The organism is Brevibacterium rongguiense, assembly GCF_009857845.1.
Taxonomy (GTDB): domain Bacteria; phylum Actinomycetota; class Actinomycetes; order Actinomycetales; family Brevibacteriaceae; genus Brevibacterium; species Brevibacterium rongguiense.
This window is the reverse complement of record NZ_WWEQ01000004.1, coordinates 1-55695: the sequence shown is the minus strand read 5'-3', so window position 1 is coordinate 55695 and position 55695 is coordinate 1. Positions and strand designations below refer to the sequence as shown.

The following is a 55695-nucleotide window of genomic DNA, read 5'->3' as shown; positions in this document are numbered from 1 at the left end:
CGCAGCGACATGGCGCGCTGCGCCTCGCGGGCATCCTGCTTCTCGCGCAGGGCCTGGCGCTTGTCCCAGTCCTTCTTGCCGCGGGCCACGGCCATCTCGACCTTCGCACGCGAACCGTCGAAGTAGAGCTCCAGCGGGATGAGCGTGCGGCCGGATTCCTTGAGCTTCTGGGAGATGCGCAGGATCTCATCGCGGTGCAGCAGCATCTTCCGCCTGCGTCGGGCGGCGTGGTTCGTCCAAGTGCCCTGCAGGTACTCGGGGATGTAAACACCCTCGAGCCAGGCCTCGTTCTGGAAGATGAGCCCGAAACCGTCGGTGAGCGAGGCACGCCCCTCGCGCAGCGACTTGACCTCCGTGCCCGTGAGCGCGAGCCCGGCCTCGTAGGTGTCCTCGATGTGGTAGTCGTACCGCGCCCGGCGGTTGCGCGCGATGACCTTCTTCGAGGTGCGCTGCTCCTCGATCTTCTTCTTGCTCTTCGCCATGGCGCCTCCCCTCGGACTCGTCTGCCTGCCACGACATGCCGCTGTGCGCGCCGACCGCCTCCGCGAGGAGCACGGTGCCGGCACTGGACCAACGGCTCGCCAAGTCTAGCGAGTACGGCATCAAGACCGCACACCGGGCGGCCACACACGCCCGCCGAGCAGCCGGACCAGGCTGCCGGACCGAGCACCCAGATCGGGCGGCTGACCCGCCCACTTACCCGCTGGCCGTTCCTCGCCCAGGGACTGTGACTCCCCCGGCAGAGCGCCAAGACCCCTTGCTGATTGCGCGCGCGCCGTTCGTTCAGCTGTCTTTTAGGGAAATATCACGAAACGACCTGGTCGGAGCCGTTGAGCACAAGGTAGGTTCGGTTGTGCCGAGGCCCCATTCGGGGGCCCCATGAAAGGAATGATCATGACTGACCAGCACGATCTCGACACCCTCATCGGCACCACTGTCTTCGACCAGGACGGCGACAAGGTCGGCTCGATCGGCCAGGTGTACCTGGACGACCGCACGGAAGAGCCCAAGTTCGTCACCGTCAACACCGGCCTCTTCGGCTCGCACGAGACCTTCGTGCCCTACAGCGCGGCGGAGCGCTCGGATAAGGGCCTGCGCGTGCCCTTCGAGAAGTCCTACATCAAGGACGCCCCGAGCATCGGCTCCGAGGGCCACCTGTCCCCCGAGGACGAGCGCCGCCTCTTCGAGTACTACCAGGTCGACTACAACGACGCCGGCGGCGATGCCGGGCGCCGCGACCACGATGACCGCCGCGGCGATCACGACCACGCCGGCCGCGATGCGGCTGCCGGTACGGCCGGTGCCGCAGGCGTGGGCGCCGCGGGAGCCGCCGGGGCTGCCGACGGCCGCCGCGACGGCGCAGACCACCGCGATGCCGCCCACGACGCCAAGCGCGCCGTGGATCCCCGCGATGACCGCCGCGGTGCCGAGGGCGCGGACTCCGTTGTGGCCCACGAGGAGCGCCTCAACGTCGGCACGGAGACCCACGAGGCCGGCCGTGCTCGCCTGCGCAAGCGCGTGGTGACCGAGCACCAGTCGGTTGACGTGCCCGTCCAGCGCGAGGAGCTCGTCGTCGAGCGCGAGAAGATCGACCCGAACTCCCCCGAGGCGCGCAGTGGGCACATCGACCGCGATGGCGAGGTCGACGAGACGATCACGCTGCGCGAGGAGCGCCCCGTGGTCGACAAGGAGACCGTCGCCACCGAGCGCGTCAACGTGGGCACCCGCACGGTGCAGGACACGAAGACCGTCTCCGGCGAGGTTCGCAAGGAGCAGATCGAGGTCGACGGTGCCGAGCGCGGCGCCGACGGCCGCGGTGTCGATGGCCGTGGTGCGGATGGCGGCGATGTCGACCCGCGCGATGTGGACGGCGCGCCCCGCCACTGAGGCTGCCCCGCAGCGGACGCTGACCCGTGCTCCGGCGCGGGCGGCGCCCGCTGAGCCGGGAGTGCCGCAAGGGCCCCTGGGATCATCCGATCCCAGGGGCCCTTGCGTGTGCGCAGTGCGGTGTGCCCCTCCCAGCGCCGCCGCACGTGCAAGCGCTCCCCGCGCCCGAGGTGAGCGCCGGCGCCCGCCGGGACGCGCGGAAGGCGCGGCTCAGGGGTTGCTGGCCTCGGCCTCGGCGGCCTTCTCCTGCTCCTTGCGCCAGCGGATGCCGGCCTCGAGGAAGCCGTCGATGTCGCCGTCGAAGACGGCCTGGGGGTTGTTGACCTCGTAGTTGGTGCGCAGGTCCTTGACCATCTGGTACGGGTGGGTGACGTAGGAGCGCATCTGGTCGCCCCAGCTGGCCTTGATGTCCCCGGCGAGGCTCTTCTTCTGCGCCTCCTCCTCTTCCTGCTTGCGGGCCAGCAGGCGGGACTGGAGGACGCGCATGGCAGCAGCGCGGTTCTGGATCTGGGACTTCTCGTTCTGCATGGACACGACGATGCCGGTGGGCTCGTGGGTGATGCGCACAGCGGAGTCGGTCGTGTTGACCGACTGGCCGCCGGGGCCCGAGGAGCGGAAGACGTCGATGCGCAGGTCGTTCTCGTCGATGTCGATATGGTCCGTGGTCTCGATGAGCGGGACCACCTCCACGGCGGCGAACGACGTCTGGCGGCGGCCCTGATTGTCGAAGGGGCTGATGCGCACCAGCCGGTGCGTGCCGGCCTCCACGGACAGGGTGCCGAACGCGTAGGGGGCGTTGACCTGAATTGTCGCGGACTTGATGCCGGCGCCCTCCGCGTAGGAAGTGTCGAGCTCCTGGACGCCGTAGTCCTTGTTCTCCGCCCAGCGGATGTACATGCGGGCCAGCGTCTGGGCGAAGTCCGTGGCGTCGTCGCCACCGGCGCCGGAGCGCACCGTGATGACGGCGGCTCGCTCGTCGTACTCGCCGGAGAGCAGCGTGGAGATCTCCAGGGCGGAGAGCTCCTTGTTCAGCTTCTCGATCTCCGCGGTGGCCTCGTCGAGGGACTCCTGGTCGTCCTCGTCCTGGGCCATGGAGACGAGCAGCTCCACGTCCTCGATGCGCGAGTCGAAGCGCTCGAGCTTCTCCAGCGTCGACTGCTTGTGCGAGAGCTTGGAGGTCACCGCCTGCGCCTCGTCCGGGTTGTCCCAGAGGTTCGGGGCGGCGGCGGCCTCCGTGAGCTCCGCGACCTCGGAGCGCAGCTGCTCGACGTCGGAGACGTCGCGGATGGAGCCGAAGGTCTGCTGGAGGGCGGCGATCTGCGCCGCGAAGTCAATGGCCATAGTCCCTCCAGGTTAGTTCATGGCGGTGACGCGGCGGGGTGGGCGGGCTGGCACCGAGCGGAGGGCGGCTGGCTCGGTGGCCCCGGGGACCACCGCAGTCGAACCGCTTGTCCACAGTTGCCCTGCAGGGTCTGGCGCACCGGGGCACCCGGGGCTAGATTGAAGCTCCGAAAACTGAGAGACAGCAGACCGCACTTCCCCCGCTCGGTGCAAAGGCGCACCGGTGCGCACGACCAGGAGCCAGGATGGATGCGATCGAGATCATCTCCGGTGAAGTGCGCGAGGCAATCCGCTCGCGCGGCATCGACCCGCGCACCGAGCCGGAATCGGCTCGCCGCCTCGTCAGCGAAGCCATCGCAGACTACGACGAGCGCACGCTGGCGGGGCGGTTGCCGGTGCTCGCCGACCCTGCCGAGGCACTGCGCAGCATCGTCGACGAGGTTGCCGGGTTCGGTCCGCTCCAGCGCTACCTCGACGACCCGGAGGTCGAAGAGGTCTGGCTGAACTCGCCGCAGGCGGTCTTCATCAGCCGACGCGGGATCTCCGAGCTCACCACCACGATGCTCACCAACGGTGAGGTCGACGACCTCATCGAGCGCATGCTGCGCACCTCCGGCCGGCGCGTCGATCTCTCCAGCCCCTTCGTCGACGCCATGCTGCCCGATGGCTCGCGCCTGCACGTTGTGCTGCCCGACATCACCCGGGCCCACCCCGCGATCAACATCCGCAAATTCATCGCCCGGACCCGCAACCTGGGCGACCTCGTCGCGGCGAACTCGCTGACCGGGCGGGCGGCCGAATTCCTCGACGCCGCCGTGGCAGCGGGGGCCAACATCGTGGTCTCCGGGGCCACCCAGGCGGGCAAGACGACCATGCTCAACGCGCTGACCGGTTCGATCCCCGCCCGGGAGCGCGTCGTGACGTGCGAGGAGGTCTTCGAGCTCGCCGTGCCCGCGCGCGACTGGGTGGCGATGCAGGTCCGCCAGCCCTCTCTCGAGGGCACGGGCGAGGTGACCCTGCGCCAGTTGGTCAAGGAGGCCCTGCGAATGCGCCCGTCGCGGATCATCGTCGGCGAGGTGCGGGAGGCGGAGAGCTTCGACCTGCTGGTCGCAATGAACTCCGGCCTACCCGGGATGGGCTCAATACACGCGAACTCCGCCCGCTCCGCGGTGACGAAGCTGTGCACGCTGCCGCTGCTCGCGGGGCCGAACATCGGGTCCTCCTTCGTCACGCCGACGGTGGCCAGCAGCGTCGACCTCGTCGTCCACCTCGTGCTCGAACGCGATGGGAGCCGCCGGGTCGAGGAGATCGTCGCGGTGCCCGGCGGCATCGAGGGCGATGTCGTCGAACTCGAGACCGTCTTCACCCGGGACGCCCAGCGCAGGCTGGTCCGCGGCACCGGGTTCACCCATCTGGGCGATCGCCTCGCGGCCGCTGGCCACGACGTCCGCCGGTTGCTGAGCGCGTCATGAGTCCTCGATTCGGGGCAACGGTTCCCCTGCTGAACTGGCCACGACCATGACGGTCTCGACGCAGAGCCTCCTATGCGGTCTCGCCCTGGGCAGCGGGCTCTTCTGCCTGTGGTCGGCGTGCTGGGAGCAGCCGCCCAGTACGCGCGAGCGCCCGCGCATGCTGCGCGATCTCGATGACATGCTCACCGCCGCCGGACTGCCGCGCCTGCGACCGGCCCACCTCGCGCCCCTGTGCGCCGGCTGCGGGTTCGCCGTCGCACTCATCGCGGTGGTGCTCACCGGAGCGCTGTCCATCAGCGCATGTTTCGGGCTCTTCGCAGCCACCGCACCGTACCTGCTCGTGCGCATGCGCGCCCAGCGCACTGCCGTGCAGCGCCGCACGCTGTGGCCAGAGGCCATCGACCACCTCAACTCCGGCGTCCGGGCGGGACTGTCCCTGCCCGAGGCGGTCAGCGGGCTCGCCGAGCGCGGCCCGGATGCGCTGCGCCCGCTCTTCGGGGTCTTCGCCCGCGAGTACCGCGCCACCGGGTCGTTCTCCCTGGCCCTCGACCGGTTCAAGGACGCCAGCGCCGACCCCGTCGCCGACCGGATCGTCGCGGCCCTGCAGGTCACCCGTGAGGTCGGCGGCACCGATCTGGGGACGATGCTGCGCACACTCGCGCAGTTTCTGCGCGAAGACGCTCGAACGCGCTCGGAGATGCTCGCCCGGCAGTCGTGGACCGTGACGGGTGCCCGCCTCGCGGTGGCCGCTCCCTGGATCGTGCTCGCCCTGCTGGCCACCCGGCGCGAGACGGCCCTGGCCTACAACACGCCGGAGGGTGCGCTTCTCCTCGGCGCCGGCCTCGTGGTCTCGCTGGCCGCCTACGCGGGAATGAAGCGCATCGGCCGCCTGCCCGGGGAACCACGGGTGCTGCGATGACACCGGTGCTGCCCCTTGTCCTCGGCTGCGGCCTCGCAATAGGACTGTCGCTGACGTTCTTCGTCTGCTCGTTGCCCGTTCTGCGCCAACCCACCCTCGCGGACCGCATCGCTCCCTACCTGCGGGAATCCCCGCGGGTCGCGAACATCTACGGGTTCGCCCAGCCCACCGGCACGGGCCTGCGCGGCATCCTGCGCGCATGGCTGACCAGTGCCTCGGCGTGGCTGGCAGCCCGCCTGACGACGGATGCGGGGGTTGCACTCCGCCTCGCGAAACTGGGCCGCGGCGCCACCGTCGAGGGCTTCCGCGCCCGCCAGCTCCTGTGCGTGCTCGCGGGCCTCGCGCTCGCGGCGGTGCTCACCGGCCTGGTGAGCCTGAACCGCGGCTTCCACCCGCTCGTCGCACTCGCGCTGATCGTGGCCGGCGGCATCACCGGGCACTTCGCCAACGACTGGTGGCTCGGCCACCGCGTCCGGACCCGCGAGGCGCTCATCCTCGCCGAGTTCCCCACCATCGCCGAGCTGCTGGCACTGTCCATCACCGCCGGTGAGGGCACGGTCGATGCCCTCGAGCGCGTGTGCGCCACCTCGCGGGGCGAGCTCAGCTCGGAGCTTGCCCTCACCCTCGCCGAGGCGCGCACCGGCACCCCGCTCGTCGAGGCACTCGACCGCATGGCCAGGCGGACCGGCATCCAGTCCCTCGTCCAATTCGTCGACGGCATCGCGATTGCGATCTCGCGCGGCACGCCCCTCGCCGAGGTGCTGCGCGCACAAGCCGCCGATGTGCGCGAATCCGGGCGCCGAGCGCTCATGGAGCTCAGCGGCAAGAAGGAGGTCGGGATGCTCGTTCCCGTCGTCGTCTTCGTCCTTCCCGTCACCGTCCTCTTCGCCGTCTTCCCCTCGCTCGCGGTCCTCAATCTCACTCCCTAACCGTCCAGTCCTCTTCACCCACGCAGTGCCCCTTCGCCCGCTTCATCGACGCAGCACCGGAAAGGACGCACCATGTTCACCCGTTTCACACACTCCAGTCTCGCGACCTCCCTTCTGCTCGGCGCCACGGCCTTCGCCGCGCTCGTGGCGGGTGTACCGCGCCCCACGGACGAGACCGCCGCGCCGGGCGGCCAGCGGGCCAGGCGCTCCGACCGCGGCGATGTGCCCGGTTGGGTGCTCATCACGGTCATGACCGCCGCACTGGTGGTGGCCCTGTGGGCGCTGGCCGGGGAGGCCTTCACCTCGTTCTTCCGCGACTCCATGGACAAGGTCCGCAAGGCGGGCTGAGCCGTGTCCACCCACCGGCGGCCCCGTCGCGGTGCGGCGCGGTTCGATCTGCGCAGCGATGAGGGCTCGGCCGTCGCCGAGTTCGCACTCACCGGGGCCCTGCTCGCGCTCGTGTTCGCCGGCGTCCTCCAGTTCGGCCTGGCGCTCCACGTCCGCAATACCGTCACGGACGCCGCGGTCGCCGGCGCCCGGCAGGCCGCGCTCGCCGATCAGAGCCCGGAGGACGCGATGCGCCTCACCGGCGATCTCATCACCGCCGGAGTGGGGGCCGGCTACGCCCGCAACATCACCGTGCGCCGCGAATCAGCCGCTCCCGAGCCGCCTGGGACAGCCACACTCATGATCATCCACGTGCGGGCACCGGTTCCGGTGCTGGGGCTGCTCGGCCCCGCCACGTGGGACATCTCCGCACGCGCCCCCGCCGAATCGAAGGACTGACGTGAGCGGCCCGTCGGCAGCCGGGAGCGCGGTGCCGCGGCGCGCCGCGCTGGGTGCGCGCCTGCGCTCGGACAAGGGCTCCGCCCCGATCGAGTTCGTCTTCGCCTCGGTCGTTCTCCTCATCCCGCTCGTCTACTTGGTCGTCGCGCTCGCGCAGCTGCAGGCCGGCGCCTACGCGGCACACGCCAGCGCCGTGGATGCGGCGCGCGCGGCGGCAACCCACCCCGATTCCGCCGAGGCGCGGGCCGCTGGCCTCGCCCAGCTCCACTTCGCCGATTTCGGGCTGGCAGACGTCGACTACTCGCTCACCCGCGAGTGCGCGGGCCCCTGCGATGAGGCCGGAACGCTCGTCACCGCCCACGTCGAGGCGGCCATTCCCATCCCGGGTGTCCCCGTGCTCTTCGGCGGGCGGGCCGGCCACATCACCATCCACGCTGAGCACTCCGACCTCGTGGCCGAGGAGGTGGGCACCGCCGCGGATGCCAGTATCGGCGGTGCGGCAGCCGCGGGCCACCGCGCGGACGGGGCCGCGCGATGAACCCGCGCCGGCGCACCACTCCATTCGGGGCACCGCCGTCCGGGCGGCCGCTGTCCCGCCTGTGCCGGGACGAGGGCTCCATCATGCCGTTGGGCATCGGCTTTGCCGTGATCGCCCTGGCGCTCATCGTCCTGGCCGCCCTCGTGACCGACATCTACCTCGCGCAACGCCGCCTCTACGCGCTGGCCGACTCGGCCGCGCTCGCAGCCGCGGACTCGTTCGAGCCGGCGGAGACCGCAGAACCCGACATCGAGCTCAGCGATTCCCAGGTCGACCGCGCCGCGCAGTCCTTTGCCCAGCGCACGTTCCGCGAGACGCGCTGGTCCGGTCTCCAGGTGCGCGGGAGCACCGACGACGGGCACTCCGCCAACGTCGAGATCCGCGGCACCTACCACTCGGCGCTGCTCTCCCCCTTCGCCCCGCGCGGCATCGAGCTGCGTGCCGGCGTCACCGCCCGCGGCGGCCTGCGCAGGTGAATGGCCCGCCCGGTCGGCAACCGGAAGGTCACAGCCGGCCCTGCTACGCACCGACCCCGGTGTGGAACCCTCGCACCGGTGCACACTCGGACTGCGCGGCCATCCGAATCGCATCCCCGCGCCTAGCCTGCGGCCATGATCGAGGGGATCGTCCACCGGGTGAGCGGGCACACCGTGCGCACGGTCCTCGTGCGCGCAGACGCCGAGGCGCTCGCCAACGACGTGCTGGCCGCCGTGCTCGAGCGGCTCGAGCGGCCAACGACCGCGCCGGGCGGCTCCCGGTCGCCGCACGAGTCATCGTCTGCCTCCGCGCCCCTCGTGATCATCGCCCGTCCTCCACACGGAGGAACCGGCATCGCATGGACCGCGGAGGAGCTCGCTGCCTGCCCCCTGACCTGGCTGGAATGGACGGATTCGACTGCCGCCGCGCTCGTCCGCACGCTCGACGCAGGGGCCGCCGCTGACCGGCTGGGAGCCAGAGCCGGTACGACCACGGCGCCGCCCCAGATTCTGGGAACTCTCGAGGGGCCGCGCGTTGAGGTGCTCACGGGCCCCGACAGCGGCTTCGCGGTGAGCGCACCGCGGGCCGGGATCCGGGTCGGGCGCGGTCCGAGCGCTTCGCTGCAGCTTGCCGACCCGTTCCTCAGCCGTGAACCGGTCGCCGCACCGGCCGGTGAGCAGGCCGTGCAACTGGGCTCGACCCGCCTGCGGTTGGTGACCGGCCTGCCACCGCAGCCCGCCCAGGAGGGTCCAGTCCCCCTGCCGGAGCGCCCGCGCCTGGTGGCCCCGCGACGCCCCTCGTGGCTGCTGTTTGCCGTGCCCATCCTCATCGGCATCGTCCTCGCGCTCGCCATGCACATGTGGTGGTTTCTGGCCTTCAGCGCCTCGGGGCCGCTCACGGCGGTCATCACGTGGTGGGCCGAGCGCCGGCGCTTCCGCTCGGATGCCGCAGCCGCCCTGGGCACGCTGCGGGCGGGCGTGGACGAATATGCGCAGCGGGTGGCCCAGGCACGCACCGCCTGTGTGCAGTCCGCCTGGGGAGGGCGGCAGCGGGGCACAACGATCTGCCTGGGCGCGGGAAGCGCCGTCCTGCCCGTTCCACTCGAGGACGCGTGGGAGCCGGACCCGGAACTCCCACAGCCTGTGCGCTCTGCCTTCACCCGGGTACTCGAGCGCGCCCGGTTGCCGAGCGTGCGAGTGGAGGGCCGCCGGTGGGCAACCGCACCCCACGCGCCCCTGCTCGTCGACCTGGGTGCTGGTGCCCTGCGCCTGACGGGGGTGCGCTCCACCGTGTCCGATGCGATGCGCGCGGCCGTCGTGAGCCTCCTCGCGGCGCGGGTGTGCGTTACCGTCCACGGGGCCGCCCCCGCCGAATTCGCAGCGGCGCGGTTGCAGCTGTGCGGCTGCGCCGGCGAGGCGGAAACCTGTCCGCGGGTCTCACCCAGCGGTGCTGCCGACTCAGCACCGGTTCCGCGCTCGGGGAGCTCAACGGCCGCTTCCGTCGACGTATGGCTCACCACCGGGCAGGCAGTGCTGATGGCCGGGGGTGCGGGCGGCAGCGCCGAGGAGTGGTGGGTGCACTGCCGCGGGGATGGCGGTGCGCAGCTGCGCGCACCGGTCAGTGCGGCGCCCATCCGCTCACCCGTTCCGCTCGAGGGCCCGATTGACCTGCGGCGCCTGCGCCCCGAGCGGTTCGCCGCGTGCTGCCCGCTGCGCCCCGCGGCGCAGTCACCCGGTGAGCACCCCGGCGCCCTCGACTCGCTCGTGGCGGCGGCACGCACAGAAAGGGCCGATACCGATGAGGCTGTCCGCGCGAGCCGAGATCCGCATCCGGTCGCATGGCATCCCGTACCGGTGGGCAGGGGTGAGATGGGGCCGGTGTGCCTCGATCTCGTGGGCGATGGCCCGCACGCCCTCGTGGCGGGCACCACGGGCAGCGGCAAGTCGGTCTTCCTGCAGACATGGCTGCTCTCGCTGGCCGGCCTGCACGGTCCGGAGGCGCTGCGCTTCGTGCTCATCGACTTCAAGGGCGGTGCCGCCTTCGCACCGCTGGCCGGCCTTCCCCACGTGGACTCGGTGACGTCGAACCTGGGTCCCACCGCGGCACTGCGGGCGCTGCGCAGCGTGCGGGCAGAGGTGCTGCGCCGCGAGGAACTGCTGGCAGCGGCGCGCGCTGCGGACATCGAGGCATTCAATGCCGGTTCCGACCACCGTCTTGCGCGCGTCATCCTCGTCATCGACGAATTCCAAGCCCTCGTGTTCGACAACCCGGAGGGCACGGAGATGCTGGAATCGCTGACCGCCCTGGGCCGCTCGCTCGGCATCCACATCGTCCTGTCCACCCAGCGGCCCGCGGGGATCGTCACGGCGCGCATGAAGGCCAACATTGCGCTGCGCATCGCTCTGCGGGTGCGGGATCCGCTCGATTCCCGGGAAGTCATCGAATGCGATGACGCGGCGGCCCTCGATGCGCGGCTGCCCGGCTCGGCCATCGCCTCGACGGGGTCTTCCCGCACCCGGTTCCGCACGGCGACCCCCGTCTTCCATCCGCCCCCGCCCCACCGGCTGCATGCCAGGTGGACCGTCCTGGAATGTGCGACGGCGCCCGCGCGCGACGGCGGTGACTGGGACAGCGCGGTTCTCGGCTGGGCGGTGCCCCCGGAGCAGCTGCTCGTGGATCGGCTGGCCACAACGGCCCGCCCCGGAGTTCCGCCGATCGTCGCTCCCCCGCTGCCTGCCGTCATCCCGGCCTCGGACGGCCACGCCGCGGGTCTCATCGACGTGCCCGATCGGTGCACGACTGAGCCCTGGGTGCCCGAGCCCGCGGCGGGAAACATCCTCATGACGGGTGGGCCCCGCACCGGCAAGTCGACGGTCCTGGTCCAGGTGGCCCGGGCGTGGCGGGCTCGGGGCCTGTGCACGATCGCACTCGCACCCCCGGATTCCCCGTGCCCCGCGGACCTCACGGTCGCCCACGGGGAGACATGGCTGCTGGAATACGCGATCGGGCTCCTCGAGCGCGCGCACACACCGGTCGGCCTGCTCATCGACGAGTGGGACACCCTGAGCGCGATCGCCGAGGGCTCGCAGCGCGGTACCCGCCTGGAGCGCCTGCTCGCCGAGGCCGGTGCCGGCGTCACATTCGCGCTGGTCGGCGGGCGGCGCGTGCTGCACGGGCAGGTGGGTGCGCGGGCAGCCACCCGCATCGTCTTCCCACCCGCTGCGGCACAGGATGCGATGTACTACGGGCTGAGCCCGGGGCGCTTCGAGGGCATGACCGTGCCCGGCCGTGGGGTGCTCATCGGCTCGGCGGCGGGTGGTTCGGATCCCAGCGGCGTGGATCTCCAGGTCGCCCTGCCGCCGGCTGTCGGCATCCAACGCACGCGTGTGGGCGCAGATGAGGCCGCCGAGGCGCGTGCGCGGCTCTCGCTCCTCACGGAGGACCGCGGACTCACCCCCGGTCCCCACTGGCGACTGGGCCGCGCTCCGCTCGGCGAATCGGTCGATTGGAACCCGGTGCACGACGGGCCCGTGCTCAGCGTCTACGGCCCGCCGGAGCGGGCGGAGCGCTTCCTCGCGGAACTGCTCTCCGCCTGCGGCCGCTCTGAGACCGACCGTCATCGAGACCGCACCGCAGCGGTGCCGCTGGGCTCCGGAGAGACGGCCAGCGGTTGTCCGAGAATCGTGCGCGATGCCCACCGCGCGCCTGCAGAAGAAGTCGAGTCGGCACTCGAGGCGGGGCCCTGCATTCTGACGCTGCCGTGGGGGATGGCTCCGGGTTACGGATCCCCCGCCGCGCGGGCGCTCACGCTGGGCCCCAGTGTCCTCCTGGGGGCGCGCTCACCCGTCGAGCACGCCGAGGTCGGGTATCGCGATCTGCCGCTCGTTCCGCCCGCGTGCGGCCTGGGCTGGTTCGCCTCGGCCCACCGGTCGGTGCCGCTGTGCCCGTGACGAGCCTGGGGCCGCCAGCCCCAGCGACGCCGCGGTTCAGAGTGTCAGCGAGCCGACGGGTGCGCTCGTGGGCGCCGGCGAGCCGCCAGCGGGCTCCACAGTGAGCCCGAGCACCGCGCCCTTCTCGAACTCCGGCGGCTCGAAGACCGCCGAGCGCTGCGCCAGGAGCCCCGCGCTCGCGGCCTTGCCATCGGCGATAATCCACAGCTGCAGCGACCGATCATCGCCCGGAGAGGCAAGCTGCTGGGGGGCGACCATCATGAGCCGCTCAGCGGTCGAATAGCTGACATCGACGGTTCCACCGCCCTTGACCTTCAGCTCGCCCGAGCGCAGATCGGGCGCCGTGAGTAGGCGGTTGCTCTGCTCCGCCTGGGCGCGGGTGGCACTCAGCTGCTGCTGCGCCTCCTCGCGCTCGCCGACCGCGCGCACGGTCGTGATCCCCAGGGCGGCGATCGCGATGACGGCGGCCGCCGCACCGAGCGCGGCCCAGGTCCGGGCACCGCGGCCACGTCCCGCACGCCGCCGCTCGCCGAGATCGGCCACTGGGGCTCCGGCCTCGTTCTCCGCCTGCGTCCCGGCCTCGCCCCCGGTTTTCCGGGGACCGCGGGCGCCATGGTCGCCGGCTTCGCCACCGACGAGCGAGGGCTCGTCGGGCGGGGAGGCAGGGGAGCCGCCCTGCGCCTTCTCGCGGGGATGGTCCTGCGGGATGGCGAGGATGCTCCGCTCAAGGTCGGCGCCGATGGGCTCGGGGGGCCCGCTGGCCACCAGGCCCGCCAGGGCCTCTCGGTACTCGTCTGCCTGAGCGCGGAAGCCCGGGTCCGTGCGCTCGAGTTCCTCCGCGGCGCGCTGATCGTCGGGGTCCAGGCCTCCGGCTGCCAGCCCCGCGGCTAGGTATTCGCGATCGTCGGTCATGGCCCCTCCCCCAGTGCGAATCGCAGCTTCTTCATTCCGTCGCGGATGCGCGTCTTCACCGTACCCAGCGGCCGGTCCAGCCGCCGCGCGATCTGCTCATGGCTCAGACCGCAGAAGTAGGACAGATAGATGGGCTCGGCCTGCTCACCGGGCAGTCCGGCCAGCGCCCGCGCGGCATCGTCGGAGGCCAGCCGCGCCTCCACCGTCTGCTCCACGCTCTGGCCGGGCGTCGCGGCGGCCCGGGCGGCATCGGCCGCATCGCGGTCGCGGGCGGCCTGCACCGAGCGCACGCAGTCGATGGCGCGCCTGCGGCACATGCCCACGAGCCAGCCCCGCCCGCTGCCCCGCTGGGGGTCGAAGCGGTCGCTGCGCTTCCACAGCTCCACGAAGCACTCCTGGAGCACCTCTTCGGCCAGCGCACGGTCGCGCACGATCCGGACGACGACGGCCAGGAGCATGCCGCCCATGCGGTGGAAGACCTCGTTGAAGGCGGCGGTGTCGCCGTTCTGGATGCGCAGGATGAGCGCGGCCTCCACATCGCCCGCGGGCGGGGGATGGTCGTGGTCGTCTGTGGGCACCTGCTCACCGTACGCCACCGCGCCCCCGTCCGCGGGGCCGCGCGCACCGCGCCCGCCGCCCGCGAGCGCCCCGGGCCGCCCGCTCACACGCGGGCGGCCCGGGGCGCTCAGGGGCTGGAGCACGCGTCACATCTTCCCGGGCATCATGACCGTGTCCACCATGTACACGGTCGCGTTGGCCGTCTTCACGCCGCCGCACACCAGCTTGGACTTGTTGAACATGAGCTTCTCCCCGGAGCCGGAGACCTTGACCTTGTCGCCCTCGACCGTCTTGTGCTCGCCGGCGATCTGCTCGGGGCTCAGCTTGCCGGGGATCACGTGGTACGTGAGCACCTTCGTCAGGGCGTCCTTGTCCTTGGCCAGCGCCTCGACGTCCTTCTTAGGGATCTTCTTGAACGCATCATCGGTGGGGGCGATGACGGTGAAGTCCCCGCCGTTGAGGGTGTCGACGAGGTCGACGTCCTTATTCAGCTTGCCGGAGACGGCCTTCGTCAGCGTCGTGAGCATGGGGTTGTGGGACGCGGCCACCGCGACCGGGTCCTCGGCCATGCCGTCCACCGAGCCGCTGCCGGAGGGCACCTGCTTGGCGTAGGCCGCGCAGCCGCTGCCCACCAGGTCCGCATCGGCGCCCCCGCCGGATGCGGACGGGCTCTCCATCGGAGCCGAGGAGGCCGAGGAGCTCTCCCCCATCGATTCCGAGCCGCCAGACTCGCTGCCGGAGGCGCCTCCGGAGCAGGCGCTGAGCCCGATCATGCTGAGGGCCACCGCGCCGACCGCGGTGATGATGCGAGTGCTGGGTGTCGTCTTCATGATCTTCTCCTTGTGTTGGTCCTGCGGCGAGCGGGATTGGTGTGCAACGTGCCCGCCGTCTGACTGGTGTTCGGAGCCGATGCCGTGGCGGATGGGATTCCCGCGGACTTTTTTCCGGCAGCGGTTGGGACACGCCGCGCGGCTCACTGCGCGGTGAACTGGATGCGGTGATGGCCGGTCGCGGTATTGGGGATGGAGTCCCGCCGCTCGGCGGTCTGCACCCGGCCGCGGCCGTCGATCGCGCGCACGGTCAGGGCGTGCAGGCCGGGCGGCACATCGGCAAACTCGCAGCGCCACTGCCGCCACGTGTCCTGTGAGACCGCGGTGGCCAGGTGGGCGGAGCGCCAGTCCCCGTCGTCGAGGCGCACCTGGACGGAGCGCACCCCGGCCCGCTGCGCCCACGCGGTCCCGGCGGCGACGACCGTGCCCGCCGGCACCTGGGCAAGGGGCCCGGGCACCTCGATCCGGCTGGCCGCGAGGATGGGGCCGCGCTCATCCCAGCCGCGCTTCGTCCAGTAGCCCTGGGCGCGATCGAACCGGGTCACCTCGAGGTCGGTCACCCACTTGGTGGCCGAGACGAAGCCGTAGAGCCCCGGCACGATGAGCCGGGCGGGGAAGCCGTGCTCGGGGCGCAGCTGCTCCCCGTTCATGCCGATCGCCAGGAGCGCATCCCGCCCGTCGCGCATGGCCTCCAGCGGGGTGCCCGCGGTGAAGCCGTCGATCGACCCGGAGAGCACCATGTCCGCCTCCGGTTGCGGGCGGGCGCGCGCCAGCAGGCTGCGCAGGGGGTATCCGAGCCAGGCGGCCGTGCCCACCAGCTCGCCGCCCACCGGATTGGACACGCATGTCATCGTGAGCGCGCGCTCCACCAGGGGCAGGGACAGGAGCTCGTCCATCGTGAGCGTGACCTCCTCCTCGACGAGCCCGTGGACACGCAGGGACCACCGCTCGGGGGCGATATCTGGGGGTGTGAGTGCGGTGTCGATGCGATAGAAGTCCGCGGCCGGGGTGATGAAGGGCGCCACGCCGTCCACCGCGATCTGGGCGCTGGCGGGCACGGCGGGCATGGGGCTTGCGGGGCGCGGCAGCACGAGGCGGGCGGCCGCGCCGATCGCGGCCCCGCCGACGACCGTGATGGAGCGCCCGAGGGCCAGGCTGAGTGCGCCGACAGCCGCGAGCGTGCCGGCGGTGGTAAGGAGCGCTCGCCGCCCCGGATCACTGGCCTGGCCTTCGTTGCGGCCCCGGTGCGCTCCGCGGTGACCGCGCCGCGCGCGGCGGTCGAGCGCCGCCACCAGGACGAATGCCGCAAACCCGAGCACGGCGCCTAGCAGCGCGGCGCCGAGGTCGGGGGCGCGACTGCCCGGCCGTGCGGCCACCGCGCAGACCAGGCCCGCCTCGAGGGCGGCGAAGACCACGGCCGCCGTGCGCGGGCGCCGGCGGGCCAGCAGCCCGATGCCCGCCGCGATGACGAGGCCGCCCAGCGCGACGCTCAGCAGGAGCACGGGTTTGTCGGCGGTGCCCAGGTGCTCGATCGCGAAGGCGACGGCCGCCGGCGGCGTGAGCGCGATGATCGTCTGGCTGAGCGCCAGCAGCGGGGCCGTGGAGGCACCCAGCAACCGGGCGAGGGCATCGGCGGTGCCCAGGAAGACCACCGTGGGGACGACACCGAGCGCGGCCGCCCCGGCGGCACGGCGCGCACGGGCGCACAGGGCGGCGGAGTGGCCGCGGGACTGGCGAGGGGGTGCAGGGCTGCTCATGCCGTCTATTCGGAGCCGGCGCCCAGGCGGATTGGCCACGGAGTCCGGTTTCAGCGGTCGGCGAGTGCCACGAACCCGCCCGAGGACCGGGCACGGTGTGCCGATTGCCCGCTGCGGCCCTATTGTGAGTGCGTTGCAGTCCTCCGGGCTGCGCCGCCACCCGATCGCGCCTCAGGAGGGCCATCCGTGCACGAGCACCACATCGAGACCACCCCGCAGGAGACGACCGTGCGGGTCGGCCACCATGAGCTCGTCATCCGGCGCCGCTACGCGCTGCTGAGCATCGGCAACGACATCCTCATCGGCCTGTGGTTCCTCATCGGCAGCTTCTTCTTCTTCTCGGAGAAGCTCATCTTCCTGGGCACGTGCCTCTTCGTCATCGGCAGCGTGGAGATGCTCGTCCGGCCCCTCATCCGCCTGGCCCGCCAGCTGCACATCCAGCGCATCCGCGGCACGGCCCCGGAACACGCCACCTGGGACTTCTGAGCCCGGACGTCGGCAGCCCGGCCGTCAGAGCGCCCCTTAGTCCCCCAGCGTGGCGTAGGCGTACTCGACGCTCGCCTGGCCGGCCTCGATGAGCCCGTCGATGAGCGCGGAGACCGCCGGCATCTCGTCGGTGACCTCCACGATGACCGCCGTGTCCGTCGACAGCCGGGCCAGCAGCGCGCCCGCGTCCTCCATCGCCCGCTGGAACTGCGGCGAGCGCGGATCCGGGTCCGCCGCGGCCTCGGTGCCGTCGTACACGGCGCCCAGCGTGAGCTCGGTGGGCGCCTCGACCTCGGGCTGGGCATAGGAGACGGCGAACGCGCTGACCTCGCCGCCATCGCGCAGCAGCGCGGCGCCGTAGGCGCCCGCGGCCTCGGACAGGAAGCGGTTGTTCACCTGGCCCAGCGACATGGGGGCCGCGGGATCGGCGCGGTTGACGCCGGCATACCAGGCGGCGAACGCCTTCGTCAGCTCCACCGAGCCCGTGGCGGTCACGGCGAAGTCCTCGAGCCGATCCGCGCCCAGCGCACCCAGGGCGAGTGCCTCGATGCGCACCACGCGGGTGGTGAAGAGGGTGGAGAAGCCGGCGTGCTCGGCGGCGGCGAACCCGGGCGAGCCTGCGGCCACGCGCGTGCGCAGCGGCAGCCCGTCGAGCTCGGTGCCGCGCACCTCCTCGCGCACCGCGTCGAAGAGCCCGCGGCCCAGGCCACGGCCTCGCTCCTCGGCGGCGACCTCCACGTACGACCACGCGCGGTACGGATGGGCGGGCGAAGCCGCGATGGCACCTGCGCCCACGAGGATGTCCGGGTCCTCCGCCGCGGCGACCACGCAGCGGCTGAGCGCCGGCTCGCCCTGCCCGCCGTCCGAGGCGGGGCGGAAGAGGCCGCGCTCCATGTGCTCGGCGGGGGTGGCGGCATCGTGGAAGACCTCGCCCAGGGCCAGGTCGTCGCCTGCGGAGAACGGGCGGATGAGCATGGTGGCCTCCTGGTCACGGACGCGGCTGGACGGATGCATCGATCCTAGCGGGAGCGCGCAGTTCGCCGCCGCGGGTCCGCCCCGGCCGGTCCGATACAGTCAAGCCATGACCGACGCGCACACCGCATCCCACCAGCCCGCCCACGCCCCGCAGCCCGCACAGCAGGCACAGCAGTCCGCGCCCGCGGCAGCCGACCGGGACCCCCAGGCGCTCGCCGCCGATGCCGCGGCCGTCCTCAACGCCGCGGCCGGCATCGAGGCCCACGACATCGCGCTCGTGCTGGGCTCCGGCTGGGGCGGCGCGGCCGACCTGCTGGGCGAGGTGATCGCGCAGACCCCGGCGGACCAGGTGCCCGGCTTCCACTCCCCCGTCGTCGCAGGCCACGGCGGCACGCTCACCACGATCCGCCTGGGCAACGGCGCCCACGCCCTGGTGCTGGGCGCGCGCACCCACTTCTACGAGGGCCGCGGCGTGGACGCGGTGGCCCACGGCGTGCGCACCGCCGCGGCGGCGGGCTGCCGGGCGGTCGTGCTGACGAACGGCTGCGGCTCCACCCGCGAGGAAACCGGCCCCGGCACCCCCGTGCTCATCAGCGACCACCTCAACCTCACGGCCGCCTCGCCCCTGCACGGCGCCACGTTCGTCGACCTCACGGACCTCTACTCCGCCCGGCTGCGCGACATCGCCCGCGAAATCGACCCCAGCCTGGCCGAGGGCGTCTACGCCCAGTTCCCCGGCCCGCACTACGAGACCCCCGCCGAGGTCCGCGCGGCCCGCACCCTGGGCGCGGACCTCGTGGGCATGTCCACGGCACTCGAGGCGATCGCCGCGCGCGCCGCAGGCCTCGAGATCCTCGGCATCTCGCTCGTGACGAACCTGGGCGCCGGCGTCTCCGCCCAGCCGCTCGATCACGCCGAAGTGCTCGAGGCCGGGCGTGCCGCGGGCCCCCGCATCTCCCGGCTGTTGGCCGACATCGTCGCCCGCATCGTGGGAGAGGGCTGAGATGGCCGTCGCGGACCGCTTCACCGCGGGCTTCGACCCCCAGGTCGTCGCCGCCTGGATCGCCGATGACCCCGATCCCGCCACTCGCGCCGAGCTGCAGGCGCTCCTCGCTACCGCCCGCGGGGATGCCGACGAGGCCGCCGCCGCGCGCGCGGACCTCGAGGACCGGTTCGCCGGCCCCCTGGCGTTCGGCACCGCGGGCCTGCGCGGGGCGCTGGGCGGCGGGCCCAACCGGATGAACCGCGCCGTCGTCATCCGCGCGGCCGCGGGCCTGGCCGCCTTCCTGCGCGACACCGTGGGCGAGGGCTTCTCCGTGGTCATCGGCTGCGATGCCCGCTACGGCTCGGCCGACTTCGCCGCGGACACGGCCGCGGTCGTCACCGCCGCCGGCGGCCGGGCGATCATGCTGCCGCCGCAGCTGCCCACCCCGCTGCTCGCGTTTGCGCTGCTGAGCCTGCGCGCCGACGCCGGCGTCATGGTCACCGCCAGCCACAATCCGCCCCGGGACAACGGCTACAAGGTCTACCTGGGCGAGTCCGCGCTGCGCGCTGGCTACGCGCTAGCCGGCGAGGACCCCGTCGCCGCGCAGCGCGCCGCCCAGGCCGGGGCGGGTGCGCAGATCGTGCCCCCGTTCGACGCCATGATCGCCGAGCGCATCGCCGCGGTCGATGCGGTTGCCTCCGTCCCCCGCGCGCAGGGCTGGGAGACCCTGGGCGACGAGGTGGTGCGCGCCTACCTCGACCGCCTGCGCGAGCTCGACGCCAGCGCCCAGGCGCCCCTGCGCATCGTGCTCACCGCCATGCACGGCGTGGGCGGGCAGATGATGACGGCCGCGCTCCACGAGGCGGGCTTCGAAGACGTCGTGCCGGTGGATGAGCAGTTCTCCCCGGACCCGGACTTCCCCACCGTCGCCTTCCCCAACCCGGAGGAGCCCGGCGCGCTCGACCTCGCGATCGCCCGGGCCCAGGGCAGCGGCGCCGAGCTCATCATCGCCAACGACCCGGACGCCGACCGCTTCTCCGCCGCGATTCCGGACCCGCAGGCCGGGTCCGGTACGTGGCGCCAGCTCACCGGCGACGAGGTGGGCCTGCTGCTGGGCGAGTTCGTCGGCCAGCGCTTCTCCGCCTCGGAGGCCACGCACCTGACGATGGCGAACTCCATCGTGTCCTCCCGCGCGCTGGCCGCCGTGGCCGCCGCCCACGGCCTCCAGCACGTGTCGACGCTCACCGGCTTCAAGTGGATCTCCCGCGTCCCGGGGCTGGTCTTCGGCTACGAGGAGGCGCTGGGCTACTGCGTGGACCCGGCCGCGGTGCGCGACAAGGACGGGATCTCCGCGGGCCTCCTGTTCGCGGCCCTGGCCTCGCGGCTCAAGGCCGAGGGCCGCACGGTCGACGACGAGCTGGCGCGCATCCGCGCCCGCGACGGCGTGCGCCTGACCGCGCCGCTGAGCTTCCGGGTCGCCGATGTCTCCCTCATCGCCGCGGCGATGCGCCGCCTGCGCGAGGCCCCGCCCGCGCAGCTCGCGGGTTCGCCGGTGGAGCGCGTCGTCGACCTGAGCGAGGGCTCGCCGGAGCTTCCGCCCACCGACGGCATGGTCCTCGAGACCGCCGCGGGCGATCGGGTCATCATCCGCCCCTCGGGCACGGAGCCCAAGCTCAAGTGCTACCTCGAGGCCGCGGAGCCGGTTGCCGGCGCCGAGGCGCTGGCCGGGGCGCGCTCGCGCGCAGCGGCGCGCCTGGCCGCGATGCGCGAGCAGCTCGCGGGATCGCTGGGGCTGTAGACCCGGGGCTCACATCCGCTTGGCCGCCACCCAGTTGGCGATCCCCCACGTGCCGTAGAGCACGAGGACGGACCACGGCGCGATTGCCTCGAGGGGCACGCGCGCATCGTCGAGCACGAAGCCCACGACGACGAGCGCGAGGCTGCCGATGAGCGCCACCGCGCCCACGGCGGCAAGGCCCGCGCGGGCGACCTGGCGCTCGCGCTCGTCCGCGTATTCGAGGGCGTTGATGCGGGCGAGGTCGTTGTCCGAGCGGTGAACCGCCCACCAGGCCGCGCCGAATTGGATCACCGCGAGCGCGCAGAGCACGAGCCCGAAGGCCAGTCCCCGCGCGCTGAGGACGGCCACGAGGACACCGGCGATGAGCAGGGCCGCGGCGAAGACCACGTTGAGCCAGGACACGCCCAGCGGGCCGCGCTTAGGGTGCGTCGACATCGAAGATCTCCTCCACGCTGAGTCGGAAATGGCGGGCCAGGGCGACCGCGAGTCGCAGGGAGGGGTCGTAGCGCCCCTTCTCCAGCGAGTTGATGGTCTGGCGCGACACCCCCACCGCGCGGCCGAGCGCCTCCTGTGAGAGCCCCGCGTCCTGGCGCAGCTCCTTGACCCGGCTCTCCATGTGTCAAACGTACTTGACAGCAGCCGGACAGTCAAGCACGCTTGACATGGAAAGCGCACTTTCCACCGTGCGACGCCCTGAACCAGGAGGAACCCATGCACGCGCTCGTCGACTTCGCCCAGTCCCTGCCGCCGGCCGTCCACTGGCTGGGCATCCTCGCCCTGTCCGCCATCCCGTTCGTCGAGTCGTACTTCGGCTCCGCGATCGGGGTCCTCACCGGCATGCACCCGGTCGTGGCGATCGGCCTGGCGGTGGTGGGCAATGCCGCCACGATGCTGCTCGTCGTCATGGGCGCGGCCGCCGCCCGCCGCGCGGTCCTGGCACGCCGTAGGGCCGGATCGCAGGCCGGGGCCGGCGCCAGCGCGGAGGCAGCCGGGGCGCCGGGCTCGAAGCGACGGGCGCGGGTCCGGCGCATGTTCGACCGCTGGGGTGTGCCCGGCGTCAGCCTGCTGGGCCAGTGCTTCCTGCCCAGCCAGATCACCTCAGGGATGATGGTCTCGTTCGGCGCCAGCCGCAACGCCGTCATCGGCTGGCAGCTCGTGTCCATCGTGGCGTGGGGTGTGGTGTTCGGCGCGCTGGCGGCCGCCGGCGTGCGGCTCATCGGCTGAACGGCCGCGCAGCCCATCGCCGGGACACCGCTGTCGGCCCGACCCGAGGCGCGCGGGCCCCTGCGAAGCGGCCGGCAGGGCTCAGCGCAGGCGGGCGAAGACGAGGTTCGAGATGCCCCAGGTGCCGAAGAGCACGACCATCTGCGTCATCGCGAGCACCCGCACATCGCTGAACGGCGGGCTGAAGAGCGCGGCCAGCAGGTAGACGAGCAGCACGAGGAACAGGCCCGCATACGCGGTGTACGTCAGGGCCACCGTGCCGCGGTCCACGTTGCGCGGTCCCCCGTCCGGGGTGCCCCGCGCGGCCAGGGCGCTGGGCGAGGAGTGGACCCACCACGAGCACGCCCACTGGGCGGCGCCCAGCACCGCGAACGCGATCGCCGCACCCCACTGCAGGCTCACCAGGCACAGCAGTGCGAATGCGCCGGCGCTTGCCGCGACGGCAAGGCTGAGTCGGGAGACGGTGCGGGTCTTGGGCATAGCACCAGTGTACGAACCGCCGAGGTCAGACCGGTGAATCGACACTGCCGAGCCGCTGAAAGTGCGCTGAGGGAACGGCGCCGGCGGGACTGCTCAGAAGCCCGCGAGCACCGTCGCGGAGCCGGAGAGGCCCAGGCGGGTGGCGCCGGCGTCGATCATGGCCTGCGCGGCCTCGGGGGTGCGGATGCCGCCGGAGGCCTTGACGCCCAGCCGGCCGCCCACCGTCGTGGCCATGAGCTCGACGGCGTGCGCGCTGGCCCCGCCGGCCGGGTGGAAGCCCGTCGAGGTCTTGACGAAATCGGCGCCGGCGGTCTCCGCGCGGCGGCAGGCCTCGACGATCTCCGCGTCGCTGAGCGCGGCGGACTCGAGGATGACCTTGACCAGCGCGGCGCGCCCGGTCTCCTGGGCGGCCTCGGCGGTGGCCTGGACGACGGCGCGGATGTCGGCCTCGACGGCGTCCCAGTCCCCGGCCTTCGCGGCGCCGATGCGGATGACCATGTCCACCTCGTCCGCGCCGTCGGCCACGGCGCGGGCGGCCTCGGCGGCCTTGACCTCGCTCTTGACGGCTCCGGAGGGGAACCCGCAGACGGTGGCGATGGTGAGCTCCCCCGTGTCGGCCAGCGGCAGCTGGTCGGGGAGACGCACACGGCCAGCACGCCCAGGCTGCGCGCCTCGGCGACCAGGGCGGCGACATCGGCGGGCGTGGACTCGGGCTTGAGCAGGGTGTGGTCGATCATCGCGGCGACGTCAGCGCGGCTGGTCATGGGGTGCTCCTTCTGGCGGGTGCGGGCTGCGGATGGGACGGGTGCTGCTGGGCGGCGGGCGCTCAGGACACGCGGTCGAGGATGACGGTGGCCCGGCGCGCGGCGGTCGCGGCGGCGCTCGTCGCCGGCGCGATCTCCACGCCGCCGGCCAGCGCCTCGCGGGCGCGGGCGAAGCGCTCCTCGTCATCGGAGTGGAGGGTGAGCAGCGGCTGGCCCGCGCGCACCTCGTCGCCGGGCTTGGCGTGCAGCTCGATCCCGGCGCCCGCCTGCACCGGGTCCTCCTTGCGGGCGCGCCCGGCGCCCAGCCGCCACGAGGCCACGCCCACGGCCAGCGCGTCGAGCTCGGCGAGCACGCCATCGGATTCGGCGAGGACGGTGTCCGTGTGGGCCGCGGCGGGCAGCGGCGCATCCGGATCGCCGCCCTGGGCCGCGATCATGGCCCGCCAGGCGTCCATCGCGCGGCCGTCGGCCAGGGCCGCGGCGGGGTCTGCGTCGGGCAGCCCGGCCTGGGCGAGCATCTCGCGGGCCAGGGCCATGGTGAGCTCGACGACGTCGGCGGGGCCGCCGCCGGCGAGCACCTCGACGGACTCGCGCACCTCGAGCGCGTTGCCCACCGTGAGCCCCAGGGGCGTCGACATGTCCGTGAGCAGCGCCGAGGTGTCCACCCCGGCCTCGCGGCCGAGCGCCACCATGGTGCGCGCCAGCCGGTGGGCGGCCTCGCGGTCCTTCATGAAGGCACCGGAGCCCACCTTGACGTCGAGGACGAGGCTGTTGGTCCCCTCGGCGATCTTCTTGCTCATGATCGACGAGGCGATGAGCGGGATGCACTCGACGGTGCCGGTCGTGTCCCGCAGCGCGTAGAGCTTCTTGTCCGCCGGCGCCAGGCCGGAGCCCGCGGCGCAGATGACGGCGCCGATCTCCTCGAGCTGGGCCATGAGCTGCGCGTTCGTCAGGTCCGCGCGCCAGCCGGGGATCGCCTCGAGCTTGTCGAGCGTGCCGCCGGTGTGCCCCAGGCCGCGCCCGGACAGCTGCGGGACGGCCACGCCGAAGACCGCGACGAGCGGTGCGAGCGGCAGCGTGATCTTGTCCCCCACCCCGCCGGTCGAGTGCTTGTCCGCGGTGGGCTTGGACAGGCCGGAGAAATCCATCCGCTCGCCGGAGTCGATCATCGCGCGGGTCCAGCGGGCGATCTCCGCATCCTCCATGCCGTTGAGGAAGATCGCCATGGCCAGGGCGGCCATCTGCTCATCGCCCACGGCCCCGCGCGTGTAGGCGTCGATCACCCACGCGATCTGCTCGTCGCTCAGGCGCCGGCGCTCGCGCTTGGCGGCGATGACGTCGACGGCGTCGAAGGGTTCGATCGGCATGGGGTCCTCCCGGGGTGGTCGTGGGGCGGGTTGCGCGGCGCCGGCGCCGGTCGCCGGGGCCGGCGCCGAGGCGCGGGCCGGCGGCCTACCGGCGCGCGGCGCTCAGGTGGTCGGGTCCGAAGGCCTCGGGCAGCACCTCGGACATGGGGGCGAGCCCGCTGGGCAGGTCGAGGACGAGCTCGGGCCCGCCGAACTCGAAGAGCAGCTGGCGGCACCGGCCGCAGGGCACAAGGCGCTCGCCGCGGCCGTCGACGCAGGCGAAGGCGACGAGGCGGCCGCCACCGGTGCGCGCGAGCTCGGAGACGAGCCCGCACTCGGCGCACAGGCCCAGGCCGTAGGCGGCGTTCTCCACGTTCGTGCCGCTCACCACCCGCCCGTCGTCGACGAGCGCCGCGGCGCCCACCGGGAAGCCGGAGTACGGCGCGTAGGCCCGGGCCATCGCGGCCAGGGCGGTGTCGTGGAGCTCGGCCCACACCTCGGCGGGGAAATCTCGCATGGCCCTCACTGCTTGCGGTAGGGGACGCCCTCGGCGGCCGGCGGGCGCACGCGCCCCACGAAGCCTGCGACGGCGAAGATCGTGACGATGTAGGGCAGCATGAGCAGCAGGTCCGGCGGGATCGGCGCGCCGATCGCGGACAGCGAGTTGCCCAGGTTCTTCGCGAACCCGAACAGCAGGGCGGCGAACAGCGCGCCCTTGGGGCTCCACTTGCCCAGGATCATCGCGGCCAGCGCGATGTAGCCCTGCCCGGCGGACATCTCCTTGCCGAATGCCAGACCGGAGCCCACGGTGAAGAACGCGCCCCCCAGGCCGGCGATGCCGCCGGCGAGGATCGTGTTGATGGCCCGCCACCGGTTGACGTTGATGCCCACGGTGTCAGCGGCGCGCGGGTGCTCGCCGATCGCGCGCATCCGCAGGCCCCAGCGGGAGCGGAACAGGAGGAACTGGAGGGCGAAGACCACGACGTACATGAAGTACACGAGGATGTTCTGGTCGAAGAGGACCTCGCCGATGACCGGGATGGACCGCAGGCCGGGAATCGGCAGGTTCGGCAGCTGCTCGCGGGTGTTCCACGTCGCCTCGTCGGCCGAGAGCACGGTGGAGAACAGGAAGTTCGTCAGGCCCACGACGAGCACGTTGAGCACGACGCCGATGATGATCTGGTCGACCCAGTAGCGGATCGCGAAGAACGTGAGCACGCAGGCGACGAGCATGCCGCCGATCGGGGCTGCGATGAGGCCGACGTACGGGTTCTTCGCGGCCGAGGCGACGACGGCGGCGCAGAACGCGCCGGCCAGGAGCTGGCCCTCGATCGCGATGTTGACGATGCCCGAGCGCTCGCCGATGAGGCCCGTCATCGCGCCGAAGATGAGCGGGACGGACAGCGCGAGCGCGCCGGCGAGCAGCGAGGTCGTGGCGATGAGCCCGTTGCCGGCGCCGGCCCACGTGAGGAACGCGAGCATGAACAGCACGCCGAAGCACACGGGCAGCCACGTGCCGGGCTCGAAGCGCCGGCGCGCGGCCCACGTCGCGTAGGCCGCGAGCACCGCGCAGAACAGGCCCAGCACGATCGCGGTGGCCTTGGCGGGCACCACGACGGGCGGGATCGTGAAGAAGTCCCCCTCGGTGGCGAACTCGAAGGTCGTCTGCGCGCCGCCGGGGGCCGCCAGGCCGAAGCCCACGAGCGCCAGGAGCGCGAGCACCCCGTAGACGATGGGCAGCTTCCAGTCGATCGGCTGGAGCGCGGCGAGGGTCTGCCGGTCATCGGCCGGCGCGGCGAGGGTGCTCACGCGTCCTCCTTCTTCACCGGGGCGGGCAGGCGGAAGATCGTGCGCACGAGCGGGGGCGCCGCGATGAGCAGCACGATGACGGACTGCACAACGAGCACGATGTCGATGGGCGTGCCGGTCTGGGCCTGCATGAGGTACCCGCCGGCCTTGAACGCGCCGAACAGGAGGCCCGCGAAGAACGTGCCGAGCGGCCGGGAGCGGCCCAGCAGGGCGACGGTGATCGCGTCGAAGCCGATCGAGCCGCCCACGCCCGCGGACAGCTTGCCCTCCGTGCCGAGGATCTGCGCGGCCCCGCCCAGGCCGGCGAGGGCGCCGGCGATGAGCATGACCGTGATCGTCACGCGGGACACGGAGATGCCCGCCGTCTTCGCGGCGTTCGGGTTCTCCCCGACCGCGCGGAACTCGAAGCCGGTCGTCGAGCGCTCGAGCAGCCACCATACGAGCAGCGTGGCGAGGATCGCGACGATGAAGCCCGCATTCAGCCGGAACGGGGAGGGCAGCAGCGGCGGCAGCATGGCCGACGAGTCGACCGTAGCGGAGATGGGGTTCGCGGAGTCCGTGTGCTTGAACCACGCCTGCTTGAGCAGGTAGGCGAAGAGGAAGCCGGCGATCGAGTTGAGCATGATCGTGACGATCACCTCGTTGGCCCCGGTGCGCGCCTTGAGCACACCGGCGATGCCCGCCCAGATCGCCCCGCCCAGGATGCCGCCGGCCAGGGCGACGAGCAGGTGGATGACGGGGGGCAGGTGCAGCGCGTAGCCGAGGAAGCCGGAGCAGATGGACCCGAGCACCACCTGGCCCTGGCCGCCGATGTTGAACAGCCCGGAGCGGAATGCGAGCGCGATGCCCAGGCCCGTGAGGATGAGCGGCGTGGCGCTGACGAGCGATTCGGTGAAGGGCCTGACCATCCGGACCGCCGAGGTGGCCTGCCAGTCGAACACGGAGCCGCGCAGCAGCGCGAGGTAGGCCTCCGAGATCGCCTGCCAGGCGGCGGCGAAGAAATCGGCGGGGCGGGCGAAGAAGTAGCTCGCCGTCTCCTGCACGTCCGGGTTGGCCACGGCGATGAGCACGGCGCCCACCGCCAGGGCGATGACGATCGCCAGGAGGGACACGAGCCAGGACCCGGAGAGGATCTGGCGCATGAGGCCGGGCTGGCCGGTCCCCGCCGGGCGCGAGCCGCCCGCGGCCGGCTGGGGCGCCGGCGGCTGCGACACGGTCGTTGAGCTCATCAGATGTCCTCCTGCGCGGCCTCGGAGACCTCGGTGACGGCGCTGCCGTCGTCCACCCGCGCCTGCGCCTCGGCGGCGGGGACGCCGGCCATCATGAGGCCCAGGGCATCGCGGGGGGTGTCGCCGGGCACGATGCCGACGATCCGGCCGCGGTACATGACGGCGATGCGGTCGGCGAGGTTGCGCACCTCGTCGAGCTCGGTGGAGACGATGATGCACGGCGTGCCGGCGTCGCGCTCGGCGATGATGCGGCCGTGGACGAACTCGATGGAGCCGACGTCGAGGCCGCGGGTGGGCTGGCTGGCGATGAGCAGGCGCAGCTCGCGGCCGAGCTCGCGGGCGAGCACCACCTTCTGCTGGTTGCCGCCGGAGAGGGTGGAGATCGGGTCGTCGATCGAGGTCAGCCGGATGTCGAACTCGTCGACCTTCTTCGCGGCCTCCTCGCGGATGACCGCGGGCCTGAGCGCGAGGCCCTGGGCGTAGGGCGGCCGGTCGTACCAGTCGAGGATCATGTTCTCCCGGATCGCGAAGTTCGCGATGATCCCGTCGGTCGAGCGGTCCTCGGGGACGAACCCGATCCCGGCGTCGAGGCGCTGCTTGACGCTGCGTCCCAGGAGGCTGTGCCCGTCGAGGACGATGTCGCCGGCCTGCGGCTCGGCGAGGCCGATGATGGTCTCCGTGAGCTCGGTCTGGCCGTTGCCCTGCACGCCGGCGATCGCGAGGATCTCCCCGCGCGCCACGCTGAAGTCGATGTCGTCGACGACGGGGAAGCCGGACTTGTCGAGCACCGTGAGCCCGGCCACCGCGAACGTCTCCTCCCCCGGCTGGGCGGGCTCCTTCGCAGACGTCAGGTGGACATCGCGGCCCACCATGAGGCTCGCGAGCTCGGATTCCGAGGAGCTGGGGCTCGCCTCGCCCACGACCGCGCCGCGGCGGATGACCGTGATGGCATCGGCGACGGCGCGCACCTCGCGCAGCTTGTGGGTGATGAAGACGATCGAGGTGCCCTGCGCCTTGAGCTGGCGCATGATCTCGATGAGCTCGTCGGTCTCCTGCGGGGTGAGCACGGCGGTGGGCTCGTCGAGGATGAGCACCTGGGCGTCGCGGGAGAGGGCCTTGATGATCTCGACGCGCTGCTGGGCGCCCACGGGCAGGTCCTCGATGACCGCGTCGGGGTCGATGTCGAAGCCGAAGCGCGCGGAGATCTCCCGGACCTTGGCGCGGGCGGCCCCCAGGTCGAGGATCCCCATGCCCTTGACGGGCTCGTAGCCCAGCGCCACGGACTCCGCGACGGTGAAGACGGGCACGAGCATGAAGTGCTGGTGGACCATGCCGATGCCGGCGGCCACGGCGTCGCCGGGCCCCGAGAAGCGCACGGGCTCGCCGTCGACGACGATCTGGCCCTCATCGGGCTCGTAGAGGCCGTAGAGGACGTTCATGAGGGTGGACTTGCCGGCGCCGTTCTCGCCGAGCAGCGCGTGGACCTGCCCGGGCTCGATCGTGAGGTCGATCGCGCTGTTGGCCACCAGGGAGCCGAATCGCTTCGTGATCCCGGCGAGCTGGAGTTTCACGTGGGGTTCTCCTCGTGCCGAAGCGGCGCAGGACTGCACCGCCGATTCCGTGCACGGCTGACTATTGCACAGTGGGGCTGGGCGGAGCGAAGCGCCCACGGCCGCCGGGGCGGCCATGGGCGCTTGGCTCAGATCACTTCGGGGAGGCCTTGGACTCCACCTTGAGCTTGCCGTCGATGATCTGCTGCTTGAGATCGTCCACGCTCTTCTTCACGTCGTCGGGCACATCGCCCTCGAGGTCGTGGTAGGGCGCGATGCCCACGCCGTCGTTGGACAGGTCGCCCACGTACGGCTCGGCGGAGAACTTGTCGTCCTTGGCCTCCTTGGCCGTGTCGTAGACGGAGTTCGCGATGCCCTTGACCACGGAGGTGAGGATGATGTCCTTGTAGTCGGGGGCGGACTCGTAGCCGTCGGAGTCGACCCAGATGAGCTTGGCGCCGTCCTTCTTCTTCACGGCGGCGGCCGCGCCCAGGCCCACGGGGCCGGCGACGGGCATGACGATGTCCGCGCCCTGGGAGAGGAACTGGTTGGCCAGCGTCTGGCCCTGGCTCTGGTTGTCGAAGTCGCCGGAGAAGGAGCCGGACTGCTTGTCCTTGTCCCAGCCGAGCAGCTTGACGTCCTTGCCCTTGTCCTGGTTGAACTTCTTCACGCCGTCGGCGAAGCCGTCCATGAAGATCGTCACGGAGGGGATGTTCATCCCGCCGAAGGTGGCGACCTTGTTCGACTTCGTCGTCCCGGCGGCGACGTAGCCGGCGAGGAACGCGGCCTGGGCCGTGTTGAACTCGATGGGCTTGGCGTTGTCGAGCTCGACCGTCTTGCCGTCCTTGTCCGTGAACGGGGAGTCGATGAGCGCGTAGTCGATGTCCTTGTTCTCCTGCGCGGACTTCGTCATGACGGGGGCCAGGTTGAAGCCCACGCCGTAGATGAGCTTGCAGCCCTGCTGGACCATCTGGTCGACGTTGGAGGTGAAGTCGGAGTCGTCCTTGGACTCCGCATCGGACTCCTGGAGGCCGAACTCCTTGACGGCCTTGTCGAAGCCCTCCTTGCCGGACTGGTTGAACGAGCGGTCATCCCAGCCGCCCGCATCGGAGACCATGCAGGCCTTGTAGTCGGACTTCTGCTCCGAGTCCTTCGATTCGGACGGGGCCTGGCCGCAGGCCGACAGGGCGAGCGCCGAGACGGCGACGACTGCGGTGAGCGGGGCGAGCTGCTTGCGCTTCACGTGACTATTCTCCCGGATGTGACGACGTTGGAACCGGCGCGGGCGCGGGGCCGAGGCACCGCGCGAGCGCGCGCAATCAGGCCGCACCGAGGCTGCCGTCATGGTTTACACAGGATAGACCGACTCGGGGCGCGCCGCGGACCCGGGCGTTACATGTAACACACCGATACCCAATTGCAATGCGGGCATCCGCTCAGCATCTGCCCGTACGATGTAGGGCATGTTGCCCGATTCACTGATCGAACTCTTCGAACTCTCCGGCGCCGATGACTTCCCGCAGGAGGGATCGCAGCGCCATGACCTCGCCGCCCTCGTCCATGCCTCGATGACCCAGGCTACGCTCATCCGCACGGCCAGCACCCGCTTCGCCCACGCCCATGACCTCAACCTCGTGGACTTCAACGTCCTGGGCGCCGTGGTCGCGGGCACCGGCAGCAATATCACCGTCACCCCCGGCTACATCAGCGAGCAGCTGGCGCTGTCCGCGTCGACGCTGACGTCGATCCTCGAGCGGCTCACGGACCGCGGCCTGCTCATGCGCGATCGCGACGAGTCGGACAAGCGCCGGATCGCGATCTACTACACGGAGGAGGCGGCCCACCTCATCCTGCGCTACTACCGCGAGGTCGGCCGCGCCTACGAGGAGTTCTTCGGCGGGCTCGACGCGGATGCGCTGGCGGCCGTCACGGAGACGGCCAAGGAGCTCAACCGCGCCAACGCGCGCGCCGGCGAGCTCGTCACCCGCGCGGAGTACTGAGCAGTCGGAGTACTGAGCAGTACTGAGCCCTGAGAGCAGCACCGAGCCCAGGCAGCAGTACCGAGCCCTCAGACGCCGGGCCTCCCCCGGTTCCGCTCCAGTCGTGCCGAAGCCGCCGCCCCGTTCGGGGCGGCGGCTTCGCCGTGCGCTGCCCCTGCAGCCCGGGCCCGATCCCTCCCCCGTTGCGTCGGCGCCTGCCCTGACCAGGGCGGTTGGGCGTTTCACGAGGCGGACGCGGTTTGCGCAGCCCTGCGCCGGATGCGAATGTGGTGCATGTCACCCGACCGGACGGCGGCCCGCCCGCCGAGAGGAGCATCGTGGACACGCACAGCACACGGCCGCAGGACGGCGCCCCCGCGGGGCGCGCGGATGCGGGGAGCACCGGCACGCCGAACACCGACGCGGAACAGGCAGCACCGGGGGCGGAGCGCCTCGCCCGCGGTCCGGAGGCGGCGACCGCCCCGGCGCGCGCGGCGGCGGGCCGGCCCACCCGGCGCACCCTCATCGCGGCGGGTGGCCTGGGCGCCGCGGGCGCACTGGCCTTCGCGGGTCCGGCGGCTGCCGAGCCGGAGTGGAACGTGCGCTCGGCACGGCCCGGTTCGGGCAACAGCCACGGGCACGGTCTGAAGAAGGGGCAGCGAGCCGATGCGCCGCGCAGCGTGCGCTCGAACGTCGTGCCCGCGGCCTACGAGCAGACCTCGGACGACCCCGCGGACTACGGCAGCTACGACCTCGCCGGCCGGCGCGCCAAGGACATCGACTACATCGTCATCCACGACACGGAGGCGGACTACGAGGGCACCCTGAAGATCTTCACGGACCCGAAGAACCAGACGTCGGCGCACTACGTGGTCGCCGGCAGCGGGCTCGTCACGCAGATGGTCGACGTCGCCGATGCCGCGTGGCACGCGGGCAACTGGCACTTCAACGGCCGCTCGATCGGCATCGAGATGGTCGGCCAGGCGGAGTCGAAGAAGGGCTTCACGCAGGCCCAGTACACCGCCGTGGGCCGCCTGGTGCGCTACCTGTGCAGGAAGTACGACATCCCCCTGGACCGCGAGCACATCGTGGGCCACGAGGAGGTGCCGGCGACCACGGTGGCCGGGGTGGCCAAGATGCACTGGGATCCGGGCCCGCTCTACAGCTTCGAGCGCCTCATCGAACGGGCCGGCGGCCGCATCGCCGGCCACGGCGGGCGCCACGCGAAGACCGTCGTCGCGGCGCCGGACGACCGGTCGAACACGATCGACTTCCGCAATGCCGACGGCACCGCCCAGCTGGGCCGCCAGGGCGTCTTCGCGGTGCCGGTGCGCACCGCCCCGCGCGACGACGCGCCGCTGTTCGCGGACCCGGGCCTGCACCCGGACGGCAAGGGCCCGGCCGTGCCCGTCATCAACGACTGGGGCTCGAACCTCACGGGCGGGCAGACGTTCGCGGTCGCCGGCCGCGCCCACGGCTGGACGCAGATCCACTACGCGGGGACGACGGCGTGGGTCAAGGACACGGATGCCGCGGGCCGGCGCGCGCTCGAGCCGGGCCGTGCGCCCCACGGGCTCGCGACGCCGCGCGGCAAGCGGACGGTCAAGGTCTACGGGGCCGCCTATCCGGGCGCCGCGGCCTTCGAACGGGCCGGCGTCGACGCGCCCAAGAACGAGGCGCTGCCCTACACGATCGAGCCGGGGGCGCGCTACGTGGTGGGCGGCCGCCTGCGCGGGTCGTACCAGGTGGCCGAGGACTACGGGAAGCCCGGCCGCTGGGTCCGCGACTCCACCGCGTGGGTCGAGGTGCGCATCGGCCACCGGGTGGGCTTCGTGCACGCCTCCGACGTGCGCATCGTGCGCTGAGCCGCCCCGGCCACCGCACGCCGCACCGCACGCCGCACCGCACGCCGCACCGCACGCCGCACCGCACGCCGCCGCCCCGGCTCAGCCCAGGCTGAGCCGGGGCGGCCGTGCGTCCGGGCTCAGTCCTCGAGGCGCTCGGAGAGATCGAGCCACTCGAGTTCGAGGTCGTCCTTCTCCGCGGCCAGCGCGCCGCGCTCCTGCGTGAGGGCGGCCAGGCCCGCGAAGTCGCTCTGGTCGTGGGCGGCCAGGCGCGCGTCGAGCTTCGCCAGCTCGTCTTCGGCGCGGTCGATGCGCCGCGCGATCGCCTTCGCCTCCTTGTCCAGCCGGCGCCGCTCGGCACTGGACAGGCCCGGCTCGCCGGCCCGCACCTCGGCGGCGGAGGCCTGACCGGCGCTGGTACCGGTGCCGGGCACCGTACCGTCCCCCGCGCCCGAGGCGCGCCCGGGCCGGGCCGTGGCCGCGGCCTCCTGCGCGCCGGCCAGGCGCAGGTACTCGTCGACCCCGCCGGGCAGGTGGCGCAGCCGGTGGCCGAGGACCGCGTACTGGTCATCGGTGACGCGCTCGACGAAGTAGCGGTCGTGGGAGATGACGAGGAGGGTGCCGGGCCACGTGTCCAGCAGGTCCTCCATGGCGGCGAGCATGTCCGTGTCCATGTCGTTCGTGGGCTCGTCAAGGATGAGGACGTTCGGCTCGTCCAGGAGGACGAGGAGGAGCTGAAGGCGGCGCGCCTGGCCGCCGGAGAGGTCCTTCACGCGGCTCTGGAGGACGTCGCCCAGGCCCAGCCTCTCGAGCAGCTGCGTGGGCGTGAGCTGGCCGGCGGCGGTGGAGACCTCCGTGGCGCGGCGGGCCAGGAGCTCGCGGATGCGGTCCTCGGCGATGTCGGAGAGGTCGCGCAGCTGCTGGTCGAGGATGGCGGTGCGCACCGTCTTGCCGCGCTTGACGCGGCCCGCCGAGGGCTCGAGCTGCCCGGTGAGCAGGTTGATGAGCGTGGACTTCCCGGCGCCGTTGGCGCCCAGCAGGCCGATCCGGTCGCCGGGGCCCACGATCCAGTCGGTGGGCTCGATGACGGGCTGCGCGTCCGCGTACGCGGCGGCCGCGCCCACCAGCTCGAAGACGTCCTTGCCCAGCCGGCTCGTCGCCATGGACACGAGCTCCACGGTGTCGCGCACGGGCGGCTCCCCGCTGATGAGCGCGTTGGCCGCGTCGATGCGGAACTTGGGCTTCGAGGTGCGGGCGGGGGCGCCGCGGCGCAGCCAGGCGAGCTCCTTGCGCATGAGGTTCTGCCGCTTGGCCTCGACCGCCTGGGCCTGTCGGTCGCGCTCAACGCGCTGGAGGACGTAGGCCGCGTAACCGCCCTCGAACGCGTCGACGGCGGCGTCGTGGACCTCCCACGTCAGCGTGGAGACCTCGTCGAGGAACCACCGGTCGTGGGTGACGACGAGGAGGGCGCCCTGGCCGGCGGGCCAGCGGCGCTTGATGTGCTCGGCCAGCCAGCGCACCCCGGTCATGTCGAGGTGGTTCGTGGGCTCGTCGAGGGCGAGGATGCCCCAGTCGCCCGCCAGCAGGCGGGCCAGCGCGGTGCGGCGGCGCTGGCCGCCGGACAGGTCGCCGATGCGGGCATCCAGGTCGATGCCCGTGCCGGTGAGCAGCCCGGAGACGACGTCGCGGACGTGGGCGCGCGAGGCCCACTCGTGATCGGGCACGTCGCCCACGACCGCGCTGCGCACGGTGGAGTCCGCGGGCAGGTCGTCGGTCTGGCGGAGGTAGCCGATGGTCGTGCCGCCGCGCGCGGTCACGCGGCCCGAATCCGGCTCGATGTCGCCGGAGAGGATGCGCATGAGCGTGGACTTGCCGTCGCCGTTGCGGCCCACGATCCCGATCCGGTCGCCCGCGGAGACGCCCAGCGTGACGCCGTCCAAGACGGTGCGGTTCGGGTAGGACAGGCCGATCGATTCGGCGCCGAGCAGGTGCACGGGACTCCTTGCGGTGGTCGAGGGCGTGGGGTGGGTTGGGTGGACGTGGGTGGGGCGCTGGGGCCGGGGCTGGGGCCGGGGCTGGGTGGCGGCTGGTGGCTCCGCGGCTGGGTGCCTCGGGCTGGGGCGGCACTGGTATCTGACGGTGATGCTGAGTGGGGCTGCGGGTTGTGATTGCTGGTGGGGACTGCTGGTCGCGACTGCTGATGGGACTGCGGGCCGAGTACGGGCAGTGCCCACCCAGTGCCCGCCCAGTGTGCGAGAGCCGCCGGGGATGCCCCAGGGCGCGGGCGCGCGCCGGTCTTCCCGGTGCTACCAGCATAGTTCGCGGCTGCACAGCGGATCGCTGGCGGCTGGGAGTGGCGATGCGAACGGCGATGAGGTGAGACGGGGAAAGAGGGAAGAGACGGGGAACGCGCAGCCGCGCGATCGACCACGCGGTTCAGTCGCGGGGCTCGGTGCGATCGGCGTCGCCTCCAGGGCCGGCACCGGCATCGGCATCAGCATTGGCATTGGCACGGTCTGCGACGGCCTGCGGCGGGGTCCTGCCGGACTCGGCGCGGAAGAAGCTCGAGCTGAGCATCTGGGTGACGATCGCGATGAACGCGACGTTGAAGGCCAGCTGAAGCGAGACGACGAGGCGGGCGAGCTGCCCGGAGGCGTGGATGTCGCCATAGCCGGTGGTGGCGAGCGTCGTCATGCAGAAGTAGAGGGCGTCGATGCGGGTGTGGATGCCGGAGACCTCGTCATCGGAGTAGATCGCCATGGCGTAGTAGGCCAGCGCAAACGCGATCGTGGTGATCTCGACGAGGATGAGCAGCTCGGGCACGCGCAGGCGCACCTCGCCCACGCGGCGGCGGTAGAACGCCTCGCGGATGATGATGAAGCCCACCCCCGTGATGCACACGGCGATGATGCTCAACCCGATCACCAGGCTGAGCAGGCTGCGCTCGGGGTGCATGGGGACCACGAAGTAGAAGACCACCATCGCGATGAGGAACCCCAGGTGAAAGGTCCAGTGGATGTTCCGCACGTGCAGGCGGGGGCGGGAGCTGTGCTGGCCGGCACGCGGCGGGCGGGCGGTGGGGCTCATGGGCCAATCCTGGCACGGAGCCGCGGACAGGAGCCGGGTCGAGTAGAGCCGGTGAGGGCCGCGTGGGTTGGTCCGGCGGTGCTGAGGGGCGGGCAGAGAGCGCAACACCGAGAGGTCGACGCCGGCTGGTGGCGTAGGTGGAGTTGATCGGTGGGAGGTGCGCCGGCCGGCGCGGAGCGGCTCTGGCCGAGGCGGGAGTTGCGTTGCTGGCAGCGTGGGCGGAGCCAGCGGTGTTGGGGCGGCCGCGGGCGTCCGCTCCAGGGCGCGGCGGTGCCGTCGGGTGGACGGTGGTGCCGTCGGGTGGACGGTGGTGCCGTCGGGTGGACGGTGGTGACAGACCGGGCCTCCTCGCAGGGCAAATGTGTTGACGGGCTGGGGTCCCAGCGGGCCTGCCTTCCCGGCGGGGCACACCTGTTGACGGATCGGATTCCCGGCGGGCCGGCATCCTGCCGGAGTGGGCGGTGCCGGGGGGCGGCGCGTCGGCCGGTTCGGAGCGGCACCGGTCGAGGCGGTACTCGCGTTGTGGGCAGCGCGGGTGGGGCCGACGCTGCTGGGGGCTGCCGCGCCAGGGTGCGGCGGTGCAGTCGGGTGGTCGGTGGTGACAGGCCGGGCTTCCTCGCAGGGCAAATGCGGTAAAGGGCCGGGTTCCCAGCGGGCCGGCCTCCTGCCGGAGTGGGCGGTGCCGGTGGGTGAGGTCTGACGGTGCCGTGGGCCGACCACCCGCGCTTGGCGACGAACTATTTTCGAACAGTTTTTCCATATCGAGTGCTCCGAGTCCTTTTTGGAGTTCTCGTGTCAGTACCTCCCCCTACCCTGGAATCAGCAAAGGCGAACCGCAACACGGTACGAGGCACCGCTGCCGAGCGAACAGAATTCGCGGTACCCGGCTCGGCACCGGAGAGGCGAAGGGAGGTGAGCCCCATGGCACCACCGGCACGACGCATTCCCGGATCCAGTGCCCTCCGGGAGCCGCGCCCGCACCGTTACGATGCGGCCGTATTCGCCGGCATCCACGAGGCCACCGCCCTCGCGAGCCGACAGCGGCTGCGGCAGCTGCTCGGCGCCGGGATGACCGCCCTCGACGCCGCCCTCGCCCACGGGGACCTCGACCGCCTCGGCATCAGCTCGGGCATGCTGCTGCGCACTGATTCCGATCTCGACGCCGATGACCAGGCACGCTGCGACGCCTGCGGCGACTGTGTGCCACCCGACCCCGGCGTCTCGTCTTCCATGCCCGACCAGTTCCGTGCTCAAGCACCGCACGGCACCCAGGCTCTGCACAGTGCTCAAGCTCCCAACGGCGCTCAAGCCCCACGCAGAGCAGTCGCCCAGCCGGCGTCGTTCGACGGCATGGACTCCGCTACCGCGGCAGAAGCCACTGCCACCGTCGACAGTCAGTACAGCCTCGAGGCCTGCACCTGCACGGCGGGCACGCTCGCCACCGACGACCTCCCTGCCGCCGACGAAGCGCTCTTCAATCTCCCCACCGCAGAACCGCGAGGACAGACCGCACCCACCGATGAGGCGCTGCCAGATCCCATCCCCTGGGCCGACCAGGTGCCCTATGACTGCGAGCTCATCCCCGTCGCCCGCATCCGCGCACTGCTGAACGCCCACGTTCCGCACGCCGTTCCCTCGCACGTGTACGACGGCACTCAGCAGCGGCTGGGCATGACGATTGCCCACTGCCTCGACATCACCGAAACCCGAGCAACCGGTCTCATCGCCGATGCGCTCACCGCCATCCTCGGACTGCCCGAGCTGACCGACCAGGCCCGCCGGGGCATCATCGACACCCGCAAACTCGAAACCGCGGCCCACCTCGGCGGTGACCTCTCCCTTGCCCAACTCACCCACGTGGACGCCCACCTCGCGGCGCTGAGCCCCGCCATGCGCCTGGCCGACTTCCGCCGCCACGCGGCGCGCCTCATCGCGACCCTGAGCGGTCCCGCCGAGGCCGCCGAACAGGTGCATTCCCAGCGGCGGATCGAATACTGGGCGAACCGCGACGGCAGCGCCACCCTGTGCCTCATCGGCCCCGTTGCCGAGGTGGCGGCGCTGCACGAGCGCGTGCGGGCGGTTGCTCGCGCGGTGCGCCGCAGTGAACTGGGCGCCTTCGGCCAGCAGGCGCCCGCAGGCACTCAGGTGGTCGATGAGCGCACCATCGGTCAGCTGTGCTTCGACATGCTCGCCTCGTACGCCCCGCAGGTCACCGTCCAGGCAGTCATCCCCACGCGGGATGATCTCACCGCTGACGGAGGTGTGGGGGCGAGCGCAGGCCGAAGCTCCGAAGGAGTGCCTGTCGCCGCCAGGGGTCCCGGGCAGGGCGCCACCTCCTCGTCGTCGCCGCCGACTGCGTGCTTCGCGCATCCCCACAGCTCTGCAACGTGCAACTCTGCGACGTCCGAAAACAGACGAACACCGAAGGCGCAGGGGCGAGGTGTGCCCGCACCGGCATCGGGCGGCGGCCCAGACTCAATCACCGGATCCCCACCGGCCAGGTGTGCGGTGGCCCATCCTGCACGAGCCCCCGTCGAGGCCTCCGCCTCCGGTCAGACCGTGGTCATCACTCTGACGTGCCCCACGAACGCGGAATGGCTTCGCCGCCAGGCCACCGTCGCACTCACCCTGCCGCTGCTGACCTACACCGGCGACTCCGACCTGCCCGGCGAACTGGCCGATGGCTCACCCGTTCCCGCCGACGCCGCCCGCCGCATCGCTGCTGGACAGTCCACCCTGCGCCGCATCCTCACCGATCCCGCGGACGGCCGCGTTCTCGACGCCCATGCCCGCTCCTACACGATCCCGGCAGCCCTGCGCGCGGTCGTGGAAGCGAAGTGGCAGCACTGCACCGCACCGGGCTGCACCCGTCGAGCCGATGCCTGCGAACTCGACCATCGCACCCCGTTCGACCATGCCGATCCTGCCGCCGGTGGGCGAACCGACTTCAGCAACCTCCATCCCCTGTGCAAGCGCCACCACCAGATGAAGACCGCGGGCATCCTCACCCCGGTGCGGACTTCGGAGGGCATGCTCACCTGGCAGCTCAACGGCGAACTCACCGCAAGGACCGCGGTGCCCGGCAACCCCATCAACTCCGCTCACGCCGAGCAGCTGCAGACCCTCATCGACTCCACCGACGGGCAGGCGCACTCTGCCGGGACTGCGTCCCCCACCGCGGACGCGCGCTCCGATCCACCGCCCTTCTAGAGCGAACGCTCGCGCTCGAGCGGACGCCCGCGATCGTCGCTGACCCATCACTCGGATGACCGGGAAGTCTCTCCCTCGAAGCGCCCAGCCACCCTGCGAGGGGGACCACGCAGCCGATGCCGGCCGCCCCGCCCGTGAGGATCATCGCCCTGAGAAGAGTCACTCCCCGCTGGGCGGCTGCCCTCTGTGTGAGGAGTCGGGAAGCGCACCGGTCGGAAGCAGGTCCGCGCCTGCAGCTGCGCACAGCGCATCCCTCACCTGCGGCGGGCAGAGGAACAACCGTGGTTCGAGCACCTCCCAACCGCGATGTTTGGTGCTGCGCGCCCAAGCCTCGTGGGCGGCGTCGATGCCCTTCGTGAGATCGAGGACACGACTGCCGGCACCGCGCACCTGTAGGTGATACATCCAGCGCGACCCATCCGCCTCGGTGCTGATGAATGTCGCCTCGAAGGCCATGTGCTCGTCGGTGAGTGATTCGAGGCACTCGTCGTAGCGCGCGTGCAGCATCGCCATCCAGTCGTCGAACCGTGCCTCCGCTGCTTCGAGCAGCGGGGCGCGCCAGAGTTCCATCACCGTGCCGGTCGGCACCGACGGCGGCATTTCGGGCCCAGCATCCGGACCGCTCGCGGGGTGGAACGGGATGGTCTCACGCATGATGATGACCCCGCTCAACCAGATCGGGGCCCGGTGGGAACCGCACTGGTTTCGATGGTCGCGTTCTCGGCCCCGGCGCATGGTCATCCCGCGCACTGTTGCTCTGCGCATCGTCATCCTGTGCACCGGCAAGCGGCTGCGGCGGACCACCGGTGCTGTCCTCACCATCCTCCAGCGCACAGGACCGGGCGCTCCTCGCCTCAGCCCCGGCAAACCACTCGTCTTCGAGGGCGGCGGTCTCCTGTGACTCGCTGCCCCATCGCCTGGGGCGCTCCGCGCTCAACCAGTAGATGCTCTCCGCTCGGCGCATGAAACCGTATTCGATGAGTTCGCGGCGCAAATAGGCGACGTCGCCGTGAGCGGAGCGCAGGAGCGCATTGACCTCGGTCTCCGAATAGCGCCGATCGCTCTCGAATCGGTGGAGCAGCTCGAGGAGGATCACCACGCGCTGCCGCCGCCTGGCTGGAATGGATCGAAGGGTTCCATCCAGGCGCAGGTCGCCGACGGCGAAGCTGCGCAGCGTCTTGTCCCGAAAGGCCTGCCCAAGTGCGAGCTGCTCGTCGCGTTCGGCCTGCAGCGCGCTGCGGGCCTGGGTGAAGTTCTCACCCGTGGCGCGCATCCGAGCGCGGATGCGGGCCTTGAAACCGGCGTGATGGGTCATGGCTGCTCCAACGCGGATCCGCGATTTCCACCCCAGCGGCGGATCCGGCTGTCTGCGTCATGGCGAGTGCGGTGCACGATGACAAGACCCGAGGATTCGCTCCCCTTCGCCCGATGCCACTCCGCGCTGGGGTGCGGAGGACCGAGCTGGGCGCTGAGCCGCGCCGGACTTCACACTACAGGAACCACGACCCGGACCCCAGATCCGCACAACCTGCGGGGCCTCGGCTTCCCGCGCACCTGCGGGCCGGTTCAGTGCCCGCCCGCCTCGATGAGCAGCACCCCGCCCATGACGAGGGCCAGGCCCAGGCCCATGAGCCACGTGAGCGACTCCTTGAAGAACACGGCGCTGAGCATCGCGGTCAGCGCAACCCCGGCGGCCGCCCACACCCCGTAGGCCACGGACAGCGGCATGCCCGCCGCCAGTGCAGCGGAGAGCAGCGAGAACGCGGCCACGTAGCCGACCGCCACGATCGCCCACCACAGCCACCGGCCAGGGCGCCGGCGTGCGCCCGGTACCGCAGCTCCACGGTGTGCCCCCGAGGCGCCATTCACCCCGGCCGTGGGATCCCCCGCGTCATCATCGAACACCTCGGCGACATCCTGGATCTCGGCCGCCACCACAGCGCGGGGCGTAACACCGCCAGCATCACGGGCTCCGTCAGCATCCCGAGCGCCACCAGGATGTCGGGTATCACCGGCGCCTCCTGCATCGCCAACACCCCCTGCACCCCGAGGGCCCCCTGCCCCGCCAGCAGCCCCCGGGCTGCCACCGGCGCCGGCATCGGAGCGCAGCGAGGCTGCCTTGAGCGACAGCGTGCCCGCCACCTCGCACAGCACGGCGAGCGCAATATAGAGCCAGCTCATGACCGCTCCTCCCCACGCAGCTCCGCGCACTCCTCGGCGCTGGCCGCGCCGGCCGCGCCGGCCGCATCGGCCGCATCGGCGTCGCTGGTTGTATCAGCTACATCGGCCGCACCGGCTGCATCGACCTCATCGGCCGCGTTGCCCCCGGCCGTCACACCGGCCCCGCAGACCGCGCCGGTCGCGCCAGCAGCCGCCCCGCTGACCGAGCCGGTCGCGCCGCTCGGACCGGTCAGGCTGCTCCCGCCCGCGGTACCGCCACCACTCCGGCTGCTCCCCTCAGCTCCGCCGGCTCCGCCAGCGCCGCCCGCCGCCGACTGCCCGTCCCGGTGCTCCCTCGGACTGGCCTGGTGCCCACTTCGAGCGGCCCGGCGCACATTCGAATGCTCGCCCTGCACGCCCCGGTCCGAACCCCGTCCACCCCCGCGAGAACCTCGGCCACTCCCGCGCCCGCTCCGCCCGGCCCGGTGCTCTCCGGCCTGCACGACGAACACGCCCACTGCCACGCAGCCGATGCCCACCCACATGACGGGGGTGATGGGCTCGGCGAAGATGAGGGCCGAGGCGAACGCGGTGAGCGTCACCCCGCACGCGCTCCACGTCCCATACGCGGTGCCGAGCGGCAGCCCCCACCGCAGGCACAGCGACAGGCCCCCGAAGGCGCACAGATAGCCCACCACCACGACGGCGTAGAGCCCCGGCGCGTCGAGCGCGGCCTTGAGCGAGAGGGTGGCGGTGACCTCGGCGACGATCGCGCCGGCCACGCACAGCCAGGCACGCCCCGTGCGCCCCGTGCGCCCGGCCTCAGGCACCCGCGGGCGCCCCGCCGCCCTCGATGACGTGCGCGCCTGCGGCCGGCGAGGTCACGCGGATGACGTGGCGGACATAGCGGCTGGCCTCGAGCATGACGGCCAGGTCGAGGGCGTGCGTGGAGTCGGCCACGAGGAAGCCCACGGTGGGCCCGGACCCGGAGATGAGCGCGGCCAGCGCTCCTGCCTGCAGCCCGGTGTCGATGACCCCGCGGATGTCCGGCAGCAGGTCGAGCGCCGCGGGCGCCAGGTCGTTGTGCACGGCACGGGCCAGCCGCTCCGGGTCCCCCGAGGCAACGGCCTCGAGCACGGGCGCGGGATCGAGCGTGCCGGGCCCTGCCTGCCCCGCCGCGCGCATCTCGTCGAGCCGCGCGTAGACGAGCGGGGTCGACAGCGACGCGGTGGAGGTCGCGAGCACCCAGTGGAACCGCCCGCTGTTCATGACGGGGCTGAGCACGTCCCCGCGCCCCGTGCCCAGCGCCGTCCCGCCGCGCAGCAGGAACGGCACGTCCGCGCCCAGCTCCACGGCGATCCGGTGGAGCAGCTCCGGCTCGTCGGCGCCGATGAGCTCGGCATAGGCGACCAGGGCCGCGGCCGCGTCCGCGGACCCGCCGCCCATCCCGCCGGCCACGGGCACGCTCTTATCGATGGCCACCTCGACCGGCACCCACAGCCCGGTCTCCTGCGCCAGCCGCTCGACGGCCCGCACGGCGAGGTTCGCTCCGTCCAGCGGCACGGGGATCGCGGCCCCGGCATCCACCTCGGCGGCGGTGGGGGCGAAGCGCCCGGTCACGGAGACGGAGGTGCAGGCGCTGATGTGCTCGGCGTCGTCGGCGGGCACCTGGGTGAGCGTGACGTCCTCGGCCGCGCCCACCGTCTGGAACACGGAGACGAGCGAGTGGTAGCCATCGTCCATCGCCTCGCCTACACCCAGCAGCAGGTTGAGCTTGCCGTAGGCCCGCGCCCGCACGGTCCGCGGCGCCAGCGGCAGCGGCTCCACGTTGGACTCCGTCATCGCGCCGCCTCCCCGCTGACCTGGGCATCCGCCGCCGAGGCGCGCCGGCCCCGCGCGCCGGGCTCGCCCGGGCCCACGCCCAGGCTGCGGGCGGCCCGCGCGATCGCGCAGTAGCCGTCGATGTCGATGACCTCGCCCCGGGCCCGCGGGTCGATGCCGGCGGCCTCGAGCACGCGGCCGGCGGCCTCCGCGCCCCCGGCCCAGCCGGCGAGCGCGGCGCGCAGCGTCTTGCGGCGCTGGGCGAACGCGGCGTCGACGACCGCGAAGACCTCGGCGCGACCCACCCCCGCGGTCTCCTCCAGGGGGACTGCCCGCCGCCGGATCCGCACGAGGCCCGACCCCACATTGGGCGCGGGCCAGAAGACGTTCCTGCCGATGTCCGAGCCGCGCGCCACGGTGCCGTACCACTGCGCCTTGACACTGGGCACCCCGTAGGTGCGGGAGCCGGGCTGGGCTGCCAGCCGGTCGGCCACCTCGGCCTGCACCATGACGAGGACGGTTTCGATGCCGGGGAACGCGGCGAGGAAGTGCAGCAGGACGGGCACCGCGACGTTGTAGGGCAGGTTCGCCACGAGCGCGCGCGGGCTCAGCGGCAGCGCGTCCACGCGCATAGCATCGGCATTGACCAACTCGAATACGGCTCCCGCCTGCTCCGAGCCCCCGTGCAGTTCGGCGATGGTGCGCGGCAGGCGCCCGGCGAGCAGCGGGTCGATCTCGACGGCCACGACCGGGTGGCCGGCCTCGAGCAGGCCCAGCGTGAGCGAGCCCAGCCCCGGCCCCACCTCGGCGACGGGAGCACCGGGCGGCAGCTGCGCCTCGGCGACGATCATGCGCACGGTGTTGGGATCGATGACGAAGTTCTGCCCCCGCTGCTTCGTGGGGCGCAGGTCCAGCTCGGCGGCGAGTGCGCGCACGGAGCGGGCGGTCAGCAGGGTCGTCACGCTCCCCACACTAGACGACGCCGGGGCCCGACACGCCCCGCTAGGCTTGCCCCCATGGACGCTGTGACCCTGTCGAAGCTCTTCGACCCCGCCGTCTACGGCCTCCTCGAGACCGTCGATGCCGCGCCCGGCGCCGAGCTCGCCACCGCCGCGCGCCTGCGCGCCGACGGCGTGGAGCCCGACGTCGCCGCGGCGCTGCTCACCCAGGCCCGCCTGCGCCGGGAAGCCGAGGCGAAGTTCGGCCCGTTCGCCGCGGACATGCTCTTCACCCGCGATGGGCTGGCCCAGGCCACCCGCCTGCCGGTCGCCGCCCACCACGCCGGGCGCATGCTCGCCGCGGACGCGGGCACGATCGCGGACCTGGGCTGCGGGATCGGCGCCGACGCCATGGCGTTCGCCGGCCTGGGCGCGAACCTCATCGCGCTCGACGCCGACGAGGTGACCGCCGGCATCGCCGCGTTCAACCTGCGCAGCTTCGACACCGCGACGGTGGAGCACGGCCGCGCGGAGGACTTCGACCTCGCCCGGGCCGGCGCCCTGTGGCTGGACCCCGCGCGCCGCGCCGGCACCACGGCCTCCGGCGCCGCTCGCCGACTGTCCGACCCCGAGGCGTTCTCCCCGCCCCTGACCTGGGCCTTCTCGGCCGCCCGGGAGGTCGACGCGGTGGGCATCAAGCTGGGCCCCGCACTCGACCACGCGCTCATCCCGGAGGGCTGGGAGGCCCAGTGGGTCTCCCACGACGGCGACGTCGTCGAGGTCGCGCTCTACGCCGGCGCCGCCCTGCGCCGGCCCGGGCGCAGCGCGCTCGTCATGGGCTCGGGCGGGGCCGCCGAGGTCCACGAGTCCGACCTGCCCGCAGGCGACGAGGAGGGCATCGGCACCGTGGGCGAGTACCTCTTCGAACCCGACGGTGCGATCGTGCGCGCGGGCCTCATCACCGCCCTGTGCGCCCCACTGGGCGCCCACCGCATCTCCGCGCCCATCGCCTACCTCACCGGCGACCGGCCCGCCAGCGGGGTCGCGGCCAGGCTCGTGCGCCAGTGGCGCATCGCCGAGGTGCTGCCGGCCGGGCTCAAGCCCCTGCGCCGCGCGCTCGTGGAACGGGGCATCGGGCGCGTCGTCATCAAGAAGCGCGGGGCGGACATCGACCCCGCGCAGGTCCGCCGCCGCCTCAAGCTGCCCGCCGGCCGCCCCGCCACCCTCGTCTTCACCCGCATCGGCGAGGACCACGTCGTGCTGCTCGCCGAGGAACTTGCCGACGCCCCCGGCGCTGAGCCGGCGCCCCCACGAGACTCAGGAGAGAGCACATGACCGCAGCGCCTCACACGTCCTCCCCACTCCTCGCGCCGGCGGAGCTCGCCGCGCTGCTCGAATCCCCCGCCCCGCCCATCGTGCTCGACGTGCGCTGGAGCCTCGCCCAGCCCGACGGGCGCGCGGACTGGGCGGCGGGCCACATCCCGGGCGCGGCCTACGTGAGCATGGACGACGACCTCGCCTCCCCCGACCATGCTGATCCCACGCGCGGGCGCCACCCGCTGCCCGATCCGGCCGACCTCGAGGCCGCCATGCGCCGCTGGGGCATCGACGACGACTCCGCCGTCGTCGTCTACGACGACAACCGCGCACTCGGTGCCGCCCGGGCCTGGTGGCTGCTGCGCTGGGCGGGGCTGTCCCATGTGCGGGTGCTCGACGGCGGACTGCGCGCCTGGCGAGCAGGCGGCCACCCGCTGGAGACGGCCGCCTCCGCCGCCCCGGGGGCCACAGACCGGAGCGAGACCCCAGCCCGTCGGCCGGGCTCGTTCACCATCCGCCCGGGTGCGCTGCCCACCCTCACCGCCGATGCGGCCGCCGAGCTGGCGCGCACCGGCGTCCTCCTCGACGCCCGGGCCGGCGAGCGCTACCGCGGGGAGACCGAGCCGCTCGATGCGCGCGCCGGGCACATCCCCGGCGCGCTCAACCGCCCGGCCACGGACAACACCGCCGAGGACACCCACGCCCTGCTGCCCCCGGAGCGGCTGCGCGCGGACTTCGCGCGCCTCGGCGCCGTGCCCGCAGCCCCCGCGGAACCCGCAGGCCCAGCGGATCAGGCTGGCCCAGCGGATCAGGCTGGCCCAGCTGCCCCCCAGGCCACCGCGCCGCGGGTGGGCGTCTACTGCGGCTCCGGTGTCACGGCGTGTCACAACGCGCTGGCGCTTGCGGTGCTCGGTGAGACCGCCGCGCTCTACCCCGCCAGCTGGTCCGGCTGGAGCGCCGACCCGGACCGCCCCGCGGCAACCGGCCCGCAGTAGCCCAGGCCAGCGCGCCCGTCTCCACTGCGCCCGCCACCTGGGCGGTCGCGGCAGGGCAACCTGGCGCGCACGTAGGATGGAGCAATGGTCACCTTCGCTCAGTCACCCCGTTCGACGCTCGGCGTCGAATGGGAGCTCGCCCTCGTCGACGCCCAGACCCTCGACCTCGTGCCCCGCGCGGGCGAGGTGCTCGACCGGCTCGCCGAGAGCCCGCGGGCCAAGAGCGCCGTCGTGGGCGAGATGCTGACGAACACCGTCGAGGTGGTCTCCGGGGTCCACACCCGCGTCGCGGACGCCGTGGGCGACCTCGACGAGACGATCGCGGAGCTGTCCGGCGTCCTCGGCGCCCAGGGCCTGCGCGCCATGAGCGCCGGCACGCACCCGTTCGCCAAGTGGCAGAACCAGGAGGTCACGGACAAGGAGCGCTACGCGGAGCTCATCAACCGCACGCAGTGGTGGGGCCGGCACATGCTCATCTTCGGCGTCCACACGCACGTGGGCATCGACTCGCGGGAGAAGGTGCTGCCCATCCTCAACTCCCTGCTGCGCTACGTCCCGCACCTGCAGGCGGTCAGCGCCTCCTCGCCCTTCTGGTCGGCCACGGACACCCACTACGCGTCGAACCGGGCCATGATGTTCCAGCAGCTGCCCACGGCCGGCCTGCCGTTCCAGTTCTCCAACTGGTCGGAGTATGAGAAGTACGTCTCCGATATGCGCCACACGGGCGTCATCGACGAGATCAACGAGATCCGCTGGGACATCCGCCCCTCCCCCGGCTGGGGCACGATCGAGGTGCGGGTGTGCGATGGCCTGCCCACCTCCGCCGAGGTCGCCGCGGTCACCGCGTTCGTCCAGTGCGTCGTCGACGACCTCTCCGAGCGCCTGGACCACGGCGAGACGCTGCCGACGATGCCCAACTGGTTCCACGTGGAGAACAAGTGGCGCGCCGCGCGCTACGGCATGGACGCGATCATCATCGAGAACGCCGCCGCCGAGGAGCGCCTCGTCACCGAGGTCATCGCCGACGAGGTGGCCCGCCTGGCCCCCGTCGCGCAGCGCCTGGGCTGCGAGGCCGAGCTCGCGGCGATGGACGACTTCGCCTCGATCGGCGCGAGCTACCAGCGCCAGCGCGCGCGGTTCGCGCAGACCGAGTCGCTCACCGAGGTCGCGCGGCTGCTCGTCGACGAGTTCTCCGCAGGCCGCCCGCTGGGCGGCTGAGCGCCCTCGGCCGGGCCCGCCGTGCGGCTCAGCCGCGCTCGAGCACGGCGCGCAGCGCGGGCCACGCGGCGGCGAAGCCGGGGTGGAGCTCGTAGTCCTCGACCCGGTCGAGCGGCACCCAGGCGAGCTCGAGGCTCTCGGCGTCGCTGATGGACTCCTCGAGTCGGCCGCGCGTGCGCGCGATGACCGTCGTGTAGCTCCACCCGTCCTTGTCGACGACGTGGGTGTCGAGGATGTCGATGTCCGCCTCCGCTGCGGGCACGCCGGCCTCCTCGCGGGATTCGCGCAGGGCGCCCTGCTCGGCCGTCTCGTCCGGGTCCTTCGCACCGCCGGGGATGCCCCACGTGCCGCCGTGGGCCGACCACTCGACGCGGTGCTGGAGCAGCACGCCGCGCTCGGGGTCGTGGAGCAGCAGCCCGGCCGCGCCGTACAGGCCCCAGAACTTCCCCTGGGGGGTCTCGATCCAGCCGTCGCCCGGGCGGCGGCGCTTCTTCAGCTCCTCCGCCGAGGGGCGGGCCGGCCGGCCGGCGCCGGCTCGGTGGGCGCCGTGAGCGCGGTCATCGGGTGCGGGGCCATCGGGTGCGGGGTCATCAGACACGCACATCACTCGCTTCCAGGGAGGAGGTCACGCCGAAGCCGGGGTCCGAGGGCGGCAGGCCGCGGCGCACGACCTCCGCCCCCAGCGCGGCGATCATGGCGCCGTTGTCCGTGCACAGGGAAAGCGGCGGGACCCGCAGCGCCACCCCGGCGGCGGCGCAGGCCTGGCCCAGTGTCTCGCGCAGCCGCGCGTTCGCGGCCACGCCGCCGCCCAGGAGCACCCGGTCGATGCCGGTGTCCTCGACGGCGAGCATCGTCTTGGCGACGAGCACGTCCACGACGGCCTGCTCGAAGCTCGCGGCCACATCGGCCTGCCGGGTGCGCCCGCCGTCGGCCGTCGTGAACCGCAGCGCCGCGGTCTTGAGCCCGGAGAAGGAGAATGCGTAGCGCCGCTCCGGCCGGCGCAGGTCCTTGCCGGTCATGAGCCCGCGGGGAAACGACACGGCGTGGGGGTCCCCGGGCCGGCCCTCGGGGTCGAAGGCGCCCGCGGCGGCCTTCGAGATGTTCGGACCGCCGGGGTAGTCGAGGCCGAGCAGGCGGGCGGTCTTGTCGAACGCCTCGCCGGCGGCGTCGTCGATCGTCGAGCCCAGCAGCTCGATCCCGTCGACGATGTCGTCGATGCGCAGGATCTCCGTGTGCCCGCCGGAGACCAGCAGGGCGATCGTGGGCAGCTCGAGGCCCGGAGCGTCCGGGGCCACGAGGTCGACCGCGACGTGGGCCGCCAGGTGGTTGAGCCCGTAGAGCTGCTTCCCGGTCGCGGCGGCGAGGCCCTTCGCGGCGCTCACGCCCACGAGCAGGGCCCCGGACAGGCCGGGTCCCGCGGTGACGGCGATCGCATCGAGGTCGTCCAGGCCCACCCCGGCGGTCGCGAGCGCCTCGCGGATCGCCGGGCCGATCGCCTGCACGTGGGCGCGGCTGGCGACCTCGGGGACCACGCCGCCGTAGCGCACGTGCTCGTCCATCGACGTCGCCACGGTGTTGGCGAGCAGCTGCGTGCCGCGCACGATCCCCACGCCGGTCTCATCGCAGGAGGACTCGATGCCGAGCACGAGCGGGCCGGCCGCGGCCCCGCCCGGGCTCATAGGAACGCCTCCTGCTGCCAGCCCTCGTCCGGGCCGGTCTCCGCCTCGTCCTCGGGCAGGCCGTCGGCGGCCAGCCGGGCGTAGCGGGCGTAGAGCTCGCCCTCGGAGATGTCCGCGCGGGGCTGGCCGAGGGCGTCGCAGAGCATGCGCAGGTGCGTCTCCCACACGGGGCCCACCTGCGCGATCGCGTCCGCGGCATCGTGGACGGAGGGGAACGTGTGGGCCAGCGCGATCCGCGTCTCGGCCGGCCCGCCGGGCTGCGGGTCGGCAACCGGGGTGAGCGTGAGGCCCAGGCGGCCCAGGCGGGCGGTGTCGAAGAGGACGTGGGAGTCCGGCTCGCAGGCGAGGATGTGGGCGACCAGCACCTCGTCGTCGAGCTCGAGCTCGACCGTGTCCTCATCGGCCCGGCGCCAGGGGGCGAACCAGCGCGCGCAGCGCTGCGGATCGGCGACGTAGGACCAGATGCGCTGCGGGTCGGTGTCCACCCGGGTGTCGATGACGAGGTCGGTGCCGTGCTCCCAGCCGGTGACGGTCGCATTGACGGGGGCGGAATCGGCGTACGGCATGGCCTCAGCGTACCAACGGGCCTCAGCGGGCCTCCGCTCCCCGGGACCGGGCGGGCAGCAGGGCGCGCATGAGGACGGCATCGGCGCCGCGGTAGTAGCCGGGCCGGGTGCCCACGGGCTCGAAGCCGCGCGCCGCGTAGAGGGCGAGCGCCGCCGCGTTGTCCGCGCGGACCTCCAGGTGGACGGCGCTGCAGCCGAGCTCCCCGGCGCGCGCGAGCAGCGCGTCGAGCAGCGCCCCGCCCAGCCCCCGGCCCTGCAGCGCGGGCTCCACGCCGATCGTGAGGATGTCCGCCTGGGGACCGGAGACGAAGAGGCCGGCGAATCCGGCGATGCCGCCGCCCCCGCTGTCCGCCTTGGGGCTGGGCTCCGCATTGTCTGCGCGGTCGACGAGGAATTCGGCGCCGGGGGTGGCGAGCTGGGACCAGTAGAACTCCTCGGTCCACGCATCGGGGCCGAAGGCGCGCGCGTCCACGGCGGCCACCGGTGCGATGTCGAACCACCGCATGCACCGGTGCGTCACGGCCGGCGCAGCGGCGCGGCGTCGGGCTCGCGCAGGTAGAGGGGCACGGGGTCGAGCAGGGGGCGGCCGGCGGCCAGCAGGCGCGCGGCCACGCGGCCCAGGTCCGCGGCGCTGGGCTCGAGGAGCGCGGGATCGTCGCTGACCGGCGCGCCCAGGGCGGCGGCGTAGAGGGCGAACCCGCGGCCCAGGCGCATGGGCTCCTCCCCCGGCGCGGCGGCGAGGCGCTCGGCCAGTGCGGCCGGGGCCCACACCTCGGGCCCGGCGGTGGCGATGGGCACTCCGGCCGCGTCGAGGCCCGCGAACCGGGTCGCGTAGACCTCGCGCCGCCGCGCATCGGTGGCGACGACGAGCTCGTGCCCGCCGGGGTGGGCGGCATACCAGCGCAGCGCGAGCGCGGCGTGGCTGGCGACGCCGGAGACCGGGGCGCCCGCGCCCAGGCCGAAGCCGATGCCCGCGGCGATCCCCGCGCGCAGGCCGGTGAAGGGCCCGGGACCCACGCCCACCACGACCGCGTCCGGGGCGGGGGCGAGCGCGGCGAGCTCGCGCAGGGCCGGCCCCAGCGATTCGGCGTGGCGGCGGGCGGCGTAGTCGGTGCGCTCGGCGAGGACCGCCTCGCCGTCGAGGACGGCGGCGCTCGCGGCGCCGGAGGTGTCGAGGGCGGTGATGATCACGGCCGGGCCCCCTGCCCGTCCCCGTCGCGGTCCGCGCTGTCCCGGTCCGCCGCGCCCAGGCCCGCCGCGCGCAGCCGCTCGCCCCATGTGCCGTGCGGGGTGAGGGCGATCGTGCGATCCTCGGTGGCGGGATCCGCGCTGATGGAGACCTCGAGGCGCTCGGCGGAGAGCTGCTCGGCCAGCCCCGCGCCCCATTCGATGACGGCGGCGGAGTCCGCGAGCGCGTCCTCGAGGCCCAGGTCGTCGAGCTCGGCGGCAGACCCCAGCCGGTAGGCGTCGACGTGGACGAGGCCGGGGCCGGCCCCGGTGGGGGCGTGCTCGCGGGCGATGACGAACGTGGGCGAGGACACGCGCCCGCGCACCCCCAGCCCGGCGGCGATCGACTGCGTGAGCGTCGTCTTGCCGGCCCCCAGGTCACCGGTGAGGATGAGCACGTCACCGGCGCGCAGGAGCCCGGCCAGGCGCTTGCCGAAGCGGCCCATCGCGTCGAGGTCGGCGATCGCGAGCTCCGCCGAGGCGGGGGCAGCTTGGACGGCTGCGGGCGCGGGCGCTGCCGGGTCCTCGGGCGGCCGGCCCACCGTCACCCGGTCGGCGCGCGGGCCCACCCGGGTGACGATCTCGTAGTTGATCGACCCCGACCATGCGCCCCACTCCTCCGCGCTGGGGCCTGTGGTGCCGTCGCCCATGACGATGACTGTGTCGCCGGGCGCGATCGGCAGGGCGTCCGGGGCGTCGGCGGGGCCGGTGTCCGCGATCATCTGGTCCATGGCGATGCGCCCCACGATGGGGAAGCGGCGCCCGCGGATGGTGACCTGCGCACTGCCCGAGGCCGCGCGCGGGATCCCGTCGGCATAGCCGCCGGCGATGAGGGCGAAGCGGGTGTCGCGGGGGGCGCGGTAGAGCAGCCCGTACGAGGCACCGTGGCCGGCGGGCACGTCCTTGACGGTGAGCACGCTCGAGCGCAGCTCCATGGCAGGGCGCAGGCCCAGCTCGGCACCCGTTCGGTCCGCGAAGGGGCTGAGGCCGTAGATGCTCAGGCCCACGCGCGCCAGGTCACCGGGCACGGGCGCCATCGACAGCGCGGCGGGCGAGTTCGCGCAGTGGACGAGGAGCTCATCGGCGCTGCCCCGCTCGGGGTGGGCGCGCAGCAGGCCGCGCAGGGACTCCACGCCGGCGCCGAACGCCGCGAGCTGCTCGGCGTTGGCCGGGTGGCCCACCTCATCCGCGCAGGCGAAGTGGGTCATGGCGCCCACGATCCGCACGCCCTGTGCGCCGGCCAGCGCGGGCAGCAGCGCGTCCAGCTGCGCGGCGGTGAGGCCGCTGCGGCCCAGGCCCGTGTCGAGCTTGACGTGGGCGAGCGCGGGCCGTCCGGCGGTCCGGGCCGCGGCCTCCAGGCGGGCGAGGCTGCCGGGGTTGGGCAGGCCCACCTCGATGCCCTCGGCCACGAGCGGCGCGAGGTCGGCGGTCTCGTCGTAGAGCCAGCACAGGATGCGGGTGCCGGCGCCCGGCTCCGGGGCGCCGGCCTGGGCGAGCAGCGCGCGCACGGCCAGCGCCTCGGCGGGGGTGGCCACGCCGAACTCGCGGATCCCCGCGGCCAGTGCGGCGGGCACGACGGCGCCCAGCCCGTGGCCGTAGGCGTCGGCCTTGACGATGCACATGAGGCGGCAGGGGGCGATGCGCGCCGCGATGGCCGCGATGTTGTGGGCCAGTGCCCCAGCGTCGATGCGCGCGCTCAGCGCCGACGGAATGCTCGGGGCCGACGGAGGGTTCGGCACCGAGGGGTCGGGCGATGCCGAGGGGGCGCTCACCTGCCCGCCTCCGACTCGCGCAGGGCGACGATGCGCGCCTCGAGCGCCGCGGGCAGGCCGGAGGCGTGGGTGGTCGCGTGCCCGGCCGCGCTGTGGAGGAGCACGGCCAGGCCCGCCACCAGGGCGAGGTCCGGCACCGGTTCGTGCTCGGCGGTCGTGGCGAGCAGCGCGCCGAGGACGCCCAGGAGCACATCGCCGGTGCCGGCGGTCGCGAGCGCCGCGGGACCGGGGGCCGGCGCGACGAGCGAGCCGTCGGGCCGGGCGATGACGGTGCGCGGGCCCTTGAGGAGCACGACGGCCCCCGTCGCCCGGGCGGCGGCGGTGGCGGCGGCGACCGGGTCGGCCTCGATGGCGGCGCGGTCGGGCGCATCGCCGGGCTCAAGCCGGCCGAGCAGTTCGGCGAGCTCGCCGGCGTGGGGGGTGAGCACGGCGGGGTGGCCGAGGGGCCCCTCGACGAGCGCGAGCGCGCCGGCGTCAAGGGCGACGGGCAGCCCGGACTCGCGGGCGTCCGCGAGGGAGGCGCGCATCTCGTACTCTGCGGGGGCCCCCGAGCCCAGAGCCCAGGCCTGGACGCGGCCACGGCCCGCCACCGCCTCGGGCGTGATGGCGAGGACCGCATCGGCCACGCGCCGCGGGCCCACGAGGCGCAGCATGCCCACGCCGGTGGCGATCGCGGCCACCCCGGCCAGGGCCGCGGCGCCCGGGTAGGCGTCCGAGCCGGCCACGAGGCCCAGCACGCCGCGGGTGTACTTGTGGTCCCCGCGGCGGGGGAACGGGAACAGCGGTGCGATGTCGTCCTCGTCGAGGGCCTGGACGCGCGGCTGGGCGTCGCCCATGTCGAGGCCGATGTCGACGAGCTCCACGCGGCCCGCCGCATCGGCGCCCCCCGGCAGCAGCAGGCCGGACTTGAGCGCACCGAACGTCACCGTGGTGTCCGCCTCGACCCACACCTCGCCGCGCTCGCCCGTGGTGGCGTCGACACCCGTGGGGACGTCGACGGCGATCGTGAGCTGGGTGCGTCCGAGCACACCGCGGGCGCCGGTGTCGGTCTGCCATTCGCGCAGGAGGTCCGCCAGCGGGGCCGGGAGGCCGGTGCGAGCGCCGGTGCCCAGGATCCCGTCGAGCACGAGGTCCGCGTCGGCGAGCGCCGCGCGCGCGGCGCCGGTATCCGCCGCTTGCGCCCCGGCGGCACGGACGGCGGCGAGACCGTCTGCGTGCGGGCGGCCCAACGCCTCGATGACGGTGACCGCTGCCCCCCGCGCGGCCAGCGCCGCCGCGGCGAAGAGCGCGTCGCCGCCGTTGTTGCCCGCCCCGGCGAGCACGGCGATGCGGGCCCCGGCGACGCGGCCGTGCGCCGCCACGAGCTCCCGGCGGCACACTGCGGCCAGGCCCGCGGCGGCCCGCGCCATGAGCGGTGCGCCGGCGGCGAGCAGCGGTTCCTCGGCGGCCCGGACGTCCGCGGCGGTGTAGCCCAGTCTCATGCCCGCTCCCCCTCCGGCCGCACATCCCCGGGCGCAGCGCGCGCTTCCTCGCGCGCCGCGCGCTCGAGCCGGCGGGCAGCCAGGTGGGCGAGGAAGCGGGCCTGGTCGCCCAGGGCCTCGTCGCTGTGGCGGGCGCGCGGCGAGTGGTTGACCTCGTGGGCGGCCGCGGCCTCCGGCTCGGATTCGAAGGCGGCGCCGATGTGGCCGTAGGCACCGGGCACGGCCATGAGGACGCGGGAGAAGTCCTCCGAGCCGGTGCGCGGGTGCTCCATCCGGTGGGTGCGCTGCGCGCCGTAGAGGTCAGCGAAGGTCTCGAGGTAGAACTCCGCCTCCGCGCCGTCGTTGACCGTGGGCGGCAGCACCGTCTCGCAGTCGATGTCCGCGTCCAGGCCGTGGCCGGTGACGATCGCGCGGACCAGGCGGGGCAGCTCCACCACCGCGCGCTCCGTGGTCTCCTGCGTGAAGGTGCGGATGCCGACGTTGAGGAAGGCCTCATCGGGGATGACGTTGGCGGCGGTGCCCGCGTGGAACTCGCCCACCGTGACGACGACGGGGTCGAAGGCCTCGAAGCGGCGGCTCACGTACTCCTGGAGCTGGCCGACGACCGCGGCGCCCGCCTGGATGGGGTCGAGCGCCTGGGCCGGGCGGGCCGCGTGGCCGCCGCGCCCGCGCACCGTGACGGCCATCTTCGAGAACGCGGCCATGAGCGGGCCGGGGCGCGAATACGCGTGGCCGAGCGCCTGATCGGCGGAGACGTGGACGCCGTAGGCCGCGATGACGGGGCTGCCGGCGGCCTCGAGGACGCCCTCGGCGAGCATCTTCCCGGCTCCGTCGAAGCCCTCCTCGCCGGGCTGGAACATGAAGACGACATCGCCGGCCAGCTCCGCGCGCGCCGCATGGAGGAGGTGGACGGCGCCGATGAGGCCCGTGACGTGCAGGTCGTGGCCGCAGGCGTGCATGTTGCCGTTCGTCGCGGCGAACTCGAAGCCGGTGGCCTCCGTGACCGGCAGGCCGTCCATGTCCCCGCGCAGCAGCACGGCCACGGGGCGCTCGGGGTCCCGGCGGCCGCCGCGCAGCACGACCGTGAGCGAGGACAGCCCCGCGCCCCGGTGCACCTCGACCTCGAGGCCGGACAGCGCCGCCTCGATGCGCGCCTGCGTGCCGGGCAGGTCGAGGCCGACCTCCGGGTGGGCGTGGATATTGCGGCGGATGGTCTGCAGCCGCGGCAGCAGGGCGGCAGCGTCCTGGGCGCTGGGAAGGCTCATGGGGACTAAGCGTAGTCGCTGGCCCGGGCCGGCCTACCCCTGCCCGCGGGCGGCGGCGCTGTCCGGCCTCGAGGTCGAGGTGCACCGGGGCGCGGGGCTGTCCTCGCTCACGGTCGTGCTGCGCGGCGGCCGCC

General features: G+C 73.1%; 51 protein-coding genes and 1 pseudogene (1 of these 52 only partly in view). 19 read left to right on the top strand and 33 right to left on the bottom strand.

The window, feature by feature from the left end:
* Positions 1-482, bottom strand: partial view of an SsrA-binding protein SmpB gene (gene smpB, locus GSY69_RS01730; RefSeq protein WP_160952169.1) — the 5' portion only. Its footprint begins 16 nt before the window's first position; the window shows 482 of its 498 coding nt (coding positions 1-482); it begins with the start codon at positions 480-482; its stop codon lies off the left edge, out of view.
* Between the two features lie 412 nt (positions 483-894).
* Here smpB and GSY69_RS01725 point away from each other — a divergent pair, with 412 nt between their 5' ends.
* On the top strand, positions 895-1887 hold the full coding sequence (locus tag GSY69_RS01725; RefSeq protein ID WP_235936200.1) for a PRC and DUF2382 domain-containing protein: 993 nt from the start codon (positions 895-897) through the stop codon (positions 1885-1887).
* A gap of 210 nt (positions 1888-2097) precedes the next feature.
* Here GSY69_RS01725 and prfB read toward each other — a convergent pair whose 3' ends face one another.
* Positions 2098-3228 (bottom strand): peptide chain release factor 2, encoded by a 1131-nt coding sequence (gene prfB / locus GSY69_RS01720; protein WP_160952167.1) that lies wholly within the window; start codon positions 3226-3228, stop codon positions 2098-2100.
* A 245-nt stretch (positions 3229-3473) separates the two neighbouring features.
* Between prfB and GSY69_RS01715 the strand changes: the two genes are divergently transcribed.
* The 8 genes from GSY69_RS01715 to GSY69_RS01680 all read left to right on the top strand — a co-directional run bounded on the left by GSY69_RS01715 (position 3474) and on the right by GSY69_RS01680 (position 12299).
* Entirely contained in the window at positions 3474-4700 is a 1227-nt protein-coding gene (locus GSY69_RS01715; RefSeq protein ID WP_160952166.1) for a CpaF family protein, read from the top strand.
* Between the two features lie 46 nt (positions 4701-4746).
* Positions 4747-5619 (top strand): type II secretion system F family protein, encoded by an 873-nt coding sequence (locus GSY69_RS01710; protein WP_160952165.1) that lies wholly within the window; start codon positions 4747-4749, stop codon positions 5617-5619.
* Positions 5616-6548, top strand: coding sequence for a type II secretion system F family protein (locus GSY69_RS01705; RefSeq protein WP_160952164.1), 933 nt, complete (start codon positions 5616-5618; stop codon positions 6546-6548). The genes GSY69_RS01710 and GSY69_RS01705 overlap by 4 nt, the downstream gene beginning before the upstream one ends.
* A gap of 72 nt (positions 6549-6620) precedes the next feature.
* Positions 6621-6896, top strand: a complete 276-nt coding sequence (locus GSY69_RS01700; protein WP_202410729.1) for a hypothetical protein — start codon at positions 6621-6623, stop codon at positions 6894-6896.
* Between the two features lie 3 nt (positions 6897-6899).
* Positions 6900-7334 carry a TadE family protein gene (locus GSY69_RS01695; RefSeq protein ID WP_328698719.1) on the top strand — a complete coding sequence of 145 codons (435 nt, stop codon included), beginning with the start codon at positions 6900-6902 and terminating at the stop codon, positions 7332-7334.
* 1 nt (position 7335) lies between these two features.
* Positions 7336-7872 carry a hypothetical protein gene (locus GSY69_RS01690; RefSeq protein WP_202410728.1) on the top strand — a complete coding sequence of 179 codons (537 nt, stop codon included), beginning with the start codon at positions 7336-7338 and terminating at the stop codon, positions 7870-7872.
* Between the two features lie 83 nt (positions 7873-7955).
* A complete protein-coding gene (locus GSY69_RS01685) occupies positions 7956-8348 on the top strand; it encodes a hypothetical protein (protein ID WP_160952163.1) in 393 nt (130 codons plus the stop codon).
* Between the two features lie 135 nt (positions 8349-8483).
* On the top strand, positions 8484-12299 hold the full coding sequence (locus tag GSY69_RS01680) for an FtsK/SpoIIIE domain-containing protein (protein ID WP_160952162.1): 3816 nt from the start codon (positions 8484-8486) through the stop codon (positions 12297-12299).
* Between the two features lie 36 nt (positions 12300-12335).
* On the opposite strand, the gene GSY69_RS01675 is transcribed toward GSY69_RS01680, so the two are convergent.
* The 4 genes from GSY69_RS01675 to GSY69_RS01660 all read right to left on the bottom strand — a co-directional run bounded on the left by GSY69_RS01675 (position 12336) and on the right by GSY69_RS01660 (position 16356).
* Positions 12336-13211 carry an anti-sigma factor gene (locus GSY69_RS01675; protein ID WP_160952161.1) on the bottom strand — a complete coding sequence of 292 codons (876 nt, stop codon included), beginning with the start codon at positions 13209-13211 and terminating at the stop codon, positions 12336-12338.
* Entirely contained in the window at positions 13208-13912 is a 705-nt protein-coding gene (locus GSY69_RS01670) for an RNA polymerase sigma factor (RefSeq protein WP_328698718.1), read from the bottom strand. Before GSY69_RS01670 ends, GSY69_RS01675 begins: the two co-directional genes overlap by 4 nt.
* Before the next feature lie 3 nt (positions 13913-13915).
* Entirely contained in the window at positions 13916-14599 is a 684-nt protein-coding gene (locus GSY69_RS01665) for a fasciclin domain-containing protein (RefSeq protein ID WP_160952160.1), read from the bottom strand.
* A 143-nt stretch (positions 14600-14742) separates the two neighbouring features.
* Positions 14743-16356, bottom strand: coding sequence for a molybdopterin-dependent oxidoreductase (locus tag GSY69_RS01660; RefSeq protein WP_160952159.1), 1614 nt, complete (start codon positions 16354-16356; stop codon positions 14743-14745).
* Positions 16357-16542: 186 nt separating this feature from the next.
* On the opposite strand from GSY69_RS01660, the gene GSY69_RS01655 reads away from it, so the two are divergent.
* Complete coding sequence (locus tag GSY69_RS01655) at positions 16543-16842, top strand: YrhK family protein (RefSeq protein WP_328698717.1); 300 nt, start codon at positions 16543-16545, stop codon at positions 16840-16842.
* A gap of 36 nt (positions 16843-16878) precedes the next feature.
* Here GSY69_RS01655 and GSY69_RS01650 read toward each other — a convergent pair whose 3' ends face one another.
* Positions 16879-17856 (bottom strand): GNAT family N-acetyltransferase, encoded by a 978-nt coding sequence (locus GSY69_RS01650; protein WP_235936199.1) that lies wholly within the window; start codon positions 17854-17856, stop codon positions 16879-16881.
* Between the two features lie 67 nt (positions 17857-17923).
* Between GSY69_RS01650 and GSY69_RS01645 the strand changes: the two genes are divergently transcribed.
* Together GSY69_RS01645 and GSY69_RS01640 are read left to right on the top strand one after the other, a co-directional pair.
* Positions 17924-18820, top strand: coding sequence for a purine-nucleoside phosphorylase (locus GSY69_RS01645; protein WP_160952158.1), 897 nt, complete (start codon positions 17924-17926; stop codon positions 18818-18820).
* Position 18821: 1 nt separating this feature from the next.
* The gene (locus GSY69_RS01640; protein WP_160952157.1) at positions 18822-20600 is read left to right on the top strand and encodes a phospho-sugar mutase; all 1779 of its coding nucleotides are present in this window, start codon (positions 18822-18824) and stop codon (positions 20598-20600) included.
* 9 nt (positions 20601-20609) lie between these two features.
* Here GSY69_RS01640 and GSY69_RS01635 read toward each other — a convergent pair whose 3' ends face one another.
* Both GSY69_RS01635 and GSY69_RS01630 read right to left on the bottom strand, forming a co-directional pair.
* Positions 20610-21035 (bottom strand): hypothetical protein, encoded by a 426-nt coding sequence (locus tag GSY69_RS01635; RefSeq protein ID WP_160952156.1) that lies wholly within the window; start codon positions 21033-21035, stop codon positions 20610-20612.
* Positions 21019-21216, bottom strand: coding sequence for a helix-turn-helix transcriptional regulator (locus GSY69_RS01630; RefSeq protein WP_160952155.1), 198 nt, complete (start codon positions 21214-21216; stop codon positions 21019-21021). The genes GSY69_RS01635 and GSY69_RS01630 overlap by 17 nt, the downstream gene beginning before the upstream one ends.
* Before the next feature lie 95 nt (positions 21217-21311).
* Between GSY69_RS01630 and GSY69_RS01625 the strand changes: the two genes are divergently transcribed.
* The gene (locus GSY69_RS01625; RefSeq protein ID WP_160952154.1) at positions 21312-21824 is read left to right on the top strand and encodes a hypothetical protein; all 513 of its coding nucleotides are present in this window, start codon (positions 21312-21314) and stop codon (positions 21822-21824) included.
* Between the two features lie 81 nt (positions 21825-21905).
* On the opposite strand, the gene GSY69_RS01620 is transcribed toward GSY69_RS01625, so the two are convergent.
* The 8 genes and pseudogenes from GSY69_RS01620 to GSY69_RS01585 form a co-directional block, all read right to left on the bottom strand.
* On the bottom strand, positions 21906-22304 hold the full coding sequence (locus GSY69_RS01620) for a hypothetical protein (RefSeq protein WP_160952153.1): 399 nt from the start codon (positions 22302-22304) through the stop codon (positions 21906-21908).
* A 93-nt stretch (positions 22305-22397) separates the two neighbouring features.
* Positions 22398-23068, bottom strand: a pseudogene (gene deoC, locus GSY69_RS01615) (deoxyribose-phosphate aldolase).
* Positions 23069-23130: 62 nt separating this feature from the next.
* A complete protein-coding gene (locus GSY69_RS01610; protein WP_160952152.1) occupies positions 23131-24435 on the bottom strand; it encodes a thymidine phosphorylase in 1305 nt (434 codons plus the stop codon).
* An 85-nt stretch (positions 24436-24520) separates the two neighbouring features.
* Complete coding sequence (locus GSY69_RS01605) at positions 24521-24931, bottom strand: cytidine deaminase (RefSeq protein WP_160952151.1); 411 nt, start codon at positions 24929-24931, stop codon at positions 24521-24523.
* 5 nt (positions 24932-24936) lie between these two features.
* Positions 24937-26223 (bottom strand): ABC transporter permease, encoded by a 1287-nt coding sequence (locus tag GSY69_RS01600; protein ID WP_160952150.1) that lies wholly within the window; start codon positions 26221-26223, stop codon positions 24937-24939.
* Positions 26220-27452 carry an ABC transporter permease gene (locus GSY69_RS01595; protein ID WP_160952149.1) on the bottom strand — a complete coding sequence of 411 codons (1233 nt, stop codon included), beginning with the start codon at positions 27450-27452 and terminating at the stop codon, positions 26220-26222. Before GSY69_RS01595 ends, GSY69_RS01600 begins: the two co-directional genes overlap by 4 nt.
* Positions 27452-29023: an ABC transporter ATP-binding protein gene (locus GSY69_RS01590; protein WP_160952148.1), complete on the bottom strand. Its 1572-nt coding sequence runs from the start codon at positions 29021-29023 to the stop codon at positions 27452-27454. The genes GSY69_RS01595 and GSY69_RS01590 overlap by 1 nt, the downstream gene beginning before the upstream one ends.
* Before the next feature lie 133 nt (positions 29024-29156).
* Positions 29157-30245: a BMP family lipoprotein gene (locus GSY69_RS01585; protein ID WP_268526588.1), complete on the bottom strand. Its 1089-nt coding sequence runs from the start codon at positions 30243-30245 to the stop codon at positions 29157-29159.
* A gap of 220 nt (positions 30246-30465) precedes the next feature.
* Between GSY69_RS01585 and GSY69_RS01580 the strand changes: the two genes are divergently transcribed.
* Together GSY69_RS01580 and GSY69_RS01575 are read left to right on the top strand one after the other, a co-directional pair.
* Complete coding sequence (locus GSY69_RS01580; RefSeq protein ID WP_160952146.1) at positions 30466-31002, top strand: MarR family winged helix-turn-helix transcriptional regulator; 537 nt, start codon at positions 30466-30468, stop codon at positions 31000-31002.
* A gap of 317 nt (positions 31003-31319) precedes the next feature.
* Complete coding sequence (locus GSY69_RS01575) at positions 31320-32846, top strand: N-acetylmuramoyl-L-alanine amidase (RefSeq protein WP_160952145.1); 1527 nt, start codon at positions 31320-31322, stop codon at positions 32844-32846.
* A gap of 119 nt (positions 32847-32965) precedes the next feature.
* Here the strand turns inward: GSY69_RS01575 and GSY69_RS01570 are convergent, their stop codons facing one another.
* Positions 32966-34819: an ABC-F family ATP-binding cassette domain-containing protein gene (locus GSY69_RS01570; RefSeq protein WP_160952144.1), complete on the bottom strand. Its 1854-nt coding sequence runs from the start codon at positions 34817-34819 to the stop codon at positions 32966-32968.
* Between the two features lie 442 nt (positions 34820-35261).
* Positions 35262-35912 (bottom strand): potassium channel family protein, encoded by a 651-nt coding sequence (locus GSY69_RS01565; RefSeq protein ID WP_160952143.1) that lies wholly within the window; start codon positions 35910-35912, stop codon positions 35262-35264.
* Between the two features lie 921 nt (positions 35913-36833).
* Here GSY69_RS01565 and GSY69_RS01560 point away from each other — a divergent pair.
* The gene (locus GSY69_RS01560; RefSeq protein WP_160952142.1) at positions 36834-39122 is read left to right on the top strand and encodes an HNH endonuclease; all 2289 of its coding nucleotides are present in this window, start codon (positions 36834-36836) and stop codon (positions 39120-39122) included.
* A gap of 159 nt (positions 39123-39281) precedes the next feature.
* On the opposite strand, the gene GSY69_RS01555 is transcribed toward GSY69_RS01560, so the two are convergent.
* From GSY69_RS01555 to rsmA, 6 genes are all read right to left on the bottom strand, one after another.
* Complete coding sequence (locus GSY69_RS01555; protein WP_160952141.1) at positions 39282-39776, bottom strand: DUF6176 family protein; 495 nt, start codon at positions 39774-39776, stop codon at positions 39282-39284.
* Positions 39769-40437: a DUF2087 domain-containing protein gene (locus GSY69_RS01550; RefSeq protein ID WP_160952140.1), complete on the bottom strand. Its 669-nt coding sequence runs from the start codon at positions 40435-40437 to the stop codon at positions 39769-39771. The genes GSY69_RS01555 and GSY69_RS01550 overlap by 8 nt, the downstream gene beginning before the upstream one ends.
* A 251-nt stretch (positions 40438-40688) precedes the next feature.
* A complete protein-coding gene (locus GSY69_RS15320) occupies positions 40689-41303 on the bottom strand; it encodes a DMT family transporter (RefSeq protein ID WP_407924998.1) in 615 nt (204 codons plus the stop codon).
* Positions 41300-42112, bottom strand: a complete 813-nt coding sequence (locus GSY69_RS14360) for a DMT family transporter (RefSeq protein WP_328698716.1) — start codon at positions 42110-42112, stop codon at positions 41300-41302. The genes GSY69_RS15320 and GSY69_RS14360 overlap by 4 nt, the downstream gene beginning before the upstream one ends.
* Positions 42105-43124: a 4-(cytidine 5'-diphospho)-2-C-methyl-D-erythritol kinase gene (locus GSY69_RS01535; protein ID WP_160952139.1), complete on the bottom strand. Its 1020-nt coding sequence runs from the start codon at positions 43122-43124 to the stop codon at positions 42105-42107. Before GSY69_RS01535 ends, GSY69_RS14360 begins: the two co-directional genes overlap by 8 nt.
* Positions 43121-44065, bottom strand: a complete 945-nt coding sequence (gene rsmA / locus GSY69_RS01530) for a 16S rRNA (adenine(1518)-N(6)/adenine(1519)-N(6))-dimethyltransferase RsmA (RefSeq protein ID WP_160952138.1) — start codon at positions 44063-44065, stop codon at positions 43121-43123. Before rsmA ends, GSY69_RS01535 begins: the two co-directional genes overlap by 4 nt.
* Before the next feature lie 54 nt (positions 44066-44119).
* Between rsmA and GSY69_RS01525 the strand changes: the two genes are divergently transcribed.
* From GSY69_RS01525 to GSY69_RS01515, 3 genes are all read left to right on the top strand, one after another.
* A complete protein-coding gene (locus tag GSY69_RS01525; RefSeq protein WP_160952137.1) occupies positions 44120-45376 on the top strand; it encodes a class I SAM-dependent methyltransferase in 1257 nt (418 codons plus the stop codon).
* Complete coding sequence (locus tag GSY69_RS01520; RefSeq protein ID WP_160952136.1) at positions 45373-46353, top strand: sulfurtransferase; 981 nt, start codon at positions 45373-45375, stop codon at positions 46351-46353. The genes GSY69_RS01525 and GSY69_RS01520 overlap by 4 nt, the downstream gene beginning before the upstream one ends.
* An 84-nt stretch (positions 46354-46437) precedes the next feature.
* Positions 46438-47571, top strand: a complete 1134-nt coding sequence (locus tag GSY69_RS01515; protein WP_160952135.1) for a glutamate--cysteine ligase — start codon at positions 46438-46440, stop codon at positions 47569-47571.
* A 28-nt stretch (positions 47572-47599) separates the two neighbouring features.
* Here GSY69_RS01515 and GSY69_RS01510 read toward each other — a convergent pair whose 3' ends face one another.
* The 8 genes from GSY69_RS01510 to GSY69_RS01475 are packed head-to-tail and all read right to left on the bottom strand — an operon-like array spanning position 47600 to position 55561.
* On the bottom strand, positions 47600-48175 hold the full coding sequence (locus GSY69_RS01510; RefSeq protein WP_160952134.1) for an NUDIX domain-containing protein: 576 nt from the start codon (positions 48173-48175) through the stop codon (positions 47600-47602).
* On the bottom strand, positions 48162-49250 hold the full coding sequence (gene tsaD, locus GSY69_RS01505) for a tRNA (adenosine(37)-N6)-threonylcarbamoyltransferase complex transferase subunit TsaD (protein ID WP_160952133.1): 1089 nt from the start codon (positions 49248-49250) through the stop codon (positions 48162-48164). Before tsaD ends, GSY69_RS01510 begins: the two co-directional genes overlap by 14 nt.
* Positions 49247-49816, bottom strand: coding sequence for an SRPBCC family protein (locus GSY69_RS01500; protein ID WP_160952132.1), 570 nt, complete (start codon positions 49814-49816; stop codon positions 49247-49249). Before GSY69_RS01500 ends, tsaD begins: the two co-directional genes overlap by 4 nt.
* A gap of 22 nt (positions 49817-49838) precedes the next feature.
* Complete coding sequence (locus tag GSY69_RS01495) at positions 49839-50321, bottom strand: GNAT family N-acetyltransferase (RefSeq protein WP_202410726.1); 483 nt, start codon at positions 50319-50321, stop codon at positions 49839-49841.
* An 11-nt stretch (positions 50322-50332) separates the two neighbouring features.
* The gene (gene tsaB, locus GSY69_RS01490; protein WP_160952130.1) at positions 50333-51007 is read right to left on the bottom strand and encodes a tRNA (adenosine(37)-N6)-threonylcarbamoyltransferase complex dimerization subunit type 1 TsaB; all 675 of its coding nucleotides are present in this window, start codon (positions 51005-51007) and stop codon (positions 50333-50335) included.
* Positions 51004-52815, bottom strand: a complete 1812-nt coding sequence (gene alr, locus GSY69_RS01485) for an alanine racemase (protein ID WP_160952129.1) — start codon at positions 52813-52815, stop codon at positions 51004-51006. The genes tsaB and alr overlap by 4 nt, the downstream gene beginning before the upstream one ends.
* Entirely contained in the window at positions 52812-54296 is a 1485-nt protein-coding gene (locus tag GSY69_RS01480; protein ID WP_160952128.1) for an NAD(P)H-hydrate epimerase, read from the bottom strand. Before GSY69_RS01480 ends, alr begins: the two co-directional genes overlap by 4 nt.
* Complete coding sequence (locus tag GSY69_RS01475; RefSeq protein WP_160952127.1) at positions 54293-55561, bottom strand: M20 metallopeptidase family protein; 1269 nt, start codon at positions 55559-55561, stop codon at positions 54293-54295. The genes GSY69_RS01480 and GSY69_RS01475 overlap by 4 nt, the downstream gene beginning before the upstream one ends.
* Between the last annotated feature and the right edge of the window lie 134 nt (positions 55562-55695).

Coding starts and splice junctions, on each gene's coding strand:
- GSY69_RS01610 (WP_160952152.1), bottom strand. CDS start 24,435: ATGCCGATCGAACCCTTCGACGCCGTCGACGTCATCGCCGCCAAGCGC.
- GSY69_RS01550 (WP_160952140.1), bottom strand. CDS start 40,437: ATGACCCATCACGCCGGTTTCAAGGCCCGCATCCGCGCTCGGATGCGC.
- GSY69_RS01665 (WP_160952160.1), bottom strand. CDS start 14,599: ATGAAGACGACACCCAGCACTCGCATCATCACCGCGGTCGGCGCGGTG.
- GSY69_RS01715 (WP_160952166.1), top strand. CDS start 3,474: ATGGATGCGATCGAGATCATCTCCGGTGAAGTGCGCGAGGCAATCCGC.
- GSY69_RS01525 (WP_160952137.1), top strand. CDS start 44,120: ATGGACGCTGTGACCCTGTCGAAGCTCTTCGACCCCGCCGTCTACGGC.
- GSY69_RS01675 (WP_160952161.1), bottom strand. CDS start 13,211: ATGACCGACGATCGCGAATACCTAGCCGCGGGGCTGGCAGCCGGAGGC.
- GSY69_RS01680 (WP_160952162.1), top strand. CDS start 8,484: ATGATCGAGGGGATCGTCCACCGGGTGAGCGGGCACACCGTGCGCACG.
- GSY69_RS01565 (WP_160952143.1), bottom strand. CDS start 35,912: ATGAGCCCCACCGCCCGCCCGCCGCGTGCCGGCCAGCACAGCTCCCGC.
- GSY69_RS01580 (WP_160952146.1), top strand. CDS start 30,466: ATGTTGCCCGATTCACTGATCGAACTCTTCGAACTCTCCGGCGCCGAT.
- GSY69_RS01500 (WP_160952132.1), bottom strand. CDS start 49,816: ATGCCGTACGCCGATTCCGCCCCCGTCAATGCGACCGTCACCGGCTGG.
- GSY69_RS01560 (WP_160952142.1), top strand. CDS start 36,834: ATGGCACCACCGGCACGACGCATTCCCGGATCCAGTGCCCTCCGGGAG.
- GSY69_RS01620 (WP_160952153.1), bottom strand. CDS start 22,304: ATGCCCAAGACCCGCACCGTCTCCCGACTCAGCCTTGCCGTCGCGGCA.
- GSY69_RS01625 (WP_160952154.1), top strand. CDS start 21,312: ATGCACGCGCTCGTCGACTTCGCCCAGTCCCTGCCGCCGGCCGTCCAC.
- tsaD (WP_160952133.1), bottom strand. CDS start 49,250: ATGAGCCCGGGCGGGGCCGCGGCCGGCCCGCTCGTGCTCGGCATCGAG.
- GSY69_RS01595 (WP_160952149.1), bottom strand. CDS start 27,452: ATGAGCTCAACGACCGTGTCGCAGCCGCCGGCGCCCCAGCCGGCCGCG.
- GSY69_RS01515 (WP_160952135.1), top strand. CDS start 46,438: ATGGTCACCTTCGCTCAGTCACCCCGTTCGACGCTCGGCGTCGAATGG.
- GSY69_RS01535 (WP_160952139.1), bottom strand. CDS start 43,124: ATGACGGAGTCCAACGTGGAGCCGCTGCCGCTGGCGCCGCGGACCGTG.
- GSY69_RS01520 (WP_160952136.1), top strand. CDS start 45,373: ATGACCGCAGCGCCTCACACGTCCTCCCCACTCCTCGCGCCGGCGGAG.
- GSY69_RS01555 (WP_160952141.1), bottom strand. CDS start 39,776: ATGCGTGAGACCATCCCGTTCCACCCCGCGAGCGGTCCGGATGCTGGG.
- GSY69_RS01660 (WP_160952159.1), bottom strand. CDS start 16,356: ATGAGCAGCCCTGCACCCCCTCGCCAGTCCCGCGGCCACTCCGCCGCC.
- GSY69_RS01630 (WP_160952155.1), bottom strand. CDS start 21,216: ATGGAGAGCCGGGTCAAGGAGCTGCGCCAGGACGCGGGGCTCTCACAG.
- GSY69_RS01710 (WP_160952165.1), top strand. CDS start 4,747: ATGACGGTCTCGACGCAGAGCCTCCTATGCGGTCTCGCCCTGGGCAGC.
- GSY69_RS01475 (WP_160952127.1), bottom strand. CDS start 55,561: ATGAGCCTTCCCAGCGCCCAGGACGCTGCCGCCCTGCTGCCGCGGCTG.
- GSY69_RS01480 (WP_160952128.1), bottom strand. CDS start 54,296: ATGAGACTGGGCTACACCGCCGCGGACGTCCGGGCCGCCGAGGAACCG.
- GSY69_RS01700 (WP_202410729.1), top strand. CDS start 6,621: ATGTTCACCCGTTTCACACACTCCAGTCTCGCGACCTCCCTTCTGCTC.
- GSY69_RS15320 (WP_407924998.1), bottom strand. CDS start 41,303: ATGAGCTGGCTCTATATTGCGCTCGCCGTGCTGTGCGAGGTGGCGGGC.
- prfB (WP_160952167.1), bottom strand. CDS start 3,228: ATGGCCATTGACTTCGCGGCGCAGATCGCCGCCCTCCAGCAGACCTTC.
- GSY69_RS01645 (WP_160952158.1), top strand. CDS start 17,924: ATGACCGACGCGCACACCGCATCCCACCAGCCCGCCCACGCCCCGCAG.
- GSY69_RS01640 (WP_160952157.1), top strand. CDS start 18,822: ATGGCCGTCGCGGACCGCTTCACCGCGGGCTTCGACCCCCAGGTCGTC.
- GSY69_RS01705 (WP_160952164.1), top strand. CDS start 5,616: ATGACACCGGTGCTGCCCCTTGTCCTCGGCTGCGGCCTCGCAATAGGA.
- GSY69_RS01510 (WP_160952134.1), bottom strand. CDS start 48,175: ATGTGCGTGTCTGATGACCCCGCACCCGATGGCCCCGCACCCGATGAC.
- GSY69_RS01635 (WP_160952156.1), bottom strand. CDS start 21,035: ATGTCGACGCACCCTAAGCGCGGCCCGCTGGGCGTGTCCTGGCTCAAC.
- GSY69_RS01685 (WP_160952163.1), top strand. CDS start 7,956: ATGCCGTTGGGCATCGGCTTTGCCGTGATCGCCCTGGCGCTCATCGTC.
- GSY69_RS01495 (WP_202410726.1), bottom strand. CDS start 50,321: ATGCGGTGGTTCGACATCGCACCGGTGGCCGCCGTGGACGCGCGCGCC.
- GSY69_RS01725 (WP_235936200.1), top strand. CDS start 895: ATGACTGACCAGCACGATCTCGACACCCTCATCGGCACCACTGTCTTC.
- GSY69_RS01605 (WP_160952151.1), bottom strand. CDS start 24,931: ATGCGAGATTTCCCCGCCGAGGTGTGGGCCGAGCTCCACGACACCGCC.
- GSY69_RS01650 (WP_235936199.1), bottom strand. CDS start 17,856: ATGCATCCGTCCAGCCGCGTCCGTGACCAGGAGGCCACCATGCTCATC.